We start from the raw sequence: 55919 nt of genomic DNA on the forward strand, positions 1-55919 counted from the left end.
TGTCCTCACGAGAAGCCGCGCCTTTTGTGTCTGGGGTGGTGAAAGACAGTTTCAGTCTGTGGCTGAATCAGCACCCTGGGGTCGGCGATCGCATTGCCGAGCTGGCCATTTCCAATGCCAATAAACGGCTGCGTGCCGGCAAGAAAGTGGTGCGTAAAAAAGTCACTCAGGGTCCAACCCTGCCGGGTAAGTTGGCCGATTGCGCTGCTCAGGATTTGGCACGTACCGAGCTGTTTTTGGTGGAAGGCGACTCTGCTGGCGGTTCGGCCAAACAGGCACGGGATCGCGAGTTTCAGGCCATCATGCCGCTGCGCGGTAAGATCCTAAACAGCTGGGAAGTCGATCCTGATCAGGTGTTGGGCTCTCAGGAGATTCACGATATCAGTGTCGCCATCGGTGTCACCCCGGGCGTTGCGGATCTCAGTGAGCTGCGCTACGGGAAGATTTGTATTCTGGCGGATGCGGACTCCGATGGCCTGCATATAGCCACCCTACTGTGCGCCTTGTTTGTCCGACATTTCCGGCCTTTGGTCGCTGCCGGACGGGTTTATGTGGCGATGCCGCCCTTGTTCCGCGTTGATGTCGGTAAAGAGGTGTTTTACGCGCTGGATGAAGCGGAAAAGCAGGGCATTCTCGAGCGCATCCAGGCCGAAGGCAAAAAAGGCAAAGTCATGGTGACGCGCTTTAAAGGCTTGGGTGAGATGAATCCCCTGCAATTGCGGGAGACCACCATGGATCCCGATACGCGCCGCTTGGTGCAGTTGACCTTGGAAGACGATGACGAGGCGCCACGGCTATTGGATATGCTGCTGGCGAAAAAGCGCGCCGCCGATCGGCGCAGTTGGCTGGAAAGTAAGGGCCATCTGGCCGAGGTTTAAGAGGAGCATTTGCGATGGCCAATCTGCCGGTCAAATTTGGAACCCGATTTTTTCTGGTGCTGCTGAGCTTTTTGGGCGTTTTCCTGTCGATGACGGGAATTCTTGAGTTGGTGGCCGGGGGCATCGGCAGTTTTTATCCTCCGGAGCTGCGCTTTCCTGGATACAGTATGGTGTTGATCATCTCGGGTTACGCGATGATGGTGCCCATCGGTTGGCTGTATTGGAAAGATGCGCAGCAGGATGAGGATTGATGGAGTCTTTGACGCTGGACTTTGAGGGCGCGGAGCGCCAGCCACTGCATCAATTTGCGGAAAAGGCGTATTTGGATTACGCCATGTACGTCATTCTCGACCGTGCCTTGCCGCATGTGGGCGATGGTCTAAAGCCGGTGCAGCGTCGACTGATTTATGCCATGAGCGAGCTGGGGCTGTCTGCTCTATCCAAGCACAAGAAATCTGCGCGTACCGTCGGTGATGTGCTGGGTAAATACCATCCGCATGGTGACTCGGCCTGTTACGAGGCCATGGTGCTGTTGGCCCAGCCGTTTTCCTCGCGCTACCCCTTTGTTGATGGTCAGGGCAACTGGGGCTCACCGGATGATCCGAAGTCGTTTGCGGCGATGCGCTATACCGAGGCGCGCTTATCGGCCTATGCGCAGGTGCTGCTCTCGGAGTTGGGTCAGGGCACGGCCGATTGGGTGCCAAATTTTGATGGGACTTTGGAAGAACCCAAGGTGTTGCCCGCGCGCCTGCCCAATGTGCTGCTCAATGGCGGCACGGGTATTGCGGTGGGCATGGCTACCGATATTCCGCCGCATAATCTGCGCGAGGTGGCGGCGGCTTGCGTGCACTTATTGGCCGAGCCCGATGCGGACTTAGAGGCGATTTGTGCGCATATTCAGGGGCCGGATTTTCCTACGGATGCTGAGATCATTACCTCGCGCCAGGATATTTTGGCGCTGTATCGTTCGGGTCATGGCAGTGTGCGCATGCGTGCCCGCTTCGAACGAGAAAATGGCGATATTATTATCACCGCACTGCCGTTTCAGGTGTCTGGCGCTAAGGTTTTAGAGCAGATAGCGGCGCAAATGCAGGCCAAGCGCCTGCCGATGGTCGAGGATTTGCGCGATGAGTCGGATCACGAACATCCCACCCGCCTGGTCATCACGCCGCGCTCCAATCGCATCGATATTGATGCCTTGATGGCGCATTTGTTCGCCACTACCGATTTGGAACGCAGCTATCGCGTCAATCTCAACATCATTGGCTTGGACGGCCGCCCGCAGGTGAAGCCGCTTTTGCCTTTGCTGCGCGAGTGGCTGGAGTTTCGTATTGAGACCGTGCGTCGCCGCTTGAGTTGGCGCTTAGAAAAAGTGCAGGCGCGTCTGCACATTTTGGAAGGCTTGCTGGTCGCTTTCTTAAATATCGACGAAGTCATCGCCATTATTCGTGAGCACGACCAACCCAAGCCCGTGCTGATTAAGCGCTTTGGTCTGACCGATACCCAGGCCGAGGCTATTTTGGAACTGAAGTTGCGGCATTTGGCGCGGCTTGAGGAAATGAAGATACGCGGTGAGCAGGATGATCTGCAAAAAGAGCGCGATAAGCTGGAAAAAATCCTCGGCTCCAAGGCGCGCTTGCATCGTTTGGTGAGCGATGAGCTGACCGCTGATGCGGAGAAGTTTGGCGATGCACGACGCTCACCGATGGTTGCCCGCGCGGCGGCGCAGGCTTTGGATGAAACCGCACTGGTGCCTACCGAGCCTTTGACCGTGGTGCTTTCTGCCATGGGTTGGGTGCGCGCGGCTAAGGGCCATGAGGTCGATGCTCAAGCGCTGAATTACAAGGCCGGTGATCAATATCTGGCCGCGGCCCAGGGGCGCAGTAATCAGCTGGCGGTGTTTCTTGATACCACCGGGCGCACCTATGCCCTGGCGGCCCATACGCTGCCATCAGCGCGCAGCCAAGGTGAGCCATTGTCGGGGCGCTTGTCCCCGCCGGATGGCGCTCGATTTGTCAGTGTGCTGATGGGTGCTGAGCAAGAACATTTCGTGGTGGCCAGTAGCCATGGTTACGGTTTTGTCTGTACCTTGGCGGACATGGTTTCGCGTAATCGTGCGGGCAAGGCTTTACTTAGCCTGCCAGCGGGCGCTGAGGTGATGGCGCCGGTGCGCGTTCGTGATCTTGAACAGCAGTATCTGGCCGCGGTCAGCAGTGAGGGCTATCTGTTGATCATCCGTCTCGCCGACCTGCCGCAGCTCGCCAAAGGCAAGGGCAATAAAATCATTAACGTCCCCTCAGCCCGCCTCAAATCCGGCGAGGAGTGCTTGGCGGATCTGTGTGTACTCGGCGCCAACGACAGCCTCACCATCGCCGCCGGCAAGAAACCCAAGACCCTAAAGCCCGACGAGTGGCAGACCTACACCGGCGAGCGCGCTCGCCGCGGCCTCAAACTCCCTTTCATCAAAAAAGGGGTACGACCCCAATTCACCTCGTAAGTGGGGTCGTACCCCATTTTTTTGGTTGAATTTTCCCGGGTAAACCCCATCTAATAGGGCGGTTCCTTTTCGACTCTTTAGCGTTCGGAGATATCAATGAAGCGTGTACTGCTTTTTCTGGCAACCAACCTTGCCATCATTGTGGTGCTCAGCATTACCCTGCGCATCCTCGGTGTCGAGCGCATTTTGGATGAGCAGGGGGTGGGGCTTAGCTACGGCAACCTGCTCGTGTTTGCTTTGGTGTTTGGTTTTGGCGGTTCGTTTATCTCCTTGGCGCTATCCAAATGGATGGCCAAGCGCGCCATGCGGGTGCAGATCATCGAACAGCCGCGTAACAGTACTGAGCAGTGGCTGGTGGATACCGTGCGCCGTCAGGCCAAACAGGCCGGCATCGGCATGCCCGAGGTGGGGATTTTCAATTCCCCAGATCCCAACGCCTTTGCTACCGGCATGAGCCGTAATAATGCTTTGGTGGCGGTCAGCACCGGCCTAATGCAGAACATGGGCCAAGACGAGGTTGAGGCGGTTCTGGGTCATGAGGTCGCGCACGTGGCCAATGGCGATATGGTGACGCTGGCCTTGATTCAAGGCGTAGTGAACACCTTCGTGATCTTCTTGGCGCGGGTGATTGGCCATTTCGTGGATCGCGCCGTGTTTAAGACCGAATCTGGCCACGGTCCGGCGTTTTGGATTGTCACCATTGTTGCGGAAATCATCCTCGCCATCCTGGCATCGATCATCGTCTTCTGGTTCTCGCGGCAGCGCGAGTTCCGTGCCGATGCCGGTGGCGCGCGTTTGTCCAGTCGCGAGAAGATGATCTCGGCACTGGAGCGTTTGCGCGCTGCTCAGGGACATCCCTCTCAGCTGCCGGATCAGATGGCTGCCTTTGGTATCCGCGGTGGTCGGGCTCAGGGCCTGAAGGCTTTGTTCATGACTCATCCGCCTTTGGAAGATCGTATCCAGGCTCTGAAAGCCAGCAGCTTCTAAAGCACGGTTTGTTTGGCACCAGCGCCGGGCACCTCACGCACCAAGCGGGGCATGAGGTAGCCCGGTAGCTGGTTCGCTAATTCCTCTAGCAATACCTTGGCCTGAGATTCCGGCACCTCGAAATGGGCGGCGCCCTGAACGCGGTCCAAAAGGTGCAGATAATAGGGCTGCACGCCGATATCCATGAGGCGCTCGCTGAGCTCTGATAATACCCGCACATCATCATTAACGCCTTTGAGCAGGACCGCTTGGTTGTAAAGGCGCACCCCAATAGCGCTTAAGCGCGCCAACGACTCTGCCACGTTAGCATCCAGTTCTTGGGCGTGATTGGCGTGTATGACCATGATTTTTCTTGGCATGGGTAGGGCGCTGAGCCAAGCGAGAAGGGGCTCGTCGACCCGCTGGGGTAGCACCACCGGCAGACGCGTATGCAGGCGCAGGCAGCGCAGATGCGGGATGGCCGCCAGATCGCTTGCCATGTCCGCCAGCCGAGCATCACTCAGGCTTAAGGGGTCACCGCCGCTAAGTATCACTTCGTTGATCTGGGTGTGCCGGTTTAGCCACTGTATCTGCGCCGGCCACTGACTGCGGCTGCTGGCGCTGGCGTAGGGAAAGTGACGGCGAAAGCAGTAACGGCAATGCACCGCACAAGCGCCGGTGGTGATGATTAAAGCCCGCCCGTGGTATTTGTGAATGATGCCGTTGTCTGTGCTGGCGGCTAAATCCCCCACAGGATCGGCGATAAAACCAAGAGTCTCCAAACACTCTGCCTCCAAGGGCAGGACTTGGCGCAGCAAAGGATCATCGGGCCGGCCTTTCTGTATGCGCGCCAGGTATGGCTGCGGCACACGCAGCGGGAAAAGCTCCGCAGCACGCCGCGCCGCCGGTAATAGAGCCCGGTTCAGATCCAGTATGGCCAAAAGCTCGGCCGGATCGGTGATGGCCTCAGCCATCAGGCGCTGCCAATCGGGGGTCTCACAGTGAAGGGTGATTCGCGGTATCATGTGCGGCTTTGCAGGTTTGGAGATGCGGCAGCATGGCAAGTTATAGCACCAATGAGTTCAAAAGTGGCCTGAAGATCTTGATGGACGGTGATCCTTGCGCCATCGTCGAGAACGAATTTGTGAAGCCGGGTAAAGGCCAGGCCTTTAGCCGCGTGAAGATTCGCAATCTAAAAACCGGTCGTGTTTTGGAAAAGACATTCAAGTCCGGTGAGAGCGTGGAGGCCGCCGATGTCATGGATACCGACATGCAGTATCTCTACAGCGATGGCGAGTTCTGGCACTTCATGCATCCCGAGAGCTTTGAACAGCATGCTGCCGGCGAAACGGCTGTGGCCGATGCCATGAAATGGCTCAAAGAGCAGGACATCTGCACCGTGACACTGTGGAATGGCGCACCGCTGTCAGTCAACCCCCCGAATTTTGTTGAGCTTGCGATCACTGAATGTGATCCGGGCTTGCGTGGCGATACCGCGCAGGGCGGCAACAAGCCCGCGACGTTGGAGACCGGTGCGGTGGTGAAAGTACCTTTGTTTCTTAACGAAGGCGATGTGATTCGCGTCGATACACGCACCGGCGAGTACGTCTCGCGCGCCTAACGCGCGCCTCCCTGTGGTGACGCCAATGGTCGCCTTAGAGGCACGCGCGCAGCTGCTTCAGGCTGTACGCCTTTTTTTTCTAGAGCGCGCCGTCACCGAAGTTGAAACCCCGCTTTTATCGCAGGCCGGCAGCACTGATCCTGCGCTGCATAGCTTGTCTGTGGCGACCGAGTCGGGCATGCGCTGGCTGCATACCTCACCCGAATTTCCGATGAAGCGCCTGCTGGCTGAGGGTAGCGGCGATATCTATCAAATCGCCAAGGTGTTTCGCGATGCTGAGGCGGGGCGCTACCACAATCCCGAATTCACCCTGCTGGAGTGGTATCGCCTAGGGTTTGATCACCATGCCTTGATGGATGAGCTGCAGGCGCTCATCACTGAGTTGGCGAGTATATTCGCGTCACTGACCCCGCCGCCCTCGCAAGCCAAGCATTGGCGGCGGCTGAGCTATCAAGAGGTCTTTATCCAAGCCTTGGGTATCGACCCCCATCAGGCCAGTATTGCAGAACTCGCCGATTGCGCCGCGCAGCAAGGTCTGACGATTAGCGGTGATCTGGATCGGGATGCCTGGTTGGACGCGCTGTTGTCTTTTGTTATCACTTCCTCTTGGCCAGAGGACACGCTGAGCTTTATTTATGACTACCCCGCCAGTCAGGCGGCGCTGGCCAAAATCGATCAAGGCCCACCCCCCACAGCCAGGCGATTTGAGCTCTATTGGGGCCCAGTGGAGCTGGCCAATGGCTTTCATGAACTCACCGATCCCTTGGAACAACGCCAGCGCTTTGAGCATGATTTAGAGCAGCGCGCGGCTCAGGGGCTGGCGCAGATACCCATGGATGAGGGTTTACTCGAGGCGCTGCAGGCGGGGATGCCGGAGTGTGCGGGGGTGGCCTTGGGTTTGGACCGATTGCTGATGCGCCTCACGGGTGCCTCGCACATCCGCGAAGTCCTGTCCTTTTCTTGGGATCAGGCCTAAGCGCGATCGAATTAAGCGCTCAGCATGGCCAGTTTTTCGCCCATTTTCAGGGCTTGGCCGACCTTGAGGTCGCTGTGCCACTGAATCATCCCCGGCGGGAATACCAAGATGACGGTGGAGCCGAGATTAAAGCGGCCCATTTCCGCGCCACGCTCAAACTTCAAGCCATAGTCCAAATAGTCGCGTTGCTCGAGCTCGCGCTTCCAACGCGGTGTGACCTCACCAGCCCAGACGGTCTCGATGGAGGCGACATTGATCGCGCCCACCAATACCTGCGCAAACTGGCCGCGCTCATGCGCAAACACACTGACCAATCGCTCATTGCGGGCGAATAGGCCAGGAATCGTGCGCGTGGTATGCGGTGCGACCGAAAACAGGCGGCCGGGGACATAGGTCGTTTCTTTGAGCTTGGCAGTGAGCGGCATGTGCACGCGATGATAGTCGCGCGGCGATAAATATAGGGTGATGAACTCACCGCCCTCATAGGCCTGAGCGGCTTGAGTATCGATGCCCAGCAGGCTGGCGACACTGTAATCATGGGCTTTGGCTTGGATGACGCGGCCTTGATGAATCCGGCCAAACTGACTGATACGGCTGTCTGCAGGGCATAGGACGGCCATGGGGTCAGGGTCCAAAGGCCGTGCGCCTGGCGCCAGTTCGCGCGTGAACAAATCATTAAAACTGGCGTAGCGCGTCGGGTCGGGTTGCAGCGCTTCGTCCATGTTCAGGCCGTATTGGCGAATAAACCAGCGGGCCAGCGGGTCTTTAAGTGGCGTGCGCCAGCGTGATGCACGATAGACCAGTCGCGAGATGGCGTGATGCGGCAGCAGATATAGCGGCAAGGACTTCAGCCAGTCCTGCCAATTGGCATGAGTATCAGACATCGGAGTATTATCCCACAGCGCGATTTTTTGACTAAGGATTTTATGTCTGCCTCTGACCATTCTGCCTTGCAGAATATCCGTGATTTTATTCGTTATGGTGCCAGTCGCTTCAGCGAGGCTGGGCTATGTTTCGGCCATGGCACCGACAATGCCTTGGATGAAGCGGCTTGGCTGGTACTGTGCGCCCTGCAGCTGCCCTTGACTGTTTCTGGGCATTGGTGGGATGCGCGTCTCACTCCAGTGGAAAAACAACGCGTGATGGCGGTGCTGGATGAGCGCATCCATACCCGCAAGCCGGCGGCTTACATCACCGGCGAAGCGTTTTTTATGGGCTTGCCTTTCCATGTGGATGAGCGGGTGTTGGTGCCCCGCTCGCCCCTAGCTGAACCCATCAGTGATGGCTTTACGCCGTGGCTGGAGGTGGATTCGGTGGAGCGCGTGCTGGACTTGTGTACCGGCAGCGGCTGTATTGGTATTGCCTGTGCCATGGTGTTTGACAACGCCCAAGTGGATCTAGCCGACATCAGTGATGATGCGCTGGCCGTGGCGCAAAAAAATATTCAGCGCCATGGGTTGCAAGATCGCGTGAAGACCTGGCAGGCCGATGTGTTTCAGGGTTTGCCGGCCACCACCTATGATCTCATCGTCTCCAATCCACCTTATGTCGATGCCCAGGATATGGCGGCGTTAACCCCTGAGTTTCGTCATGAGCCGGCCTTGGGTTTGGCTGCGGGCGAGGATGGTTTGGATGTGGTCAGTCGGATTTTGGCTGAGGCGGGCGTGCGTTTATCGGAGCAGGGCGTACTCGTGGTCGAGGTGGGCAATAGTGCTCCGGCCGTTGAGGCACGTTGGCCGGATGTGCCGTTTGTCTGGCTGGAATTCTCACAGGGTGGCGAGGGAGTTTTTCTGCTGACTGCTGATGTGGTGCGGGCCTTTTTTCCATGAATAGACCGGGCATGGGTCATGAAACCGGCAGTCTGGGGGGTGCCAAGGCGGGGTGCCAAGGTTTATGCTGGGCCCTCTGCAGCACAATCCCTGCTTATTTCCTCGGGTATTTGCCATGAGCGCTTCACAAAGCATCGACTTCGATCTGGATCTGATTCATCGCTACAACACGGCGGGTCCGCGTTATACGTCTTATCCCACGGCGGTGCAGTTTCATGACGGATTCACCGCTGAGCGATATCAACAGATTGCGCGCGAGACCAATGCCAGTGGTCGGCCGCTGTCACTGTATTTCCATATCCCCTTTTGTGACACGGTGTGCTACTACTGCGCCTGTAACAAGGTGGTGACCAAGGACCGCACGCGCTCGCGTGGTTATCTAGATAGCTTGTATCAAGAGATGGCCTTGCAGGGTGACCTGTTTGATCGCTCACGCCCTGTGACCCAGCTGCATTGGGGCGGTGGGACACCGACGTTTATCTCTCATGATGAAATGACCGAGCTGATGGGTAAAACTGCCGAGCATTTTGGTCTTCTGGATGATGATACGGGTGAGTACTCGATCGAGATTGATCCGCGCGAAGTGCGCGATGAGACCTTGGCTTTGTTGCGTCAACTCGGCTTTAACCGCATCAGTTTGGGCGTTCAAGATTTCGATGAGAAGGTGCAAAAAGCGGTCAACCGCGTGCAAAGCGAATCCTTGGTGAGAAACGTGCTCGATGAAGCCCGACGTTTGGGCTTTCGCTCCACCAGTGTTGATCTGATCTACGGTCTGCCGCATCAAAACTGTGAGACGTTCGGCAACACCATCGAGCGCATTATCGACATGGATCCAGCGCGTATTTCGGTATTCAACTACGCGCATTTGCCGGATCGTTTCAAACCCCAGCGCCGCATTGCGGATGCCGATCTTCCTACTCCGTCAGAAAAACTCGCTATTCTGCAGCAGACCATCTCGCAGCTCACCGAGGCGGGTTATGTCTATATTGGTATGGACCACTTTGCCAAACCCGATGATGAGCTGGCTGTGGCGCAGCGAGACCACACGCTCTACCGGAATTTCCAAGGCTACTCCACGCATTCGGACTGTGATCTGATTGGTCTGGGATCCACCAGTGTCGGTATGGTGGGCAACAGCTACAGCCAAAATCAGCACAAGCTGGACGACTATTACGCGGCCATGGGTGAAAAGCGTTTGGCAGTATTTCGTGGCGTGGAATTGGATCAGGACGATTTGATTCGTCGCGATGTGATCACCCGCTTGATTTGCCACTTTGAGCTGAGTTTTGGTGATATCGAAAAGGCCCATGACATCCGCTTCGGTGATTATTTCGCCCAGGAGTTGGATGACTTGAAAGTCATGGAGTCAGACGGTCTGATAAACTTGAATGCTGATCAGATCAGTGTGCGGCCGGCGGGTCGATTGCTGATTCGTAACATCTGCATGAGTTTCGATCGTTATTTGCGCGAAGCCAGCGAGCAGCGCTTCTCGCGAGTGATCTGATGCTCAAGACACAAGGCTGATTTCATGTCCGGCAACAGTATCGGCAAGCTCTTTACAGTTACCAGTTTCGGGGAAAGTCATGGTCTGGCCATCGGCTGTATTGTCGATGGTTGTCCGCCTGGATTGCCTTTGTCAGAAGAAGATCTGCAAGGCGATTTGGATAGGCGCCGCCCGGGCACCTCGCGACATACGACTCAGCGCCGCGAGCCTGATCAGGTGAAGATTCTCTCCGGTGTGTTTGAGGGAGTGACCACAGGAGCACCGATCGGCTTGATGATCGAAAATGCCGATCAGCGTTCCAAGGACTACGCCAAGATAGCCACGCAGTTTCGCCCGGGACATGCGGACTACACCTATTTCAAAAAGTATGGTTTGCGCGATTATCGCGGTGGCGGCCGCAGTTCGGCCCGCGAGACGGCCATGCGCGTGGCAGCGGGCGGGATTGCCAAGAAATATTTGCAGGCCCAATACGGGGTTCTGGTGCGCGGTTATCTGGCGCAATTGGGGCCTGTGCGAATCGATAAGGTCGACTGGTCGGTGGTGAATACCAACCCGTTTTTCTGCCCCGATGCAAATCGTGTTCCTGAGCTGGAAGCCTATATGGATGGCCTGCGTAAAGAGGGCGACTCCATTGGCGCTCGGGTGAATGTCGAGGCCACGGGTTTGCCCGCTGGTTGGGGTGAGCCGATTTTTGATCGCCTCGATGCCGATATCGCCGCGGCGATGATGAGCATTAATGCCGTCAAAGCCGTGGAAATTGGCGATGGTTTTGCCGTGGTGGAACAAAAAGGCACGCAGCATCGCGATGAGATGACGCCCGAGGGCTTTTTATCAAATCACGCTGGTGGTGTTTTGGGCGGGATTTCCAGTGGTCAGGACATTCGCGTCAGTATCGCCTTAAAGCCCACCTCCAGTATTCGCTTGCCGGGACGGTCCTTAAATGAGGCGGGTGAGTCGGTTGAGGTGATTACCACGGGGCGTCATGATCCCTGTGTCGGCATTCGCGCCACACCCATTGCGGAGGCCATGCTGGCCATCGTCTTAATGGATCACGCGCTGCGCCATCGCGGCCAAAACGGTATGGACGCTTCAGGCTAAAACCCTGATACTCGCGTGACCATGCCGGCCAGTTATTGGAAGCTCTCTAGCTTCTACTTTTTCTATTTCGCCAGTATCGGCGCCTTCATGCCCTATTGGGGGCTTTATTTGAAAAATGAAGGCTTTACGCCGGGTCAGATTGGCGAGCTGATGGCCATTATCTTGGCCACCAAGATTGTTGCGCCTAATGTTTGGGGCTGGATAGCCGATCGCACCGGTCAGCGCATGCAGGTCATTCGTCTGGCGGCGCTGATGGCCTTGATCATTTTCTCCGGCTTGTTGTTTTTCTCGGGCTATTGGTGGATTGCGGCCATCATGGCGGGCTTCAGCTTTTTCTGGAATGCCGCGCTGCCGCAGTTTGAAGCCACCACCATGAATCACCTCGGGGCACGCACGGATGCCTACAGCCGCATCCGTCTCTGGGGTTCGGTGGGCTTTATCATCAGTGTGGCTTGCCTGGGCATCATCTTTGAGCGCATCGATGTGTCTTGGCTGCCCTGGATGGTTCTGGTTCTTTTATCTTTGTTGTGGATCTCAACGCTGCGGGTCAGTGATGCGCCGCGCACGCCCACCCCCAGCAATGGTCATTCGCTTTGGATGACCGTGCGCCAGCCAGCGGTTTTATTGCTGTTATTGTCGTGTTTTTTCATGCAGGCCAGCCATGGTCCCTATTATGCGTTTTTTACCTTGTTTCTGGAGGAAAATGGCTATAGCCGCACGGTAGCTGGTTACCTCTGGGCCATGGCGGTGGTCGCTGAGGTGTTGGTGTTCTTGTTGATGCACCGCTTGTTGCCGCGCTTTGGTGCCTGGCCGTTATTGATTTTTGCCATGGCCATTACCGCCTTGCGCTGGTTGCTGCTGGCATTTCAAGTCGAGTTGTTTGGGCTTTTGGTGATGACCCAGCTGATGCATGCAGCCAGCTATGGGGTTTATCACGCCGCCGCCATCTCTCTGATTCATCAGTTTTTTACCGGTACGCAGCAAGGTCGGGGGCAGGCCCTGTATTCTTCGATGAGTTTTGGTTTAGGGGGGGCTTTGGGCGCCTTGGCCAGTGGCTATATTTGGTCAGGTATTGGTCCCATGTGGGTGTATGTCATGGCCTCTGGCTTGGCGATGCTGGCGGTTTTTGCCGCGGTTTCGGGTATGCGCGCACAGTTTCGATTCAGATCTTTGCCATCGGCGAGACCTTGATCGGGATTTGCCTTATTGGCAGGCCCGGCCTATGATTTCTGGCTGGCTGGAACGAGGTTTTTATGGCAGGAAAGACCCTTTACGACAAACTCTGGGACGCCCATTTGGTGCGTCAAGAAGACGATGGCACAGCGTTGATCTACATCGATCGCCATCTGGTGCATGAGGTGACCTCACCGCAGGCTTTTGAAGGCCTGAAATTAGCGGGTCGCCAGCCGTGGCGTATCGAATCCATCCTTGCGGTGCCAGATCATAACGTCCCCACCGCGCATTTGGATGAGGGCATTCGTGATCCTGTATCTCGAGTGCAGGTCGAGACCCTGCAGGACAATGTCAAAGCCTATGGCATCACCTTTTTCCCAATGCGCGATGTGCGTCAGGGGATTGTGCATGTGATCGGTCCCGAGCAGGGGGCGACGTTGCCGGGCATGACCGTGGTCTGCGGGGACTCTCATACCTCCACCCATGGTGCTTTAGGCGCTTTGGCGGTGGGTATTGGCACCTCAGAGGTGGAACATGTGATGGCCACCCAGTGCTTGTTGCAGAAGAAAGCCAAAAACATGCTGATTTCCGTGGATGGTCAATTGGGCCCCGGCGTTACCGCTAAAGACGTCGTCTTGGCCATCATTGGCAAGATCGGCACGGCCGGCGGCACTGGCTATGCCATTGAATACGGCGGCGATGCGATTCGCAGCCTGTCGATGGAAGGACGCATGACGATTTGCAATATGTCGATTGAGGCTGGCGCCCGCGCCGGTATGGTGGCTGTGGATGACACCACGATTGAGTTTGTCAAAGGCCGGCCATACTCACCGCAGGGCAAGTTATGGGAACAAGCGGTTGCGGCCTGGCGCGATCTTAAATCCGATCCGGATGCTTATTTTGATCGCGTGGTGCATTTGGATGCCGCCAGTATTGCACCGCAAGTCTCCTGGGGTACTTCTCCCGAGATGGTGGTGCCGGTCACTGGGGCGGTTCCTGATCCGGCCAGTGTCACCGATCCAATCAAAGCTGAGGGTATGAGCCGCGCCTTAGAGTACATGGGTCTTAAGCCCGGTACTCTGATTCAAGACATCCAGTTGGACAAGGTCTTTATCGGCTCTTGTACCAATGGGCGCATGGAAGATCTGCGCGCCGCAGCGGCTATACTCAAAGGCAAACGCATTGCTCCGCATATTAAGGAGGCCATGGTGGTGCCGGGGTCAGGTCTGGTGAAACAGCAGGCTGAACAAGAAGGCCTCGATCAGATTTTCAAACAAGCCGGCTTTGAATGGCGTGATCCCGGCTGCTCTATGTGTTTGGGCATGAACGAGGATCGCATGCAGGCCGGTGAGCGCTGTGCTTCTACCTCTAACCGTAATTTTGAAGGGCGGCAGGGTGCTGGCTCGCGCACGCATTTGGTCAGCCCGGCGATGGCTGCTGCTGCTGCGGTTGCTGGTCATTTCGTTGATATCCGCCAGATGGATCAGTAATGGAAAAGTTCGAGACTCTCAAAGCCTTGGTGGCACCGTTGGATCGTTCCAATGTGGACACCGATGCCATTATTCCCAAACAGTACTTAAAGTCGGTGAAGCGCACCGGCTTTGGTCCCAGTTTGTTTGACGATTGGCGTTATCTGGATCCTGGTGAGCCCGGTATGGATCACAGCCAGCGGCGCATCAATCCGGATTTCGTGTTGAATCAGCCGCGCTACGCTGGCGCCAAGATTCTTTTGGCGCGCGAGAACTTCGGTTGTGGCTCCTCTCGGGAGCATGCCGTCTGGGCATTAACCGATTATGGGTTTCGCGCGGTGATTGCGCCGAGTTTTGCAGATATCTTTTTCGGCAACAGCTTTAAAAATGGTTTGTTGCCATTGACTCTCGATGAAAAGCACATCGATAGCCTATTTCAGGCAGTCGCTGCTCATCCGGGTTACCAACTGACGGTGGATCTCGCCGAGCAAGTGGTGATTACCCCGGAAGGCGAGCGCCTGGGCTTTGAAGTCGACTCTTTCCGCAAGCATTGTTTGCTCAATGGCTTGGATGATATCGGCCTGACCCTGCAGCATGCAGATGAAATCCACGCCTATGAAGAGCAGCGTCGTGCGCAAGCGCCTTGGCTGTTCACTGCTTCTCCATACGCCTGAATCGCAGGCCTTAGAACCGACTGGAAAACAAACGCATGACGCACAAGATTTTGATGCTACCGGGTGATGGCATTGGTCCAGAGATTATGGCGGCGGCAACCGCCGTGCTTGAGGCTTTGAAAAGTGATTTTGGCCTGCAGGTCGAGTGGGAAGAAGCCCCCATCGGCGGGGCTGGCTATGATGCCAGCGGCGAGCCATTGCCGCAGGCTACCTTGGATTTGGCGCGTGCTGCTGATGCGGTGATGCTGGGTGCGGTAGGTGGCCCGCAATACGATACCCTACCTTGGGAGAAACGGCCCGAGCGCGGTTTGTTGGCGATTCGGTCGGAGTTGTCGCTGTTTGCGAATCTGCGTCCGGCCATTTTATATCCGCAGTTGGCCAGTGCTTCGGCGCTCAAACCTGAGATTGTCGGCGGGTTGGATATCATGATTCTGCGTGAGCTGACTGGCGGGGCCTATTTTGGCCAACCGCGGGGCATCGATACGCGTGCTGATGGCGTGCGCCAGGGATACAACACGATTATTTATTCTGAGCCTGAAATTGAGCGCATCGCGCGCAGCGGCTTTGAGATCGCGATGAAGCGAGATCGTCGTCTGTGTTCGGTGGATAAGGCCAATGTTTTAGAGGTCTCGCAGCTATGGCGTGATGTAGTGATCGAGGTGGCCAAAGAGTTTCCGCAGGTGAGTCTGTCGCATATGTATGTGGATAACGCCGCCATGCAGTTGGTGCGTCAACCCAAACAGTTTGATGTGATCGTCACCGAGAACATGTTCGGCGATATCCTCTCGGATGCAGCCGCCATGCTGACCGGCTCGATTGGTATGCTGCCTTCGGCGTCTATGGATGCCAGCGGCAAGGGGCTTTACGAGCCGATTCATGGCTCAGCGCCGGATATCGCCGGGAAAAATATCGCTAATCCGCTGGCCACTATTTTGTCGGTGGCGATGATGCTGCGTTACAGCCTGAACGAAGCGGCGCAGGCAGATCGGATCGAGGCTGCCGTCGGCCGGGTATTGGACCAGGGCTTGCGCACGGCTGACATTTGGACCGCAGGCTGCGATAAGGTAAGCACTTCGGGGATGGGCGAAGCGGTGGTAGCCGCTTTAGCGGATTAATAGGCACGAACCCAAGGGTTCTGCAGGGGAAAAGCACGATGAGTAAGACGTTTGATGTAGCCGTTGTCGGTGCCACCGGTGCGGTGGGCGAGACCATGCTGGATATTCTGGCGCAGCGGGAATTTCCGGTGGGCGAGGTCTATGCCCTTGCCAGCAGCCGCTCGGCGGGTAATCGGGTGGCGTTTGGCAAGCAACGCAGCCTAGTGGTTCAAGACCTGGCTGAATTTGATTTTTCTAAGGTGCAGATCGGTTTGTTCTCTCCCGGGGCCTCTGTGTCTAAGGAGTATGCGCCCAAAGCCGCTGCCGCTGGTTGTGTGGTGATCGATAATACCTCGCAGTTTCGCTATGACGCGGACATTCCTTTGGTGGTGCCTGAGGTCAACCCACAGGCTATAGCCGATTATAAAACCCGCGGTATCATCGCCAACCCCAATTGCTCCACCATTCAGATGTTGGTGGCACTCAAGCCCATTTATGATGCCGTGGGTATTGAGCGGGTTAATGTGGCCACCTATCAAGCGGTGTCAGGTACCGGTAAGGAGGCCATTGAAGAGTTGGCGGCGCAATCTGTGCGCCTGCTCAGCGGCCAAGAGATCGAGTGCAACGTCTATCCCAAGCAGATCGGCTTTAATGTTTTGCCGCACATCGATGTGTTCCTCGATAACGGTTACACCAAAGAAGAAATGAAAATGGTGTGGGAGACCCGCAAGATCATGGGCGATGAGTCCATTCAGGTGAATCCCACCGCCGTACGCGTGCCGGTGTTCTATGGGCACTCCGAGGCAATTCACATTGAAACCCGCGACAAGATCACTGCTAAACAGGCCCGCCAGCTGCTGCAAAAGGCACCGGGCGTGGTGGTGCTGGATAAGCATGCCGATGGCGGTTACCCCACCGCCGTGACCGAAGGCGCTAACCAAGATCCGGTTTATGTAGGCCGCATTCGTGAAGACATCTCGCATCCGCGCGGCCTGAATCTTTGGGTGGTCGCAGACAATGTCCGCAAGGGCGCGGCGCTCAACAGCGTACAAATTGCCGAGTGCCTAATCGCTGATTATCTCTAGGGGGGATGCCATGCTGAAACCTAAGGCTGGTTCGTTACTTCTGCGTCGCTCGCTTTTAGCGGTGTCGTTGAGTGCGCTGATCGCTATCCCGGTCGGGGGTTCGGCAAGCGGGGCTTTGTCGTTGGTGATGAGCTCAGCCACTGCAGGCGACCAGACTAGCGCGGAACCGCGCATGGGTTCATACCGCGTGCGCTTTGGCGATACGCTGTGGAGTATCTCAGAGCGGATGCGGCCTGAGGATGTCAGCGTTCAGCAGATGATGCTGGGTTTTCTTGAGGCTAATCCACAGGCATTTGCAACGGGCAACATCAATAGTCTTTACAGTGAGGTGCTGCTGCAACTCCCAGTGCGGGAGCAGTTACAACAGTGGACAGTGGAGGAGGCGCGTGTCGAAGCCCTTCGCCAGGACAGCGCCTGGCAGTCCATGTGGGGTACGACCCCATTGGTGGGAACTGATGTGCCCATCGAAGAGGTGGGTTTGCGTATTTTGGCGGCCGAAGCCAATGATGGAGCGGTAGATCGGCTCTCTGCCGAGCTGGCGCAAGTTCGTGAAGCCAATGAATCACGGCGGCTCGAAGCCGATGCCATGCGTGAGCGCATGAGCGATTTTGAGCAATTACTGCGTCGCCAGTCTGATCAGCTGGCCGCCACCAAGCAGCAGCTGGCTGAGTTACAAGAAGAGCTGGGTCGGGTTAGCTCTGTTCAGCAACAACTGGCAGAGATGCGTGAAGAACTCAGTCGTCTGAGCACTGCGCCGCGTTCGTTGACTGAGTTGCCCGAGGGGAGGGTGGCACCAAGCCCAGCACTCACGCAGCCCGAAGCAGAGCGTATTGGCTTTGACTCACCCTATTTTTGGTTGATTAGCCTCGGTATTGTTTTGGCCTTGCTGATTTGGTGGGCTAGTCGCATGCCTTACCGATCCGCCCCCATGGCACCGCCCCGTCCATTACCTCCCGAAGATGAGGATGAGGATGATGGCGTCGGTTTGAGCCTGGAAGAGCACCTCAACACGCTTTTGAATCTCGCCAGAGCCTTGATTGATATGCAGGAATGGGATCGTGCTCGCAGCACTCTAGAGATGGTAATGAGTCAGGGCAGCGAAGCGCAGCAGCGTGAAGCACAGGAGCTGATGCAGCGCCTACCCTGATGAACGTGCTCAGCAGCCAGACACTGCATCCGGCGGTGCGCATACTCATGGTGCTGGCCTTTATCTTATTGATGGCTCACGCCGCTTGGCCTGCTTTGCTAGCGGGAACGGTTTTGGCGGTTTTGGCGCTGATAGCGACCGATGATGAGTCGCGCCGCCGCTATCGCGGCATGCTGTGGCGGTTGAAGTGGTTCTTTCTGTCGTTACTGGTAGTGTTTGCGTTTTTGACACCGGGTGATCCTCTGTGGGTGGGCGCTACAGATTGGCTGCCCAGTCGGCAGGGTTTGGTGCAATCGGTGATGCGTATTTGGGTTTTGGTGTTGGCCGTGGCTGCTGTGATCCATTTATTGCATGCCTGCTCACGAGAAGCATTGGTTTCGGGTTTGCTGTGGTTGACTATGCCCTTGAAGCCCTTGGGTTTCCCCGCAGAACGCTTTGCTGTGCGGCTGGTGTTGACCCTGGATGTTCTGCCTGAGCTGCAACAGCTGATGACCACGAAGAACGGCGAGGACCAGCCTCAAGCTCTCAAGGGGCAGCGACTGCAGCGTTGGGCTGAGCGCGGTGCACAGATTTATCAGCGCGCCTTGGTGATGGCAGCCGATCAACCCTTGAGAGAATTGGAAATGCCTCAGCCTCATGCGCCCGGTTGGCGGGATTGGGGCATGGCGCTGTTGGTTTTTCTGCCTTTGCTATGGTTGGCTTTATGAGTGATGTCGTGCAGCGATACGCAATCGGTTTAGAGTATGACGGTTCAGGCTTTCGCGGTTGGCAAAAGCAACGCGAAGCGCGCACTTTGCAACCGCTGGTGGAGGAGGCGCTGAGTCGCGTGGCCGATGAGCCCATAGAAGTGGTCTGCGCGGGTCGCACCGACGCCGGGGTGCACGCCATGGCACAGGTGATCCACTTTGATACTAGGGCTGTGCGTGATCCGCGCGCTTGGTTGTTGGGCACCAATAGCCATTTGGGTTCCGAGCTGAGTGTGCAGTGGGTTCGGCCGATGCCGGCCGATTTTCACGCGCGTTTCTCGGCACGCTGGCGCGCTTATCGCTACCTGATCTTAAATCGCCTGACCCGCCCCGCCGTATTGCGCCGCCGCGTGACGTGGATTCATCGACCCTTGGATGCCGAGGCGATGCATTTAGCCGCACAGTGTTTGCTGGGTGAGCATGATTTCACTAGCTTTCGTGCGCTGGGCTGCCAGGCGCGGCACCCACGACGCGAGGTCCAAGCAGTTAGCGTCTATCGGCGCGGTGAGAGTATCTATCTGGATATCCGTGCCAATGCCTTCCTGCATCATATGGTGCGTAATATCGCCGGCTCTCTCATGTGTGTCGGCCGAGGAGAGCAGCCCGCCCACTGGCTCAGCCAAGTATTGGCAGCTCGAGATCGCACCCAGGCAGGCGTCACCGCCCCGCCAGATGGCCTCTATCTAGTCGGAGTGGGGTACGACCCCATTTTTGGGTTGCAGCCGCCTGAGGTTTGGCCGGCCTATGATCGCGAAGCGCAGGGCGGCTTTAGCTGAGCAGCACGCGAACTTGGCCAATGCCGGCGATTTCTTGGCTGACGCGAATGATGTCGCCGCGGGTTTTTTCGGCATCTGCCGCCGATTCAAAGCGGTCCAGGGGCAGATGCAGGTCGATATCGATGTGGCCATCGAGGTAATGCAAAACCACCTCATCCATGGGCAGGGCGCCAGGGATAGGCTGCCATTGCAGGCGAAGCTTGTTGAGTAGTTCCGAGCGGCTGGGAAGGTGGCTGCTGGGCGCGGCAGCGCGGTCATCCTCTGGATCGATATGTACCAGAACTTCAAGCAAATCATCGCGCGTCTGACGCAGAGTTTGCGCCACAGACTCGGCGATACGGTGACCCTCAGAGACGCTAATCCGGGGATCTACCTCCACGTGGATATCAGCCAACAAACCATTGCCCATGTGGCGGGTGCGCAACTCATGAACGCCTGTGACGCCATCAATGCCTGAGACCAAATCGAGCAGTTGCTTCTCCTCCTCAGGCTTGATGCCGGTATCGATCAGCTCACTGGCGCTACGCCAGATAATGCGCGCGCCCATTAGGCCAATCATCAAGGCTACGATGGCTGCAGCCAAGGCATCCATAAAGGGGAAGCCCGCTAGCGTGGCACCGATGCCGATTAAAACCACGACTGAGGACAGTACATCCGAGCGGTGATGCCACGCATTGGCCAAAAGCATGCCGGAGGAGATGCTTTTTGCGATGCGGACGGTATAGCGGTAAAGGGTTTCCTTAGCGATGATGGCTGTGGCAGCTAAAAGCAAAGCAATGGGGCCAGGAGCAAGCAGGGTCTCAGGTTCCATGAGACGGTTGGAGGCGTCAATGAGAATGCCAAGCGCCACGCCTAGGAGAACCAGTCCGAGTAGGACCGTGGTTAAGGTTTCAATGCGGCCATGTCCATAAGGATGATCTTGATCAGCAGGTGCGCTGGCCTTTCGGGCCGCAAAAACGACCAAAAAGTCGCTTGCTAGATCCGAGAGTGTATGCAGCCCATCGGCAATCAGGGCTTGAGACTGCACCAATAAGCCACCCAGGATCTGAAGAAACGCGAGCGCGCCATTGGTGAATGCGCCGACCAGAGTGACTCGACGGGTACTTTGATACCGGGTTTCAGCTTCGGTGTGGCGGCTCATGGCTTTTTTTCACATGACGGCTGGTCATTATAGAGCAAAGCCAAATAATTGGGCCCGCCTCTAGGGCGGGCCCATCGTCATTAAGCGGCTTGCAACTCCTTTTACACCCATTAGGCTCTCATCCTTGAGACGCCAGCTAATGACGGGTTTAGTGTTGCATAAGTTTCGACATAAGGTACAGATGGAAAAGTATTCTATTGCCTTAAAATGATGACTTGAATCAAAAAAATCTATTAAGTTTATAAAAAATTAACGTAATTATTTTGATAAAAAAATCCAAATTAACCAGAAAAAAACCATATCATTTATATGAAATATATAAAATAATTGATGTGGTTTTTTATACTTTTTGCGGTCATGGGGGCAACGTTGGGTTCGCAGCAAACGCCTACGATGCAAACTCAAGGATGCTAAGCGGCTAGGAATCCGATAATATTCCAGCCCTTCATGCGCACTTTGCTCCCAGGAGTCACCATGTTTTCGATTGAAATGGGCATAGCCGGCTACGATGAGGCTCTTTGGAAGGCAATTGAGTCGGAGTCTCGCCGCCAAGAAGAGCACATCGAGCTGATCGCTTCAGAGAATTACGCCAGCCCCCGTGTGCTCGAAGCTCAGGGGTCGGTCCTCACCAATAAGTACGCCGAAGGCTATCCCGGTAAACGCTACTACGGCGGCTGCGAATACGTCGATGTTGCTGAGGAGTTGGCGATCGAGCGGGCAAAACAATTGTTCGGCGCGGACTATGCCAACGTTCAGCCGCACTCGGGTTCACAGGCCAATGCGGCGGTCTACATGGCGTTAATTAACCCGGGTGACACCGTGCTCGGGATGAGCCTGGCGCATGGCGGTCATCTCACGCACGGATCGAAGGTGAACTTCTCCGGAAAAATCTACAACGGCGTTTCCTACGGCGTGGATGATCAGGGATTTGTGGATTACAACGAGATTCAGACGCTGGCGGTGGAGCATCAACCGCGCATGATCATCGGCGGCTTCTCCGCTTATTCTCAGGTGATGGACTGGGAGCGGATGCGCGATATTGCCGATAGCGTGGGTGCCTACCTACTGGTGGACATGGCGCATGTGGCTGGCTTGGTGGCGGGTGGTGTTTACCCCAATCCGGTGCCGTTTGCCGATGTGGTGACCTCAACCACCCATAAAACTCTGCGTGGCCCGCGTGGTGGCATTATCCTCTCGCGCTCCAATCCAGAGTTGGAAAAGAAATTTAATTCTTTGGTGTTCCCCGGCACTCAGGGCGGCCCCTTGATGCATGTGATTGCCGCCAAGGCTGTCGCCTTCAAAGAAGCTCTGGAACCTGAGTTTAAGGAATATCAGCGCCAAGTAGTGGCCAATGCCAAAACCATGGCGGCCTGCATCATGGAGCGCGGCTATAAAGTCGTTTCTGGTGGTACGGAAAATCATCTCTTTCTTATTGATCTCATCGACAAGGGTTTGACAGGCAAGGATGCTGATGCTGCTTTGGGGCAGGCCAATATCACGGTGAACAAAAACTCCGTGCCAAACGATCCGCAGTCTCCGTTTGTGACCAGCGGTATCCGTATTGGTACACCGGCTATCACTACGCGCGGTTTCAAAGAGGCAGAATGTCAGACGCTAGCCAATTGGATTTGTGATGTACTGGATAACCTTGGGGATGCCGGCACCATTGAGCGCGTGAAAACTGAAGTGCTGGCTTTATGCCGACAGTTCCCCGTCTACGGTCGGTAAGATGAAATGCCCGTTTTGCGGCTCTCTGGATACCCGCGTTGTGGATTCCCGCTTGGCGGGAATGGGCGAACAGATCCGACGGCGTCGTGAGTGCGCGGACTGTGGTGAGCGCTTCACGAGTTTTGAAACCGCCGAGATCAGTCTGCCGCGCGTGGTAAAGCGCGACGGCAGCCGCGAGCCTTTTAACGAAGACAAGTTGCGTGCTGGGATGACGCATGCGCTAGAGAAGCGGCCGGTTTCCACGGATGACACCGAAGCTGCCGTGCTGCGCATTAAGCGTCGACTCAGTAGCCAAGGCGAGCGCGAAGTGCCTGCTAAACGCATCGGTGAGTGGGTGATGGAAGAGCTGCGTGAGTTGGATCAGGTGGCCTATATTCGCTTCGCCTCGGTGTATTTGAGCTTTGAAGACATTCAGGCTTTCCGTGAGGCTATCGAGGGGCTGGAAGAGGACTCTGAGTCTTGATGTCCATCTCCGTCAATGACGGTGTTTTTATGGCAGAAGCGTTGCAGTTAGCGGCGCGCGGCCTGTACACCACCGAGCCCAATCCCAGAGTAGGTTGTGTCATTGTGCGTGACAACGAGGTCGTCGGTCGCGGCTTTCATACTTTTGCTGGTGGGCCCCATGCGGAAATTGAGGCCTTGCAAGAAGCGGGTGAGCGGGCCAAAGGGGCTACCGTCTATGTCACCCTGGAGCCCTGCGCGCATCATGGTAAGACACCCCCCTGTGTTGAGGCGTTGATTCGCGCCAAAGTGGCGCGTGTGGTGGCGGCAATGGTGGATCCCAATCCCTTGGTTGGTGGCAAAGGCTTGGCGCGCTTGGAGGCAGCCGGTATCGCTGCCGATAGTGGCCTGATGGCTGCTGAGGCAGCGGCTTTAAACCCTGGATTTATCTCGCGCATGACGCGGCAGCGCCCTTGGGTGCGGGTCAAACTGGCGGCGAGTCTGGATGGGCGCACGGCCATGGCCTCGGGGGAAAGTCAGTGGATTACTGGGGAAGCGGCCCGCGCTGATGTGCATCGCTTGCGCGCCCGGTCCTCGGCCATTCTGACCGGGATCGGAACAGTACTAGAGGATGATCCCCAGCTGACCGTGCGACTTTCCTCTCAAGACTTGGGGGTTGATGCCAACGTGCCGCAGCCCATTCGCATTGTCTTGGATCGGCAGGGTCAGTTGAGCGCGAATGCGTGTTTATTGAGCGACGAGATCAGCCCTGTTTGGGTGGCAACTTCACAGGCTGCTGAGGCACCGCTGCGTCAGAGATTGCCGACGCATATACGTATTCAGGCGTTACCCGAGCGAGAGGGCCATTTGGATTTAGCGGCGCTGTGGACTTGGTTGGCCGAAGAGCAAATCAATGAGGTGATGGTCGAGTCCGGCCCCAAGCTCACCGGGGCGTTACTTGAGGGTGGCTGGATCGATGAGTGCATGATTTATCTGGCACCCTGCTTTATGGGTGCCGATGCGCGTGGTTTATTTGATTTGAGTATTGGCCTGATGTCGGAGCGGCGGCCGGTACAAATCAATGATATAAGGCGTGTGGGGACGGACTGGCGCCTGCGCTGCAGCTTCCCCTCGAATCAAAACGTTTAGGTGACACACTGATGTTCACAGGAATTATTCAAGCGGTGGGTGAAGTTCGGGCGCTGCGACCGACCGGTGGGGATCTGCGTTTGGAGATTGCCACGGGGTCATTACCCATGGCGGACGTGCAATTGGGCGATAGCATCGCGGTTAACGGCGTGTGTCTGACCGCGGTGGCCCTGAGCGCCGATGGATTCGCGGCCGATGTGTCGCGTGAGACTTTGTCATGCACTTCGTTGAAGATCGTGAAACCTGGTAGCCCGGTGAATTTGGAAAAGGCCTTGCTGCCCACCACGCGTTTGGGCGGACATTTGGTCAGTGGTCATGTCGATGGTCTGGCTGAGGTGGTGGAGCGCTATGAAGAAGCCCGCTCTTGGCGCCTTAAAATGCGCGTACCCGATGAGTTAGCACGCTATATCGCGCCCAAGGGGTCGATTTGTGTCGATGGCGTGAGTCTTACCGTGAATGATGTTGAGGGAGCGATTTTTGGTGTGAACATCGTGCCGCATACTTGGGAACAAACCGTTATCGCTCATTATCAGGTGGGCACACCGGTGAATATCGAAGTCGATGTGATTGCTCGTTATTTGGAACGTCTGTTACTGGGCGATCGGGCAGCCCAGTCGGGCGCCACCGCCATCACACCTGCGTTTCTTGCCGAGCACGGTTTCTTGAAATAAGCGAGAATAGGGCAAAGATGTCGAGGGAGCGGTGATGGACTGGTTGGTGAATCTTTTTGACGCAGGAGGCTCCTGGCTGAGAAGTCACCTGGGGCATGTGGCGTTGGCGATGTTGGCCGCCTTACTGGTGATCTTCGGGCGCGAATTCAACACCATGATTAAAGGGGCGCTACAGAGCTTTCCCAAGGCCATACGTCTGCTGGGCTTTAGCTTGGCTTGTGCTTTTATTTATGGAGGTTTTTTAGTCCTTCTAACGCCCCTTTTGGGCCGCGGTTTGGCGATGTTAGATCCTTATGTGTTGCTGGCTGTGGTCGTGGCTTTTTTTGCCCTTTTGGGTTGGGTTGCGGAACGCCGCTAGCTGATGTCTTTGAATACCTCACAAGAAATTATTGAAGATCTGCGCTCCGGGCGCATGGTCATCATTGTCGATGACGAAGATCGGGAAAATGAGGGCGATCTGCTGATGATCGCTTCCATGGTGCGGCCCGAAGATATTAACTTCATGGCCCGCTATGGGCGTGGGCTGATTTGTTTGACCTTGACCCGCGAGCGCTGCCAGCAACTGCGTCTGCCTTTGATGGTAGGCGATACGCATGACAAACATGGCACCAATTTCACGGTCTCCATTGAAGCCGCTGAAGGGGTGACCACGGGTATTTCCGCGTATGATCGCGCCCACACCGTGCGCATGGCGGTGGCGCCTAATGCCACGTCCGCTGATTTGGTGCAGCCCGGACATATTTTCCCCTTAATGGCTCAGCCCGGCGGGGTCTTGGTGCGCGCTGGGCACACCGAGGCCGGATGTGACTTTGCGCGCTTGGCGGGGTTTGAGCCGGCAGCGGTGATTGTTGAGATCCTCAATGAAGACGGCAGTATGGCGCGGCGCCCTGACCTTGAGCGCTTCGCTGCAGAGCATGATCTGAAAATGGGCAGTATCGAAGACTTGATTCGCTACCGCATCGAGAATGAGCGCAGCGTGGAATGTGTGGCGGAATGCCCATTCCCCACTGAGTTTGGTGAGTTCCGCCTTTTGGCCTATGAGGACGTCATCCACCGTGGTTTGCACTTCGCGCTGGTCAAGGGCGAGGTAGGCGCTGATCAAGATACCTTAGTGCGTGTTCATGTTGGCGGCAGTTTGTGCGATACCCTGTCTTATCGGGGTGAGGACTGTGGCTGGACGCTGCGCGATGTGTTAAAGCACATCGCCGATGAGGGATCCGGTGTGGCGGTGATTATCGAGAAACGCCCGGATCATCGGGCGTTGGTTCGGCAGTTACGGCAAATGGGTCTTAATCGGTCCACCAAGTCGTCAGCTCCGAGCGAACAGGAGCCGGCCGAATTGCGCACCCATGGCATCGGCGCACAGATTCTTCAGGATCTGGGCGTGCGGCGTATGCGCTTGATGTCCGCCCCCAAGCGCTTGCAAGGACTTGGTGGTTTTGGGCTGGAAGTGGTTGAATATGTTCATGATCCACAACACAAGAACCAATAGCGAGTCACACTAATGAAAACAATCGATGGGGATTTCACCGCCAACAGCAAGCGTCGTATCGGCATTGTGCTGTCACGCTTTAATGCCTTCATTGTCGAGCGTCTCTTGGAGGGCGCTGCCGACACCTTGAAGCGTCAGGGGGTTGCTGACGACAACATTACGGTGGTGCGTGTGCCTGGTGCCTATGAGCTGCCCCTGGCTGCTGAGCTCATGGCGGCCTCTGGAAAATACGATGCCATTATCGCGCTGGGCTGCGTGATTCGGGGTGCAACTCCGCACTTTGACTATGTCGCCGGTGAGGCGGCCAAAGGTTTGGCTCAGGTGCAAATGACCCATCGTATCCCCGTGGCGTTTGGTGTTTTGACCACCGATAGCATCGAACAAGCCATCGAGCGTGCTGGCACTAAAGCCGGTAACAAGGGCGCGGACGCCGCTATGGGCGCGCTGGAGATGGCCAGTCTGGTGAAGGCCCTGTCTTGAGCTCGCCGGAAGTTGCTGCCCATCGCCGTTATGTCCATGAGCGCCGCCGTTCGCGGCGCTTGGCCATGCAGGCGCTATACAACTGGCAGCTAACACAGTACGAGCCCAAGGATATCCTCCTCGAATTTCGTGAGGATCCGGAGATGGCCAAAGCCGATGTGGATTATTTCCGTAAGTTGTTTCTGGGTGTATCGGCTTGTGCCGATGATCTGAATGACAAACTCACTCCTTGCCTAGATCGCCCGTTGGCGCAGATTGATCCAGTGGAGCTGGCCATATTGCGTATCGCTGCCTATGAGCTGCTGTATTGTCCGGAGGTGCCCACGCCGGTGGTGATTAATGAAGCGGTGAGTTTGGCTAAGAAGTTTGGCGCAGAACAGGGCTATGGTTTCGTGAATGGCGTATTGGAAAAGCTCGCCGGCGATACCGAGCGAACCTTGTAAGCCGCGCGTGCCCTGATGCACGAATTCGATCTCATTAAGCGATATTTCCAAAAGCCTGCCGCTGGCAGTGTGAAAATCGGTGTGGGTGATGATGCGGCGGTTCTTGCTGTGCCGCCGGGATACGAATTGGTAGTGACCACCGACACCATGGTTAGTGGGGTGCATTTTTTCGCCGATGTGTCGCCCGCCACTTTGGGTCACAAAGCCTTGGCGGTGAACCTCAGTGATCTGGCAGCCATGGGCGCGCAGCCGGCTTGGTTTACCTTGGCGTTGACTTTGCCAGAGGCCGAACCTGAGTGGGTGGATGCGTTTGCTCAGGGCTTATTCCTATTGGCTGATAGCAGCGGCATCACCCTGGTTGGTGGCGACACCACCCAAGGCCCGCTGAGTGTCACCATCACCGCCATGGGCCTTGTGCCCCAAGGGCAAGCGCTAACCCGCGGCGGCGCACAAACCGGCGACCTCGTGTTCTTCTCCGGCGCCATCGGCGATGCCGCCCAAGCGCTAGCCGACCTCCAAAAATGGGGTCAGACCCCAACCAGGCTGCGCGCCCGTTTGGAGTGTCCAACGCCTCGGTTGGCTCTAGGCCAAGCCCTGCGCGGGCTGGCTACGGCCTGTATAGACGTCTCGGATGGCTTGGTTCAGGACCTCGGCCACATACTCGCGGCCTCCGGGCGGGGTGCAAAAATAAATCTGTCCCCGTTTTTAAGTGGTGATGATTATGAGTTGCTGTTCACGGCGCCGGAGCACAGCTTGGCGGATGTCATAGCTGCAGCTGTGGCCAGTGATTGTGTGGTGACGCCGATTGGTCATATTCAAGCGGAGGCCGGGCTGCATCTCATCGATGCGCAGGGGCGGGAATATCAGCCTGAAAAACCTGGTTTTCAGCATTTTTCGGAGCCCTAATGGAGAAGCATCAGGCCAGCACGCCCCCGGCACGACTCATACTGCGCGACCCCGTGCATTTTTTGGCCTTTGGCTTTGGCTCGGGCCTGTCCCCCAAGGCGCCAGGGACTGCTGGGACGCTGGCCGCTGTGCCCTTGGTGTACTTCGCGCTGGCGTTGCCATTTTGGGCTTACGTGTTGCTGACCTTGGTGATCATCATTGCCGGTGTTTGGATTTGTGATAACAGTTCCAAACGCCTAGGCGTGCATGATCATCCCGGTATCGTTTGGGATGAGATCGCCGGTTTATTCATCACCCTTTTGGCAGCGCCTGCGGGTCTTATTTGGCTGGCGGTCGGCTTCGTGCTATTTCGCTTCTTCGATATCCTCAAGCCTTGGCCCATTGGCTGGCTGGATCGCCAGGTGGGCGGTGGCCTAGGCATCATGCTCGATGATGTTCTGGCCGGAATATATGCACTGATCTGCTTGCAACTGCTTGCATTGCTGCTGATCTAGCGTTTAGCCGGCAGAAATACCGGCGTGCCATTGACCACGGTATGCATCAGCGGCTGTTGGTAAAGCCGTTCTAGGGCAGTTGGCTCTAGCATGTTTTGGGTCGGTCCCCAGCAGGCTTCGCCGTCGGGGTAAAGCAGCAGAATATGGTCACAGTAGCGCGCCGCAAGATTCACATCATGCATGCTGAGCATGGCCGCGCGCCCCTGTTGTACTTGATCCGAGATGATGTCGAGGATGGCGATTTGATGATGCAAATCTAGGTGGTTGGTCGGTTCATCCAAAAGCCACAGGTCGGGATTTTGGGTGAGCAGGGTGGCAATGGCCAGGCGCTGACGCTCGCCGCCGGAAAGTGTGCTGACCAGGCGTTCACTCATGGTCTCAAGACCCAGGAGACGCAATGCCGTCTCCGCTTGGGCATGGTCTGTAGCTGACTCCATGGCCAAAGGATGCAGATGCGGATGCCGCCCAATGAGCGCGGTTTCTCGGACTGTGGCGGGAAAGCCATCATGGTGATCCTGAAATAACAGCCCAAGACGTTGCGCCAGTTCGCGGCGACTCCATTGATCTAGGGGCTTTTCACAGATTTGTATAAAGCCGCTGCGCGGTTTTCGTAAGCCGGCCAGGGTGTGCAAAAGGCTGGTTTTGCCGGCGCCGTTGGGGCCAAGAATGCCCCAGCACTGCCCGCCTCGAACCTCTAGAGTCAGCGGCCAAACGGGCTCACGCTCGGGAATATGGGTCACTAGATCGTTTAGCTGCATCAACGCCCGAGTCATTTCAGCGGCTCCGATGCAGCAGATAAAGAAACACGGGCACGCCAAGTAGGGCGGTGATGACTCCTACCGGCAGTTGCTGTGGGGCAATCACGGTGCGCGCTGCGGTGTCTGCTAGGGTCAACAAAATGCCGCCCAACAAGGCCGAGGCCGGCAAAATGATGCGCTGATCATTGCCCAGGACCAAGCGCAGCATATGCGGCACGATTAAGCCGACAAAGCCTACTGCGCCGGCTAGGGTCACAGCACTGGCGGTCAACAGTGCCGCGACCACGTAAATACCCCATTCCAGCGGCCTGACATTAACCCCCAACGCGGCAGCTTGCAGCGGCCCGCGCGCCAGCACATTAAGATGTCGTCCCATCGGCAAGGCCACCAACATCACCGCGGCCAGCAGCACAAAAGCCGGCCCGCTGCCGCGCGCATGCGATAAATCCCCCATCAACCAAAACAACATGCCCGGCAACGAAGGGCTGGGCGTGATCGCCAACAAAAAGCTGATCAACGCGCCCCAGCCGGCGGCCACGACCACGCCCGTGAGCAGCAGACGCGTGGGCGTCCAGCTGCCTGTGCCATGCGCTAAACCAAAGACGATGATGGCCGAGAGCAGGGCGCCGACAAATGCTGAACCGGATATCGCCATAAATCCCCAGCCGGCCAGCATAGACAAAAGCGCGCCGACCGCGGCGCCACCGGATAGGCCCAGCACATAGGGATCTGCCAGCGGATTGCGCAGTAGTACCTGCATTAGCGCACCGGCCATGGCGAGCAGTCCGCCGGTGACAAAGGCGGCCAGCACCCGCGGCAAGCGCAGCTCCCAAATTAATAGGCGATGTAGCTCCTCACCGCCACCGGCCAACACAGAAAGAGTTGCACTCAGGCCGATGGGCACGCTGCCCATGGTTAAGGCCAGCAGCAGCGCCAGAGGCGTTGCCGCTGTTAGCGTTAGCAAAATCAGGCTTTGTCGTTTCACCGAGAAGATTCCGCGTAGCTTCTGCGCGCTTGATCCAATGCTGCACAAACTTCTTCAATACCCTCGATTAGCCGTGGCGTAGCGCGCAGCAACAGCGAGGGCGAGACGGCAATTACTTGTTCTTGGCGCACCGCTTGCAGTCCATCCCAGCGCTGCCATTGGGTTACCCAGCGGTCATCGCCTTCCAGCGGCCCGGCAACGAGTATCACTTGCGGGTCCGCAGCCAGCAGTGATTCCATATCCACCGTCGGGCTGATGCTGGATAACTCACTAAACAGGCTCTCACCGCCGCATAGGTTAATGGCCTCTACAGCCATGTGACGCTCGTTTAAGGTCATTAAAGGCCGATCCCAGATTTGTAAAAAAACGCTCAGGGTATTGGCATCGGCATATTGCGAGGTGAGTCTCTGTATGCGGCTGCGAAAATCTTCAGCCAGCGAAGCTCCAACATCAGTCACGCCCAAGAGCTGACCCAGGCTCGCGAATTCATCGGTGAGTGCCTCAACCGTTTGTGGGTTGCTGTGATAAAGCGGAATCCCCAAGTCCCGCAGGCGCTGCAGTTGCACCTGTGAATTTCCCGAGGCCCAGGCGATGATCAGATCCGGCTGTTTGGCGACGATGGCTTCAATATCGAGGCGCTGATCGCTGCCGATACGGGGGATGTCGCGCGCCTCGGGTGGGTAATCACTGTAGGTCACCGTGGCTACCAGTCGATCGCCCACGCCCAGAGCAAACAGGGTTTCGGTGATATGCGGGGCCAGGCTGATGATGCGTTGCGGTGGCTCTTCAAGGCGCAGCTCGATGCCCAGAGCATCTGAGACGGCCACGGGTTCGACCGCTGTCGCGGTACCCACAAGTCCAAAGCTAAATAGCGCCAAAATGACGCTAAATGCACTTATCTTGCGGAACTTGGTCGTTAAAAGCCTCAAATAACTCACTCGGTTTTGGGGTATGTCGGGCTGATATGGCATCCATGATAGCAGTCACATTCGCCGCACAAGGCAGAGAAATTTTGGTTGCAAGATTGTGCACCCGCCATTACTTTGTCACAACGCTTCAGGTGCCTGCGTGCTGTGCACAAAGGTGAAACGGGAAGCTGGTGCGTTGCCTCGAGCAACAATTCCAGCGCTGCCCCCGCAACGGTAAGCGAGTTGGGATGCAGACCATCGCATCCGCCGAAACATCAGCCACTGCACCGATGAGTGTGCGGGAAGGCGTTTTGGTTAGGGCCTAGGCTCGCTCGTAAGCCCGGAGACCGGCCTGTCGCGCAAATGCGGCATTGCGGAGGGCGATGCGCGGCTGGTTGAGCTTGCGTGCTCTAGAAGTGTTGTTTGTTTGCACTGACAGTCTGTCGTTCTCCAAATGCCGGGATAAAAACCCATTGGCGCACGGGCGGTGCGTCGGAGAACGACAACATGAAGAAATCCCTGCTTATGGCCGGCCTTGCCGCCGCCACCTCAGCCGCTGTGGCTGAACCCATCCACTTTGCCAGTCTTGACCCGATTGTGGTCACCCCTACTCGAACCGCACAGACCGTGGATGCCTCACTGGCATCGGTCACGGTCATCGAACGCGCCGAAATCGATCGGCTTCAGCCGCGCAGCTTTGCCGACCTACTGCGCTCCCGCGCCGGCATCGACATCGCGCAAAACGGCGCTTTTGGCCAGCAGACCAGCGTTTTTTTGCGCGGCACCAATTCCAACAGTGTCGTGCTTCTAGTCGATGGAGTGCGAGTTAGCTCGGCGACGACAGGGGCGCCTGCCTGGGAATTCTTGCCGGTCGATCAGATCGATCGCGTCGAGATTGTGCGTGGCCCCCGCTCCAGCCTCTATGGGGCCGATGCCATCGGCGGGATTATCCAGGTCTTTACGCGTCAGGGTGACGGACCGGCGAGATTGCGTGGTCATGTGGGCGGTGGCTCATTTAACACGCGCGAGGGCAGCTTAGGTATTGCCGGCAGCTCTCAGGACACGCGCTACAACTTCTCCGTCAGCCGTTATCAAAGCGATGGTATCGATGTGCTCACCGGCGTTGGTGATGACCGCGCAGATGGCATCACCAGCAACAACCTCTCCGCGCGCATAGATCATCAGGTAGATGAGCGACTCGGGCTGTTTGCAAGCTTGCTGTACTCGCAGGGCGAAGCAGATTTCGATCGTGATGTTTTTGAGGGTTTTGTTGCAAGGCGCGAGCCGTTATTACGTGACTGGAACGATTTTACGCTGGCGAGCTTAAGCGTGGGAGCGAATATAGCGGTGAGTGAACATTGGGATGCTCAGATTTCTTTGGCGCAGAGTCGTGATGAACGCGAGACTTTTGTGGATGAAGAATTTGATTCGCGAATCAATACACGGCGAGACATTTTTACTTGGTCTAATGCGCTGGCAGTGAATTCGGTTTGGGATGCAGTGGTAGGTATCGACTATCAGCGCGATACAGTGAATGCGACAACCTCATATGATGAGACCAGTCGATATAACTGGGGCGGTTTCGCGCAACTACAGGGTGCTCTCGGCGCACATAACCTAATCGGATCATTGCGCTATGACGATAACGAGGCTTATGGCAGCAAAACGACGGGCCAGGTTGCGTGGGGATATGATCTCTCGGAGTCATGGCAAACGCGAGTGAGCTACGGCACCGCATTCCGCGCACCGACGTTTAACGATCTCTTTTTTCCTGATGATCCGACTTTTGGACCACAAAGTAATCCTGATTTGAAGCCTGAGGCTTCGAGAAATTTGGAATTTGGTGTGAGGTACTCACAGCAGGATCTGGCGATGGATTTAGTTATATTTCAAACGGATATTGAAGACCTGATTATTTTCGATGGAATTCCGCAGAATGTCGACAAGGCTCGTATTCGAGGTTTGGAGTTTGAGTTGATCGCGGAGCTTGATGATTGGCGTCTAGGATCTACGCTGACCCTTTTAGACCATGAAAATCGTGCCAATGGTAATGAGCTCCCGCGTAGGCCGAATGCTTCTGCAAGGCTCGATGTGGATCGCATTTGGAATGGTTGGACTTACGGCGTTTCTGCAACTGCTCAGGGCAGAAGTTATGACGATGTTGTCAATAACAACCGGATCAGCGGCTTTGGGCTATTGGATCTGCGGGCATCATACGCGCTGACCTCGAACTGGATGTTGCGAGCGAAAGTTGCCAATGTGTTGGACAATGGGTTCATAACGGTGCTGGATTTCGGAGGTGACCCGCTTAATCAACCGGGGCGTGCCTACTACCTAAGTTTGCACTATCAGCAGTAAGCTAGGGGGATGAAACCGCGCTCTTGTCCTGCTTTGATGCTTGCCGCCCCTGCCTCCGGGCAGGGCAAGACCACGGTGACTGCGGCGCTGGCTCGTTACCACCGCAATGCCGGGCGGCGGGTGCGGGTGTTTAAGGCCGGGCCCGATTTCCTGGATCCTATGGTGCATAGCCGTGCCAGCGGCCATGCGGTCGATACCTTGGATTTATGGATGACTGGCGAGGCGGATATCCGTCAGCGGCTTTACCAAGCAGCGGGTGAGTGCGATCTGATCCTCATCGAGGGCGTGATGGGGCTTTATGACGGTAAGCCCAGTTGCGGAGATATCGCGGCGCTGCTCGGGATTCCCGTGCTGCTGTTATTAAATGCCGCAGCGATGGCTCAGACCTTTGGCGCTTTGGCTTCTGGTTTGGCACGGTTTCGTTCGGATGTGCCCTTCGCTGGTGTATTTGCCAATCAGGTTTCGGGCGAGCGCCATGTTTCTTTGCTCACTGAGCAGTTGCCTGAGGATTTGCCGCTGCTGGGTTATTTGCCTAAGCGCGAATCCATCGTGCTGCCCTCACGACATTTGGGCATTGTGCAGGCCCAAGAGATCGACGATTTAGAGCTGCGGCTGGAGGCAGCCGCCAAAGAGCTGGTCTGGACCCATGACGGTCTGCCCGCACCAGTAGCATTCACAAATGGGGTACGACCCCAAGCGGAAGCGGATGGGGTCGTACCCCATTTGTCTGGGAAGACCATCGCTGTTGCGCGCGACGATGCCTTTGCCTTTATATATCCTGCCAATCTGGCGTTATTAGAGGCTATGGGTGCGCAGCTGGTTTTCTTCTCCCCGGTGGCTGGTGAGGGGTTGCCTGAAGCGGATGCGGTTTACCTGCCGGGCGGTTATCCCGAGTTGCATCTGCAGGCTTTGGCGGAGAATGACAGGCTGCGCTCGGATCTTCAGGCGCATGTTGCGGCGGATAAACCGCTTTTGGCGGAATGCGGCGGTATGTTGTATTTGTTTGAGGAGTTGGCGGATAAGGGTGGTGAGAGTGCGCGCATGGCCGGCCTTTTGCCGGGTAAAGCCAAGCTTGAGTCGCGGCTGGCGGGCCTGGGGCCGCAGCAGGTGGATTTGCCCGAGGGTCGTTTGCGTGGCCACACTTTCCACCACTCCAGTCTCGATACCCCTTTGCAGCCATTGACCCGCGCCACCAGCCCGATTGGCCGCTCTAGCTGCGAGGCGGTGTACCGTCAGGGCCCCATCACGGCCAGCTATGTGCATTTGTATTTTCCATCGAATCCTCAGGCGGTCGCTGCCTTATTGGGTGGCACGGAGAGCGCCGGATGATCACGCCGCTGGTGGCGGCCGTGGCGTTGTTTTTGGATCGCTGGTGGGGTGAGCCGCGTCGCTTCCATCCTTTGGTGGGCTTTGGGCGGCTAGCCTCGGGGCTGGAGCGGCGGTTGTATCGCGACTCCCGCGGCGCAGGTGTGTTGGCTTGGCTACTGGTGGTGGTGCCGCCGGTGCTGCTCACCATTTGGCTGGTGAGTACGCCTTTGCGCCCGGTGTTTGAGATTGTGCTGTTGTATCTGGTGATTGGCTGGCGGGCCTTGGAAGAGGCGGGTAAAAAAGTGCGCGTGGCTTTAGAACATCAGGACTTGCCCGGCGCGCGTCAGGCTGTGGCGGAACTGGTGAGTCGCGATACCGCTGCCATGAATGAAACCGAAGCATCGGCGGCGACCCTCGAGTCGCTCTTGGAGAACGGCAATGACGCCATTTTTGCACCGCTGTTTTGGTTCGTGGTGGCGGGTGCGCCGGGCGCGGTGCTGTATCGTCTGGCCAACACTTTGGATGCCATGTGGGGCTATAAATCGACCCGCTATCTTCATTTTGGTTGGGCGGCGGCGCGGTTAGATGATGTGCTCAATTACCTGCCGGCGCGTTTGACCGTCCTGAGTTATGCTCTAGCTGGCGCTCTAAAGCCCAGCTTGCAATGCGCTTGGACGCAAGGTCGCGGCTGGAAAAGCCCGAATGCGGGCCCGGTGATGGCGGCAGGTGCGGGCGCACTCGGCATTCGTTTGGGCGGGCGAGCGTGTTATCAAGGTCAGTGGCAAGAACGCCCGGTATTGGGTTCGGGCCGTCTGCCGCAGCTGGCGGATATTGGCCGCAGCGCCGACTTGATGACCCGAGCCTTGGGCATCTGGTTGGCCGGGATTTTTATCGTTTGGGCAGTACTTGAGATCATGCGCTAATGAAAGAATTGATACTTGGGGGGACCCGCTCCGGCAAAAGCCAGCTAGCCGAGCAGCACGCGCTGGAGTCGGGTCTGGATGTCGTTTATCTGGCCACGGCTCAGGTTGGCGATGACGAGGAGATGCGCGATCGTATTTTGCATCACCAGCGCCGACGTCCCGAGCATTGGGGCTTGGTGGAGGTAGGGCCGGACTTATCCGCGGCTTTGCAACAACAGGCGGCGCCAGATCGCTGTTTATTGGTCGACTGTTTGACGCTGTGGTTAACGCATTTGTTGTGGAATGAGAGCCCGGAGCGCTGTCGCCTAGAACAAGACAAGCTGTTGCAGGTGCTGCCCGAGTTACCCGGGAGCATCATCATGGTCAGTAACGAAACCAGCCTGGGCGTCATCCCCATGGGTGAGATCACTCGAGCGTTTTTGGATCAAGCCGGATTCATGCATCAACAGGTCGCTGGGCTGTGTGATCGGGTGGTATTTACGGTGGCGGGATTGCCGCTGGTACTCAAAGGGGAGTTGTCATGAATGGATCCACACCTTGGTGGGAGGCGCCGGTGGCGTCCCTAAGTGAGGAACACAAAGCCAAAGCTCGAGACCGGCAGTCGCAGCTGACCAAACCGCCGGGCTCTTTGGGTCAGCTTGAGGATTTGGCGATTCAGCTAGCCGGTCTACAGCATCTGGATCGTCCCTGTGTGGATCGCGTGCAAATCAGCGTATTCGCCGGTGATCATGGCGTGGTTGCTGAGGGTATTTCGCGTTTCCCGCAGTCGGTGACGGCCGCAATGGTCCGCAATTTTGCTGCCGGTGGAGCCGCGATTAATGTGCTGGCTAGGACGCTCGATGCTGCGCTGGAAGTGATTAATCTGGGTACGGTAGATCATCTTGATGATGTAGACGCGGTGGTTCATTGCGTGCAGGGTCCCGGTACGGCTAATTTTGTGCATGAGGCAGCGATGACAGAGGCGCAGCTGCTGGGTGCTTTTGATGCGGGCCGGGATAGTGTCACTAGAGCCAAAGCTGCCGGCATGCAGTTATTCGTGGCCGGCGAAATGGGCATTGGTAATACCACCGCAGCGGCCGCTTTGGCCTGTGCGCTGACTGGGCAAAGCCCCGATGATTTGGCTGGACCCGGGACGGGTTTGGATGAGACCGGGGTACGCCACAAAGCTGAGGTGTTGCGCCGCGCCTTGGGGTGTCATCAAGGACATCTGGATGAACCATTAGAGGCCCTGCGTCGCTTGGGTGGGTTTGAGATCGCGGCGATGTGCGGTGCTTATATCGCTGCCGCCCAGGCGGGCTTGCCGGTGCTGATTGATGGCTTTATCAGCTCCTCGGCCGCGCTGGCGGCGGTGCGTATTTGTCCACCGGCGCGCGCATGGATGATGTTTGGCCACAGCTCGGCTGAGCCGGGGCATGCGCTTTTATTGCGGGCTTTGCAGGCCGATGCCATGCTGGATCTGGGGATGCGTCTGGGTGAGGGCAGTGGCGCGGCAACGGCTTTGCCATTGCTGCGTTTGGCGTGTCATTTGCACAATGAGATGGCCACGTTTGCCGAAGCTGGCGTGGCTGCGGGTTAGTGATTGATGGCGGCTTTGGGCTATTACGATTTTCTAAGACACGGCGAGACCGTAGGTGGGCCGGCGTTTCGCGGCAGCTTGGATGATCCGCTGAGTCCCGAGGGCCGGGCGCAGATGCAGTCTATGTTTGAGGCGCATGGTCCTTGGGAGCGAATTATCTGCTCGCCACTTTCACGCTGCCGCGTGCCGGCAGTAGAGTGGGCGAGCGAAAGCTCATTGCCGCTGATTGAAGATCACCGCTGGCGCGAGCTGCATTTCGGGCAGTGGGAAGGCCATACCGCAGAGCAATTGATGCAGCTGGATCCCGACGGTCTGAGTGCGTTTTGGAACGACCCGATGGCATTCACGCCACCGGAGGCCGAACCCATGGAAGCCTTTTTAAGCAGAGTACATACCGCCTTGGGTGATTTGCTTAGTGCGCCGCCTGAGGATCGCTGTTTGGTGGTCACCCATGCCGGTGTGATTCGCGCCATCTTGCTGCATGTGCTGGATTTGCCGCTGAGTCAGTTACTCAATTTTGATGTGCCTCATGCCGGCTTGTTTCGCCTTGAACCCAATCTTGAGAGCGCGAGCTGGCAAGTTAAAGATATGCGTCAAGGGCGCTTATTAGAGGGAGCCTCTTTATGACCCCGCTTTGGGCTGCGCTGCGTTTTTTGACCCGCCTGCCTGTGCCGGCGCATACCGCCTCTGCGGCGCAATGGGGTCAGTCCATGCTGTTTTATCCGCTGGTGGGTCTGGTGTTGGGGATCCTCTTGGCACTGGCGGCGGCTTTGTTATCACCGGTTGCGGGCATACTCACCGCGGCCTTGCTGCTCACCACTTGGGTATGGCTGACGGGCCTATTGCACCTCGATGGGCTGGCCGATTCAGCGGATGCCTTGGTGGGTGGCCTGGGCGACCGCGAGCGCACTTTGGCGATTATGAAGGATCCGACCTGTGGCCCCGCCGGCGTGATTACCTTGGTTTTGGCGCTGCTGATTAAATTCGCGGCGTTGGTGCAGATCTTAGAGCAGGGTTATTGGATCGCTTTATTGCTGGCACCGTTTTTGGCGCGCGTGGCGCTTTTGCTGATTTTTGTGATTACCCCTTATGTGCGGCCCAAAGGGATTGCCTCGGAGATGCTGCAGCATCTGAATAAGCGGCAGGCGGGGATGATCAGTCTGACGCTGGTGGCGGCGATGCTGCTTTTGTGTCTCATTTTGGGTTATTGGAGTGCCGCGCTTTGGGGCTTGGCGGTGGCCAGCTTAAGCTTTTGGTTAGCGCGTGCCTGGATGATGCAGCGTCTGGGCGGGACCACGGGTGATACCGCGGGCGCTTTAGTAGAGCTCATCGAGATCGCCGTGTTGATTGCGGTTTTACTGAGCCTGGTGGTGTGAAGCACGGGCGGTGGTCTGCTACTCTTAGCGCCGCGATGGATCCCTAAAAGAGTTTTTGCTGATGAGAGTGCGTACCCGTTTTGCTCCCAGTCCCACCGGTTATCTGCATATTGGTGGGGCCCGCACCGCGTTGTTTTCCTGGCTTTATGCCCGCAAGCATGGCGGTGACTTTGTGCTGCGTGTGGAGGACACGGATCTGGCGCGCTCCAATGCCGAGTCGGTCAATGCCATTCTTGAGGGCATGAATTGGCTGGGGCTGGAGTACGACGAAGGGCCGTTTTATCAGACCGAGCGGTTTGATCGCTACAAAGAGGTCATCCAGCAATTACTAGACTCGGGCAAGGCCTATTACTGCTATTGCACCCGTGAAGAGCTGGATGTGATGCGCGAGCAGCAGATGGCTTTAAAGCAGAAACCTCGTTACGACGGGCGTTGCCGTACCCGCGAAGAGCCGCGAGCTGGCGTTGATCCGGTGGTGCGCTTCAAAAATCCCATGGACGGCGTCACGGTGGTGGATGACATGGTGCGTGGCCGTGTGACTTTCCAAAATACCGAATTGGATGATTTGATTATCGCTCGCTCGGACGGCACGCCCACCTACAATCTCACCGTCGTGGTCGATGATTGGGATATGGGCATCACGCATGTGATTCGCGGTGATGATCATCTCAATAACACGCCGCGGCAGATCAATATTTTGAAGGCGCTGGGGGTGGAGCCGCCGCGCTATGCGCATTTGCCGATGATCTTAGGGCCGGACGGAGCCAAGCTCTCCAAGCGCCATGGTGCGGTGAGTGTGATGCAGTATCGTGATGAGGGATTCTTGCCAGAGGCTCTTTTGAATTATCTGGTGCGCCTTGGTTGGTCATGCGGCGACCGCGAGATCTTCTCGTTGGATGAGCTGATTGAGTTATTCGACATCGCCGATGTCAATCACTCTGCGTCGGCGATCAATCCCGAGAAATTGTTGTGGCTGAATCAGCACTACATTAAGACGCAAAGCCCGGATCACGTGGCGCGGCATTTGTCTTGGCATATGGGTCAACGGCAGATTGATCCCGCGGGCGATCCGCCGCTTCGTGATGTCGTCGTGGCGCAGCGTGAACGCGCAAAAACCTTGGATGAGATGGCCGGCAATAGTGTCTATTTCTTCCAAGAGTTCGAGGCTTATGAAGATAAGGCCGCCAGTAAGAATTTAACTGCGGATGCCAAAGCGGTTCTTGAGGCCTTGGTGCAAGAACTGGGGCGTCTTGATGAGTGGCATGCCGAGCCGATTCACGCCGTGATTGAGACGATCTCTGCTCAGCTCGATGTGAAAATGGGTAAGGTGGCGCAGCCGCTTCGGGTGGCGGTGACTGGCGGCTCAGTATCGCCGCCGATTGATCAAACTTTAGAGCTGCTGGGCCGCGAACGTAGCTTGCAGCGACTGCATCGGGCGATTACTTGGATTGCCGAGAATGCGGTTGACAAGCCTTGAGGTGCTCGGGATAATACGCGGCTTCTTACGGGGCCATAGCTCAGCTGGGAGAGCGCTTGCATGGCATGCAAGAGGTCGGCGGTTCGATCCCGCCTGGCTCCACCAATAATGTGGTATTCCATCGGGATGCACGCATCATGAACAAAATGGGGCGTATTCTGATGTGGGTTGGGGCGGTGATTACCGCTGTGGGCTTGGTGGTTGGTTTTAGCACCATGTTCGCCGGCAACAATGCCCTAGCTAAGTACTTTTTGATGTTTATACCGGTGGGTTTTCTGTTAGTATTCACCGGCTTGGTTACAGTGGTTTTGTCCGGCCCAGAACGCCAAGAGTAAAAAGTTTCTCTAGTCCCCATCGTCTAGAGGCCTAGGACACCGCCCTTTCACGGCGGCGACCGGGGTTCGAATCCCCGTGGGGACGCCATTTATCGAGAAGGCCCAAACCGAAAAGTTTGGGCCTTTTTTATTGTGCCTCTGGCGCGGAGGCAGTGGAGCGATGAGCGCCTCCCTGCGCTCGCCGATCCGATCTTCCCTTCACATCTTTTTTCACACTCCGCATCGACCTGTGCCACGAGGATCAGCGGCGGCCATGGCGGCCAGTAGATCAGCCAGCGGCGCCATGTGTCCGGGCTGTAGGGCATAGCAGACCTTCGGGTGATCAATGGTGCCGAGGATCACGCCGGCTGCCTTGAGAATACGCAGATGCTCGGAGACGGTGGACTGCGCCAGATGCAGCTCTTCTACTAGGTCGCCACAAATGCAATTGCCTCGCTCCAGCAGTAAGCAAACGATTTGTACGCGTGCCGGATGAGCCAAAGCCTTAGCGAGCTCTGCCAGCTTGCCGGCTTGTCCGGTTTCCAGCGGTGTTGGGGTATCAACCAAGGAGGCAGTTTGTGTCATCGATCAGTCTCAGCGGCGATAGCGGGAGGCATGTCTGTCTCAGGGAAGTGAGCGCGGGTGCGGTTGGCAATTTTCACCAAGGCCAGCATTAAGGGCACTTCCACTAGTACCCCGACTACCGTTGCCAATGCCGCGCCGGAACTCAGACCAAAAATACCAATGGCGGCAGCCACCGCCAATTCAAAGAAGTTGCTAGCGCCAATCATCGCCCCGGGGGCTGCGACGGTATGCGGTACCCGCCACGCTTTGGCCCAACCATAAGCTAAAAAGAAAATCAAAAATGTCTGCACAATCAGGGGGATCGCAATCAGTACGATGTGCAGGGGATTACTCAGGATCACCTCCCCTTGGAAGGCAAATAACAGCACCAGGGTAATGATCAGTCCGATGGGTGTGATCGGAGCAATACGTTTGCGAAAAACCGCTTCAAACCATTGGAAGCCGCGTTTTTGTATCAGCCAGCGGCGCGTCAAATATCCCGCAGACAGCGGAATAACGATGTACAGAAATACCGAGAGTGCGACCGTATCCCAGGGGACACTGATGTTTGAGATGCCCAGCAAAAAGACGACAATCGGCGCAAACGCGAACAACATGATCAAATCATTGAGCGCGACTTGCACCAGGGTATAGGCAGCGTCACCTCGGCACAGGTGGCTCCAGACAAACACCATGGCCGTGCAGGGAGCAGCTCCTAGCAAGATGGCTCCCGCCAGATACTCGCGTGCCAAATCAGGCGGAATCAGAGGTTCAAACAAAATGATGAGGAAGAACCAAGCGATCAGAAACATGGTGAATGGCTTGATTAACCAGTTCACTGAGGTGGTGACAATCAGCCCTTTGGGTTGACGACGAACCCCTAAGATAGCGGCGAAATCAATTTGTACCATCATCGGGAAAATCATCGCCCAGATGAGTATGGCAACCGGTATGGAGACGCTGGCTACTTCGGCGCGCGACAGCATCTCCGGAACCGCAGGCCACCACTGCCCTATAGCCACGCCGGTGATAATGGCAATCGCCACCCAAACACTCAGGTAGCGTTCAAAGATCCCCATCGCCTCGCGAACGCGCGGCGCCTGCTCGTGCACCGAGTCCATCATTTCACCCTCATCGTCTATCGTCGTTTAACGATACATGAAAACCCAATGGGGTACGACCCCAAGTGGGGTCGTACCCCATTTGGCGATCCCACAACTCAACTGGGGTCGTACCCCAGAGCTAACTAAGTTCGGTGAGTTCGAGTAAAAAACAGCGTAATTATGTTTTAACTATATGAATAGAAAGGAGAAAAAAAATTTCGAAAAGGGGCTTGCTTTTATTTTGATCACATGATCTCATTATCACACGCAGATTTTTCAACGGCGAAAAAGCCTGCAAAGAGCCAAAGATGCCTCTGGATGTTTTGGGTAAAACCAAAACGTCGGAGGCATTTTTTTTTTGCTTTTCAAACCGGGATGCGGAGCACAAGACTCCAACCCACAGAGGGCACCCGGATCAGATTCACCAAAGGAGATTTGACGATGAAGAGACGTGACTTTTTAAAGGGTGTCAGCGCTTTCGGGGTTGCCGGCGCTGCGGGTTTCCCAGGTATTTGGACCCAGCGTCACAGCGCATGGGCGCAAGGCAGTGATATTCCGGTCGGCGTGCTGTTCTCCGTAACCGGTGCAGTGGCAGTGGTGGAGTCGACCCTGCGCGATGCCTGCCTTATGGCGATCGAAGAAATTAACAACAACGGCGGGGTCAATGGACGCCGTCTGCGTCCAGTGATTGAGGATCCAGCTTCCGATCCAGCCACATTTGCCGACCGTATCCGCCGCTTGGTAATTCGTGACCGGTGCGTAAGCGTTTTTGGTGGGTATACCTCCGCCTCCCGTCAGGCGGTGTTGCCTGTGGTTGAGCAGCGGGAAAACCTGTTCTGGTATCCGACCCTGTATGAAGGTCGTGAGTGCTCGCGCAATGTCATGTATGGCGGTGCAGTGCCAAACCAGCAGCAACAGGACTTTGTCCCCTGGCTGGCTGAGAATTTTGGCAAGCGGTTCTACCTGATTGGCAACGATTATGTGTATCCGCGGGAAGAGAATAACGTGGTGCGCCTGATCCTAAGCCGTCTCGGCGGTGAGGCCGTCAATGAAGAATATGTGCCTCTGGGTCACTCCGAGTTCAGCTCTGTTATCAGCCGCATTCGTCGTGCAAACCCCGATGTGATTTTCTGTACCCTGGTCGGCGACTCCGACGTGGCCTTCCAGCGGCAGATGCATGCGGCAGGTTTTGATCCTCAGCGCATGCCCGTGGCCAGTCTCACCCGTTCGGAAATTGAAGTGAAAGCGATTGGCGGCGAGGCGGCAGCAGGCCACTTCTCTTCCGCGCCCTACTTCATGGGCCATCAGTCGGCTGAGAACCAAGCCTTTGTTGAAGCCTATCTGCGGCGTTATGGCGCTGACCAGGTAACGCATTTCGTCAACGAAGCCGCGTACTTCCAGGTGTATCAGTTTGCTGCCGCGCTGGAAAAACTGGCCCCCAGTGATATCACCCCAAACAACATTCGCGACGCCGCAGTGGGCATGCGCATGATGGCTCCTCAGGGTGAGATTGAGATAGACCCCAACCTCCACACGCATGTGTGGCCGAAGGTAGCGCAGTGGCAGGCCGATGGGACTGCCAAAGTGGTACTCGAGTCCACAGAGCGTATGGCTCCAGAGCCCTATTGGGCTTATGAGGGCATGCAGTGCACCGGCGCTGGACTCGTCCGTAGCTGATGTCATTGCCTTGTCAGTGGCTGGCTCTCACAGCCAGCCACTGAATTTTTACCTGCACCGTTGTAGACAAGCGGGGTACGCAGCGTGGCTTTGGGGGACTCATGGATATCTTTCTGAATCAGGCATTTATCGGCATCAGTATTGCATCGATCCTGCTGTTAATTGCGCTGGGTCTGGCAATTATTTACGGCACGATGGGTGTGATTAATCTTGCGCACGGCGAGTTCGTGATGCTGGGTGCGTATTGTGCCTGGTTTTTGCAAAGCACTTTTGGGATCGGAATTCTGGCTGCACTGCCCATCGTTTTTCTGGTCGTGGGTTTTCTCGGATTCCTGGTCGAAAGGGGCGTGGTGCGTTGGTTGTATGAACGACCACTGGATACGATCTTGGCCACTTGGGGCATTGGTATCGTCATTCAGCAGCTGGTACGCATGGGACTGGGGCCAGACTCCCGCTACGTGCAGGGCCCAAGAATCCTCGAGGGCAATATCGAGCTCGCTGGGGTTTTTATGTCCAACTACCGCCTTTTTCTGATTGTCTTTTCCATTTCCATCTTGCTGGCCACCTGGTACCTGATGCTGCGCACCGAATACGGCAAGAAGCTGCGCGCGGTGATTCAGAACAAAGAGATTTCCGAGTGTTACGGCATTCCTTCGCAAAAAGTCTATGCATTGACTTTCGCCTATGGCGCCGCACTGGCGGGTATTGCTGGAGCATTGATTACCCCATTGGTCAGCGTGACGCCCTCGATGGGGACCTATCTGGTGGTGGATGCCTTCCTCGTGGTGATTCTGGGAGGTATCGGTAGCTTCCTTGGGACCACGATTGCCGCCGGTCTGGTGGGTGAAGCAACGGCGATGTTCTCGTTCTTCCTGAACGACACACTCGGTCGAGTTGCGGTGCTCCTGGCAATCATTGTGATTATTCGATTCCGTCCGGAAGGTCTCTTCCCGGACAAGATTCGTAAATAAGGGGGGCGAGATGAATCGGAATTTTTCTATCGACCTGATCGGCTACGCAGCGTTTGTGGTCTTTATTCTGCTGCTGGCACCCCTGTATCTGTCGTTTGATGGATTCGAGCTGAACACGTTTGCTCGTTATCTTGTTCTCGGAATGGTGGCGATGGCCGTGGCTCTGTCCTGGGGTTATGCCGGAATACTTAACCTCGGCCAAGGCGCTACTTTCGGTTTGGGTGCCTACATTATGGCCATGCACCTGAAATTAAAGGCCAGCGTCGGTCTGCCTGGAGGGATGCCTGATTTCATGGGGTGGACCAATGTTCCGCAGCTGCCCTGGTTTTGGATGCCCTTTCATTCCCTGACCTTCACCTTGATTGCTGGCCTTGTGATTCCCGCACTGGTGGCGGGCACGATTGGCAGCTTCATGTTTCGCGGACGTATCACCGGGGTGTTCGTAGCGATCATCACTCTGGCTTTTCTAGTGGCCATTCAGCTGGTGTTCGTGGGTTATCAGATGTACACCGGCGGCGAAAATGGCATCACCGGCTTGGCGCCCCTAGTGCTTTTTGGTTGGACTGCCGATAACTACTCGGTTTCCTTTTATTACTTCGTCGCCGCCTGTCTCATTACAGCGCTAAGCCTTAGCCTGCTGGTGGTCAGAAGTAAGGTCGGACTGATTCTGCGGGCGATCAAAGAGAATCCGGATCGCGTGCGTTTCTTCGGATATCAGGTTTCGACTTACGAAACTCTGGCTTTTTCGGTGTCAGCGATGATCGCGGGCTGGGCAGGCATGCTCTATGTGCTTGTCCTGGAATTCGCTTCACCGACCTATATGGGTCTCGCTTTTAGTCTGGCAGTGGTCATCTGGGTAGCTGTGGGCGGGCGCAACTCACTGGTGGCTGCGGCATTGGGCGGAATCATCGTCAACATGATGGAGGGTCGGCTTTCCGATCTGTTCGCCGACGTCTGGCTGCTGATCCTTGGCGCACTGTTCATTCTGGTGGTTTTGTTCATGCCCAACGGTTTGCTGGGTGTGTTTCAGGGCCTGGTTTCAAGATTGCGGCGGGCGGGCAAATCTCGTCCAGCAGAGACCGGAGGGGCAGGTCAATGAGCGCACCCTACTTACAGTTGATCGATCTGCAGGTGCGTTTTGGGGGTTTGCGCGCCGTTGATGGTCTGAACCTTTCGTTGAATTTCGGTGAGCTGCGTTGCCTGCTCGGGCCCAATGGTGCAGGCAAGTCAACCACACTGGACCTTATTTGTGGCAAGACTCGAGCCACCGGTGGAAAGATTCTGCTGGATGGCCAAGACATCACGCACATGAAGGAATATCAGCGTGCCCGGGCGGGAGTGGGGCGCAAGTTTCAAACGCCGACGGTGTTTAAAGAACTCAGTGTTAGTGAAAACCTTGAAATCGCGCGCTCGCAAAACCCCGGTGTTTGGGCGGCACTGAAAACTTTCCGAACCCGCCGTCAGGGCAAGATCAAGGAAATCTTGGATCTGGTGAATCTGAATGATCAGTTTCACACCTTGGCCGGCAATCTCTCCCACGGCCAGACCCAGTGGTTGGAGATCGCCATGTTGCTGGTGCAGGACAGCAAGCTGATTTTATTCGATGAGCCGGCAGCGGGCATGACCATCCAGGAAACTCGCCGCACTGCTGAGATTTTCAATGCCTTGAAGGGTTCGCACACCATGATCGTTGTCGAGCATGACATGGGTTTCGTGCGAGAGATTGCCGAGACAGTCACGGTCATGGACATGGGTCGCCTGTTGTCTGAGGGGACGATTCAGGAAGTCGAAAGCGATCCGGCGGTGCGTCGAGCCTATCTGGGTGAGGAGCATGAGCATGCTTGAAGCACATAACCTCTATTCGTTTTATGGGAAAAGTCCGATTCTCCAGGATCTCAATGTGAAGGTGAATCAGGGGTCCTTCACTTGTGTGATGGGCAGAAATGGTGTGGGCAAAACCACATTATTGCGCACCATCATGGGACTCACAGACACCACCTCGGGCAGCATGCGGTTTGAGGGTAAAGATCTTAGCAGTCTACCCACCCACAAACGTGCCACCTTAGGTATTGGCTATATCCCCCAAGGGCGCGAGGTGATCCCGCGCTTTACGGTTCGCGAGAACATCATTATGGGTACCTACGCGCGCACTGACGGCAAGCGCACGCTGCCTCATCACATCCTAGAACTCTTTCCCATTCTCAAGGAGTTCATGAATCGCCGCGGGGGGGATTTGTCCGGGGGACAGCAACAACAACTCGCCATTGCCCGCGCCTTGGCCATGGACCCCAAGATTCTGCTGTTAGATGAACCAACCGAGGGCATTCAGCCCAATATCGTGAAAGACATTGAGGATGTCTTGGTGCGCCTGAATCGCGAGTTCGGAATCACCATTGTGTTGGTCGATCACAACGTGAAATACGCCCGAAAAGTGGCGGATCAATTCATTGTTTTGGACAAAGGACGGATTTCTGTGCAGGGAGGCCCTGAGGATCTCACCTCGGATGTTGTGGATAAGTATCTGACTTTCTGAGTTTTTTATGAGTCAGGAGGTGATCCTGACGTGTGTGTAAACCAAAGGAGACTGTAATGAGACACGGTGATATTTCTAGCAGTAACGATACCGTCGGTGTGGCCGTAGTTAACTATAAGATGCCGCGCCTGCATACCAAGGCAGAAGTGCTGGCTAACGCCGAGAAGATCGCGGAGATGATCGTGGGCATGAAAGCCGGTTTGCCTGGAATGGACCTGGTGATTTTTCCGGAATACTCGCTGCAGGGGATTATGTATGACCCTAAGGAAATGATGGAAACGGCAGTGACCTGCCCTGGCGAAGAGACCGAAATTCTGGCCCGCGCCTGTCGTAAGGCCAATACGTGGGGTGTTTTTTCTCTGACCGGTGAGCGTCACGAAGAGCATCCTCGTAAAAACCCCTACAACACCCTGATTCTCATGAACAACAAGGGTGAGGTGGTGCAGAAATATCGCAAGGTTATCCCCTGGTGTCCGATCGAAGGATGGTATCCCGGTAACCAGACCTATGTGAGCGATGGTCCCAAGGGTATGAAAGTCAGCCTGATCATTTGTGATGATGGCAACTACCCAGAAATCTGGCGTGATTGCGCTATGAAGGGCGCTGAGCTGATTGTCCGCTGTCAGGGCTACATGTATCCCGCTAAGGAGCAGCAGGTTGTTATGGCCAAAGCCATGGCTTGGGCCAACAACTCCTATGTTGCGGTGGCCAATGCCGCAGGTTTTGATGGTGTGTATAGCTATTTTGGTCATTCCGCGATCATTGGCTTCGACGGTCGTACCCTTGGTGAGTGTGGCGAGGAAGAGATGGGTATTCAGTACGCCCAGTTGTCCATCTCGCAGATTCGTGATGCGCGGGCCAACGACCAGTCACAGAACCATCTGTTTAAGATTCTGCATCGTGGCTACACCGGCATGGATGCGTCCGGTGACGGTTCGCGTGGTCTGGCTGAATGTCCCTTCGAGTTCTACAAGACCTGGGTCAATGATGCCGAGAAAGCGCGCGAGAACGTTGAGGCTATTACCCGTAAGACGGCAACCACAGCGGAGTGCCCAGTGGGCAGCCTGCCGTATGCCGGTAAGGAAAAAGAGGCATAAACCAACCGTCAGCTGTTGCGGTGTCCCTCTCCATTGAGGGGCACCGCGATAGCCCGGACTAAGGAACTGATGATGCCATTTTTGAATGACATGCTCGATCAAACCGCTCGGGAACGCGCTGATCGCGAGGCGCTCAGTCGTGAGAATGCGGCTTCTGAGGATGTGGTGCTGTCGCATCTAAACAGTGACCGCCGCTTGGAAAGTCGATTTCAGTTTGATCTAGAAAAAATCATGGCGCATCTGCGTTCGGAAATTCTCGGTCAGGAGGAGGCGCTCGCGGCTGTGGAAGACAGCCTCAAAGTAGTGCGGGCGGATATTACAGATCCCCGCAAACCCTTGTTTGTGTCTTTGTTTCTCGGGCCAACGGGTGTGGGAAAAACCGAAATCATTCGTTCTCTGGCGCGAGCACTGCATGGGGATGCCGATGCTTTTTGCCGGGTGGATATGAATACTTTGTCCCAAGAACACTACTCTGCAGCCATCACCGGGGCACCTCCCGGTTATGTGGGTGCCAAAGAGGGCAAGACGCTTTTTGATGTTGACAAGCTAGAAGGGGCGCGTGGCCGTCCGGGGATTGTTCTTTTTGACGAGCTAGAGAAGGCCTCAGCCGAGGTGATCCAAGCACTGCTCAATATTTTTGATAACGGGATGCTGACTGTGGCGTCGGGCGAGCGTTCCTACAGTTTCCGCAATACCCTGATTTTCATGACCAGCAATTTGGGCGCCAAGGACGTGCAGAGGTTTGAACGTCAAAAACAGGACACTTTTTGGAAATCACTATGGCACAAGCGCATGGACCGTAAAGATCTGGTGCGCATCATCAATGACCGCCTGGTTGAAACCTTCTCTCCAGAGTTTATTAATCGCATCGATAACATCACCATTTTTAACTGGATTTCGCGGGACTTAATGCGAGGTCTGATTGATATTGAAACCCAGCGTTTGAACAAGCGCCTGAGCAAATACCGTTGCCATGTTGAGCTGGCCGAGGAACTGATACAGCACATTGCGCAAGAGGGTTTCAATCAGCAATTCGGTGCGCGCAGTCTGCGCCGCGCCATGCGCCGTTATCTGGAGGTGCCGTTTGCGGAGTTTTTGCTCACCGAGCATACCCCATCGCATTCGGCGGAGACCGAGGCGATTACATACCGCGCGCATTGGAACGCGAATGCCGTTCGTTTTACTTCCATGAGTCAAAAAACCGCCGAATCGGAGCAGGGGTGAGTCATGTTTAAGCACATCATTGTACCGGTAGATGAATCCACGCGGTCGCTCAGCGCCGTACCCGTTGCGTCGCAATTGGCGGAGCAATTCTCAGTGGACACACAACTGCTCTCCGTCATTAGTCCGAAAGACAAACCTGAGGCCCGAGAAACCAAAATTAAAAGCAAGATGGCGGATTTAGGTCTAACGCCGGCTGCGGTTGAAGTAAAGCAATCCATGTCGGTCATCGACACCTTGCTGGCAGTGTTCTCGAGGCAGGACGAACCGCTGATGGTGATGTCCACTCATGCGCGCAATCCCATTCATGAGATAGCCGTGGGCAGTGTCGCCTCCGCCGTACTGCTGCAGAGTCGCCGACCGATGATGTTTGTCGGCCCGCGTTTTGCTGTCCATTGGCGGGGCCCCATCCGTCATCTGGTGGTGCCTTTCGATGGTTCGGAGTTCAGTGAGGCCAGCGTGTCGCTGGCAGCGGACTGGGCGCAGCAGGCTGACCTGCCCATGGTGTTGGTACAGGTGTTGGACCCCAGCCAAGCTGGCGCGGCTGGATCCGATGTACTTGAGTGGGGCTCTTTAAAACGCAAGGCCAATGAGTTGTGCGACCAGGGGCTGAAGGTCAGCTATGAAGTACTACATGGCAGTGATGTCGCTGGAGCCATCAGTCATTTTGTGGACACCGTAAAAAGCCCGTTGGTGGTGATGTCGACGCGTGGCGCTTCCGGTCTTGATCGTCTCAAGATAGGCAGTGTGGCCAAATCTCTTTTGGAGGAGGTTAGTGCACCAGTTTTATTAAAAGCACCGAACTAAAAAATAGCTGAGGCCAGGCGCCTCACGCCAAACTGAGAGCGGTAATTTTTTCTAAACAGCGCGAACAGGCGCCGTGCTGTTTATGGGAGTTTTGCGCCTAAATAGACCAAACCAGATCGTTCTGGAACTTGTCGATACTAAAGGAGCAAAGAGGATGAAATCTAAAAATACAGAGAGCAGGCCAATGCTCAAGTCACGCAGAAGCCGTTTATCCGCCGCCGTTATCGCCAGCATGAGTGCGTTGGCTATGACGAGTGCCGCCCATGCTGGTGCAACCATCAATATAGGCCCGAATCAGTCTTTCACTATTGGTGGTGGTCTGATGGCCACGTATCTGTCCGTTGAGAATGGGGCTGATAATGGCTCCCGTTCAAGTGAATTCAGCGTGGATTTGATGCGCCTATACACCACTGCTCAGATCGCAGAGGGAATTTTCTTTGATTTTAATTTGGAGCATGTTGATGCGGAAAAAGACACGCGTCTTCTGGATGCGGTCGCACGTTTTGAGTTCAATGATTGGGCCAATGTGCGCGTCGGTCGTACCGTGCTGCCCATGACGCGAGCAGGCATGTCCGGTCCGTTTTTTGTCGGTGCCATTGGTTTGAATCAGTATCCATTGACCGAACAATGGACGGGCAGACAGTCATTCCGTGACGATGGCGCCGTCCTCTGGGGCCAGGGGGCATTGGGAGAAGCTCATTTCAAATACCATCTGGGTGTATTTAATGGCGGTAGCACGCCTAGCGACAGCCCGCTGATGGCCAGCCGTCTGACCCTGAATTTCTGGGATGCGGAACCGGGCTATTTCCATGCCAACACCTATTATGGCGCAGCCAATATTCTTGCCATCGGCGTGGCCTTGCAGCGTCAAAGTGACGTGATCAAAAAAACCGATGACTCTCGCGGTAATTATCAGGCTTATGGCGTTGACTTCCTAATGGAGAGGGTGCTGGATGATGGCGCGGTCTTTACCATCGATGCAGCCTACAACGACTATGATTTGGACGGTGGGACATTTGACAGCAGTGGCAACAGATCCGCATCCGCTGCTGCAGGAAGCAACAGCGCCTACTACATACAGGGCAGTTACATGTTCCCGGCTAGCAATGCTTTAGGTCGTCTGCGTCCGTATCTCCGGTATGAGAATGTGAACCCGGATGCGGGGTCTGATACCGAAAAATGGTCATTGGGCTTGGAGTATGTGATCAATGGTCATAATGCCAAAGTCAGTGGCGTTTTAGGTCGCATTGATGAAAAAGACAGCAACGAAGCAAACAACTTCTTCATGCTGGGATTGCAGTTCCAAATCTAATGGGGCTTGCGTTAACCTGCGGGAAGAAACTCCCGCAGGTTCTCACCAAACCTGCCTTTGATTTTGAGAAGTGATGAGGATATTTCGCTGATGTCGGAGGCGGTCATGAATAACAATAATGATGGTGCAAAACGCCGTGACACGCGTTTGCTTGGGGTGCTGTTTTCTCAAACAGGTGTTTTGTCCATTATTGAGAAAACCCAGCAGCGGGCGGCGATGCTTGCCTTACATGAGATCAATGAAGCTGGCGGCATCTTGGGATCTCCCCTAAGGGCAATCAGTTATGATGCGGCCTCTAGGATCCCTCGTTATGGCGAATTGGCAGAAGAGCTAATGGTGCGTGATGGTGTGAAGATCATGATTGGGTGTTATGCGTCATCCGCGCGTAAAGAAGTCCTACCCATTGTTGAGCGGCACAATGGCATCCTTTTTTATCCCACGTTATATGAGGGTTTTGAATATTCCAGTAACGTAATTTATGGCGGCGCTACGCCGAATCAGAATAGCGTTCCTCTTGCCCAGTACATGACGCGCAATTATGGTTCGCGCTGCTATTTTGTCGGCTCTGATTATATTTATCCCCGAGAATCCAATCGCGTGATGCGTCATATTATCCGTGAACTCGGCGGTGAAGTGGTGGGGGAACGTTATTTGCCTTTGAAGGCTAAGTCAGAGCAATACAAACGCATCATCGAAGACATAAAAAAGACTCGGCCAGAGTTTATTTTTTCCACGGTGGTGGGGACGGGCACGGTGATTTTTTATCAGGCCTATCATGAGGCATTTGCTAGCGTATCCCGGGCGCCGATTTGCAGTCTAACAACGAGTGAAGCGGAAATTTATGGGATGGGTGCTGCGGCTGCGCGTGGTCATATCACGGCGGCGCCATATTTTCAAAACCTGCCGACAGAATCCAGTCAACGGTTTGTGGCCCGCTATCGGGCACTTTATGGGGATGATGCTTTTGTCACCAGCTGTGGCGAAGCAGCGTATTCTCAGGTGCATATGCTCTCACTGGCTATGGAGCAGGCGGCTAGCCATGATGTGGCAGACATACGTTCTGCGCTGTATGGGATCAGTTTCATGGCTCCACAGGGGCCAGTCAGAGTCGACCCCGAAAATAACCATACTTATCTGCACTCGCGAATTGCCAAGGTCGGAGATAACTGTGAATATGAGGTAGTTTCAGATCTTGAGGTTTCCATTAAGCCGGATCCCTATTTGGTTGTTCCAAATTTAAATGAATGGGGTGATGCTTGGGCAATGCGGGGTAGTCCTAAAAACACTGGTTCGTCAATGGACAATGATTGATTGTGAAAGGTAGTGTTCAGAAGCTAATTAGTGATATGCGCAACCTGCGGGTATTGGTGATCCATGCCTACGATGCGCACACGGAAGAGCTTGTTCGACACATTAGGCGCATTGGCTGCAATACGGAGGCAGTCTGGCCAGTTCCAGAAAAGCTACCCGATAACGTTGATATTCTGTTCTTGGGACTCGATGAAAAGCCCAATCCCGTTTTAACTAAGGCAATCAAGGCCTATCCGCGTGCGCGACCCAGTATTATTGGCGTCGTTGCCTATGAGAACCCCTCGGTTCTGCAGCAGCTGATTGAATTAAATGCCGATGCGGTTATCGCCCAACCTGCACGGCCTTATGGCGTACTGAGCTCAATGGTTCTAGCGAGACGCATTCGGCTAGATGCTCAGGCCAACGAATTGGCGCTCCTCAAGCTGCAGGAAAAAGTGCATCAGGAACAAACGTTGAACCGAGCCAAACTGATTTTGATGAAGCTCCATCAAATTGGAGAGGAAGAGGCATACAGCATCATGCGTGAGCAGGCCATGGTGAAGCGGGTACGCATCGTCGAAATTGCCGAAGCCATCATCAACGCCGACGGCATTCTCGGAAATATGGCGCCCAAAAAGAAGCTCTCTTAACAAGAACAAGTGGGGTACGACCCCAGCAAAACGGGGTCGTACCCCCGAAGATAAGCGCATTCCGCCGCGGGCAACCACCATCAAAAAACACCACGGGCCGGTTTTCAGTTTGTATTTCGTTCATGCGTCAATAACCAAGATTTGCGATCGATGCCTTCTACTCCACCATACCCGGATAGCGCGCCAGTGGCACCAATCACCCGGTGGCAGGGAACGACCAGCAGTAAGGGGTTAGCGCGACAGGCTTGACCAATCGCTCGGGCTGATCTTGGATGGCCAATGGCCTTGGCGAGTTCCCCATAGCTGCATGTGCTGCCCTTGGGAATACGGGTAAGCGCCTGCCAAACCTTGCGCTGAAAGTCGGTGCCGCCGTTGAAGCGGTAGGGTAGGTTGATATCTGCCCCGCACGCAAAGTAGGCATCGAGAGCGGCATCAACCAAAGCATCGCCAGGCAGCAGCGCATCGCCACTAACAAATTCCATGCGCACCAGCACGCGGTCCTCTAAGCGATAGCGAATCGTCCCCAGCGGTGAGCAAAAATCATGCGACGTCATGACTCACGGACTCGTGGGGTCGTACCCCATTTCTGGAAAAGGGGTCGTACCCCATTTGTGCACCAGTGCGAGGCGTGCTGCCCGATGTGCTGCATTTAAATAGTGCATTTATGTGAGTTTTGGGTTCGGGCAAAAAGGGCATAAATTCTTAACCCACTGAATAAACGAAGAAAAATTTTTCTGGCATGGAACCTGCTTAGAGAAAGATATCTTGTATACAAGACGACTTTCTACCGGACGCTCAGGCGTCATTGCTGATAGGTGAACCATGGCAACAGCTGAACGCATCATAGACACTGCGCCTGAATGGGTCCAAACCCCAAAAGGTTCTGGCGATCCGGCCGCGAAACACCGACCGCATATCACCATTCGTGGTCTTAAGAAGACTTTCAAAACGCGAACCCTTTATGAGAATTTTTCGCTGGATCTGCCGCGCGGCAAAATTACTACCGTATTTGGCCCCAACGGCTGCGGCAAGTCCACACTCATCAATATGGTATCGGGCTTGCTGCCCTTTGATCAGGGTGAAGTCTTATTTGACGGCAAAGCGTTGAAAGACATCACTTTTGGTTATGTGTTTCAGAATTACCGCGAGGCCTTGTTTCCGTGGATGCGCGCCCGAGACAACATCGCCTACCCCCTGCGTATACGAGGCATGAGTAAGGCCGAGTGTGATGCTCGGGTGGATGAGCTCGCCGCCTCATTTGAGATTGGTTTTGATCTAAATCTCAAGCCCTTCAATCTCTCGGGCGGTCAGCAGCAATTGGTGTCCATCATGCGGGCGCTAGCACCAGAGCCCGAGGTGCTATTTTTGGACGAGCCCTTTTCCGCACTCGATTATGAGATGACCTTGTTCATCCGCGATCGCCTGCAGGCCATCTTCATGGAAACCGGCATCACCATGATCGTCGTTTCCCATGATCTCGAGGAGGCGGTTTTTCTGGCTGACGAAGTTCTGCTGCTCTCCAAACCGCCTACTCAGGTGGCCGAGATCATCGAGGTGAATTCACCGCGGCCGCGAAATGATCAGACCCTCTCCTCGGATGAGTTCGTAGCCACCAAAGCCCACTGTCTCCAAGTCTTTCAACGCGAGGTGCGTCGATGAGCGATGTAAAAACACCGGTGACGCGCCAGGCGTGGACTTTCCCAGTCAGCCTCGCGCGCAACGCGCAACATTGGGCTCAAGCCCTAAACCAATATTCCGATGCGGCACGCGTCTATGTCCTGGGGCCAATCTTGCTGCTGATGATCTGGGGTTTTGCAGCGCATGCGGAACTGGTGAGCCCGAGACTGCTGCCCGGCCCCTTAGAGACGTTGGGACAGTTTTGGAACAGCATGATTTACGGGGATCTTTTGCAAGATTTCTGGAACACCTTAAGACGCACTCTGTATGCGTTTGCGATTGCCGCGATCGTCGGCATCCCCTTGGGCGTCATGCTGGGCTCATCGCGAAAACTGTATGGCTCGGTGGAGTTTTTGGTGGATTTCTTCCGATCCACACCGGCGACTGCGATGTTTCCTTTGTTCCTGTTGCTGTTTGGTATTGGTGAAGAATCACAGGTGGCGGTGGCAGCCTTTGCGGCGTTGCTCATCGTCATCTTTAGCGCGGCCTATGGCGTAATCAATGCCACCAAGACTCGAGTGCTTGCCGCTCGGGTGATGGGCGCAGGCCGCTGGCG

58 protein-coding genes, 2 tRNA genes and 1 riboswitch (2 of these 61 cut by a window edge) are annotated in these 55919 nt (G+C 55.8%); of the genes, 51 read left to right on the forward strand and 9 right to left on the reverse strand.

Going from position 1 to position 55919, the window contains the following annotated elements:
- The 4 genes from parE to htpX all read left to right on the forward strand — a co-directional run.
- Positions 1-878 carry the end of a DNA topoisomerase IV subunit B gene (gene parE, locus CKX93_RS07505; RefSeq protein WP_076756093.1) on the forward strand. The gene continues 1015 nt to the left of window position 1, outside the view, so only the last 878 of its 1893 coding nucleotides appear in the window; its start codon lies beyond the left edge, outside the window; it ends in the stop codon at positions 876-878.
- A 14-nt stretch (positions 879-892) separates the two neighbouring features.
- Positions 893-1129: a hypothetical protein gene (locus CKX93_RS07510; protein ID WP_076756094.1), complete on the forward strand. Its 237-nt coding sequence runs from the start codon at positions 893-895 to the stop codon at positions 1127-1129.
- A complete protein-coding gene (gene parC / locus CKX93_RS07515) occupies positions 1129-3375 on the forward strand; it encodes a DNA topoisomerase IV subunit A (RefSeq protein WP_076756095.1) in 2247 nt (748 codons plus the stop codon). The genes CKX93_RS07510 and parC overlap by 1 nt, the downstream gene beginning before the upstream one ends.
- A gap of 96 nt (positions 3376-3471) precedes the next feature.
- Positions 3472-4362 (forward strand): protease HtpX, encoded by an 891-nt coding sequence (htpX, locus tag CKX93_RS07520; RefSeq protein ID WP_076756096.1) that lies wholly within the window; start codon positions 3472-3474, stop codon positions 4360-4362.
- Here the strand turns inward: htpX and epmB are convergent.
- A complete protein-coding gene (gene epmB / locus CKX93_RS07525) occupies positions 4359-5366 on the reverse strand; it encodes an EF-P beta-lysylation protein EpmB (protein WP_076756097.1) in 1008 nt (335 codons plus the stop codon). The two genes, htpX and epmB, sit on opposite strands and share 4 nt — an antisense overlap.
- Before the next feature lie 32 nt (positions 5367-5398).
- On the opposite strand from epmB, the gene efp reads away from it, so the two are divergent.
- Entirely contained in the window at positions 5399-5962 is a 564-nt protein-coding gene (gene efp, locus CKX93_RS07530; RefSeq protein WP_076756098.1) for an elongation factor P, read from the forward strand.
- Positions 5963-5987: 25 nt separating this feature from the next.
- Positions 5988-6938, forward strand: coding sequence for an EF-P lysine aminoacylase EpmA (epmA, locus tag CKX93_RS07535; RefSeq protein ID WP_076756099.1), 951 nt, complete (start codon positions 5988-5990; stop codon positions 6936-6938).
- A gap of 11 nt (positions 6939-6949) precedes the next feature.
- Here the strand turns inward: epmA and asd are convergent, their stop codons facing one another.
- Positions 6950-7822: an archaetidylserine decarboxylase gene (asd, locus tag CKX93_RS07540; RefSeq protein WP_076756100.1), complete on the reverse strand. Its 873-nt coding sequence runs from the start codon at positions 7820-7822 to the stop codon at positions 6950-6952.
- 42 nt (positions 7823-7864) lie between these two features.
- On the opposite strand from asd, the gene prmB reads away from it, so the two are divergent.
- From prmB to truA, 11 genes are all read left to right on the forward strand, one after another.
- Complete coding sequence (prmB, locus tag CKX93_RS07545; RefSeq protein ID WP_076756101.1) at positions 7865-8767, forward strand: 50S ribosomal protein L3 N(5)-glutamine methyltransferase; 903 nt, start codon at positions 7865-7867, stop codon at positions 8765-8767.
- Positions 8768-8882: 115 nt separating this feature from the next.
- Positions 8883-10271: an oxygen-independent coproporphyrinogen III oxidase gene (hemN, locus tag CKX93_RS07550; RefSeq protein WP_076756248.1), complete on the forward strand. Its 1389-nt coding sequence runs from the start codon at positions 8883-8885 to the stop codon at positions 10269-10271.
- Between the two features lie 24 nt (positions 10272-10295).
- Entirely contained in the window at positions 10296-11369 is a 1074-nt protein-coding gene (gene aroC / locus CKX93_RS07555; protein ID WP_076756102.1) for a chorismate synthase, read from the forward strand.
- A 21-nt stretch (positions 11370-11390) separates the two neighbouring features.
- Positions 11391-12560, forward strand: a complete 1170-nt coding sequence (locus CKX93_RS07560; protein ID WP_076756103.1) for an MFS transporter — start codon at positions 11391-11393, stop codon at positions 12558-12560.
- A 62-nt stretch (positions 12561-12622) separates the two neighbouring features.
- The gene (gene leuC / locus CKX93_RS07565; protein ID WP_076756104.1) at positions 12623-14032 is read left to right on the forward strand and encodes a 3-isopropylmalate dehydratase large subunit; all 1410 of its coding nucleotides are present in this window, start codon (positions 12623-12625) and stop codon (positions 14030-14032) included.
- Positions 14032-14685: a 3-isopropylmalate dehydratase small subunit gene (leuD, locus tag CKX93_RS07570; protein ID WP_076756105.1), complete on the forward strand. Its 654-nt coding sequence runs from the start codon at positions 14032-14034 to the stop codon at positions 14683-14685. The genes leuC and leuD overlap by 1 nt, the downstream gene beginning before the upstream one ends.
- Positions 14686-14720: 35 nt before the next feature.
- Complete coding sequence (leuB, locus tag CKX93_RS07575) at positions 14721-15800, forward strand: 3-isopropylmalate dehydrogenase (protein ID WP_076756106.1); 1080 nt, start codon at positions 14721-14723, stop codon at positions 15798-15800.
- 38 nt (positions 15801-15838) lie between these two features.
- On the forward strand, positions 15839-16864 hold the full coding sequence (locus CKX93_RS07580; RefSeq protein ID WP_076756107.1) for an aspartate-semialdehyde dehydrogenase: 1026 nt from the start codon (positions 15839-15841) through the stop codon (positions 16862-16864).
- Between the two features lie 10 nt (positions 16865-16874).
- Complete coding sequence (locus CKX93_RS07585) at positions 16875-18011, forward strand: FimV/HubP family polar landmark protein (protein ID WP_076756108.1); 1137 nt, start codon at positions 16875-16877, stop codon at positions 18009-18011.
- Positions 18011-18718: an energy-coupling factor transporter transmembrane component T family protein gene (locus CKX93_RS07590; RefSeq protein ID WP_084178709.1), complete on the forward strand. Its 708-nt coding sequence runs from the start codon at positions 18011-18013 to the stop codon at positions 18716-18718. The genes CKX93_RS07585 and CKX93_RS07590 overlap by 1 nt, the downstream gene beginning before the upstream one ends.
- An 8-nt stretch (positions 18719-18726) precedes the next feature.
- A complete protein-coding gene (gene truA / locus CKX93_RS07595) occupies positions 18727-19533 on the forward strand; it encodes a tRNA pseudouridine(38-40) synthase TruA (RefSeq protein ID WP_084178725.1) in 807 nt (268 codons plus the stop codon).
- Here truA and CKX93_RS07600 read toward each other — a convergent pair.
- Complete coding sequence (locus CKX93_RS07600; RefSeq protein WP_076756110.1) at positions 19526-20674, reverse strand: cation diffusion facilitator family transporter; 1149 nt, start codon at positions 20672-20674, stop codon at positions 19526-19528. The two genes, truA and CKX93_RS07600, sit on opposite strands and share 8 nt — an antisense overlap.
- Positions 20675-21148: 474 nt before the next feature.
- Here CKX93_RS07600 and glyA point away from each other — a divergent pair, with 474 nt between their 5' ends.
- The 10 genes from glyA to CKX93_RS07650 are packed head-to-tail and all read left to right on the forward strand — an operon-like array spanning position 21149 to position 28478.
- Positions 21149-22402, forward strand: coding sequence for a serine hydroxymethyltransferase (gene glyA / locus CKX93_RS07605; protein WP_076756111.1), 1254 nt, complete (start codon positions 21149-21151; stop codon positions 22400-22402).
- A gap of 1 nt (position 22403) precedes the next feature.
- The gene (gene nrdR / locus CKX93_RS07610) at positions 22404-22865 is read left to right on the forward strand and encodes a transcriptional regulator NrdR (protein WP_076756112.1); all 462 of its coding nucleotides are present in this window, start codon (positions 22404-22406) and stop codon (positions 22863-22865) included.
- Positions 22865-23992, forward strand: coding sequence for a bifunctional diaminohydroxyphosphoribosylaminopyrimidine deaminase/5-amino-6-(5-phosphoribosylamino)uracil reductase RibD (gene ribD, locus CKX93_RS07615; protein ID WP_076756113.1), 1128 nt, complete (start codon positions 22865-22867; stop codon positions 23990-23992). Before nrdR ends, ribD begins: the two co-directional genes overlap by 1 nt.
- Positions 23993-24003: 11 nt before the next feature.
- Entirely contained in the window at positions 24004-24663 is a 660-nt protein-coding gene (locus CKX93_RS07620) for a riboflavin synthase (protein WP_076756114.1), read from the forward strand.
- A gap of 34 nt (positions 24664-24697) precedes the next feature.
- The gene (locus CKX93_RS07625) at positions 24698-25021 is read left to right on the forward strand and encodes a DUF3392 family protein (RefSeq protein ID WP_076756115.1); all 324 of its coding nucleotides are present in this window, start codon (positions 24698-24700) and stop codon (positions 25019-25021) included.
- Positions 25022-25075: 54 nt separating this feature from the next.
- Complete coding sequence (gene ribB / locus CKX93_RS07630) at positions 25076-26155, forward strand: 3,4-dihydroxy-2-butanone-4-phosphate synthase (protein WP_420828617.1); 1080 nt, start codon at positions 25076-25078, stop codon at positions 26153-26155.
- Positions 26156-26167: 12 nt separating this feature from the next.
- The gene (ribH, locus tag CKX93_RS07635; protein WP_076756117.1) at positions 26168-26635 is read left to right on the forward strand and encodes a 6,7-dimethyl-8-ribityllumazine synthase; all 468 of its coding nucleotides are present in this window, start codon (positions 26168-26170) and stop codon (positions 26633-26635) included.
- Complete coding sequence (gene nusB, locus CKX93_RS07640; protein WP_076756118.1) at positions 26632-27078, forward strand: transcription antitermination factor NusB; 447 nt, start codon at positions 26632-26634, stop codon at positions 27076-27078. The genes ribH and nusB overlap by 4 nt, the downstream gene beginning before the upstream one ends.
- Before the next feature lie 15 nt (positions 27079-27093).
- A complete protein-coding gene (gene thiL / locus CKX93_RS07645) occupies positions 27094-27984 on the forward strand; it encodes a thiamine-phosphate kinase (RefSeq protein WP_076756119.1) in 891 nt (296 codons plus the stop codon).
- On the forward strand, positions 27984-28478 hold the full coding sequence (locus tag CKX93_RS07650) for a phosphatidylglycerophosphatase A family protein (RefSeq protein WP_076756120.1): 495 nt from the start codon (positions 27984-27986) through the stop codon (positions 28476-28478). The genes thiL and CKX93_RS07650 overlap by 1 nt, the downstream gene beginning before the upstream one ends.
- On the opposite strand, the gene CKX93_RS07655 is transcribed toward CKX93_RS07650, so the two are convergent.
- Genes CKX93_RS07655 through CKX93_RS07665 form a run of 3 tightly spaced genes read right to left on the reverse strand, consistent with a single transcriptional unit; the run spans position 28475 to position 31192 of the window.
- Positions 28475-29251, reverse strand: coding sequence for an ABC transporter ATP-binding protein (locus tag CKX93_RS07655; RefSeq protein WP_076756121.1), 777 nt, complete (start codon positions 29249-29251; stop codon positions 28475-28477). The genes CKX93_RS07650 and CKX93_RS07655 overlap by 4 nt on opposite strands.
- 1 nt (position 29252) lies before the next feature.
- Positions 29253-30221 carry a FecCD family ABC transporter permease gene (locus tag CKX93_RS07660; protein ID WP_076756122.1) on the reverse strand — a complete coding sequence of 323 codons (969 nt, stop codon included), beginning with the start codon at positions 30219-30221 and terminating at the stop codon, positions 29253-29255.
- Positions 30218-31192: a cobalamin-binding protein gene (locus CKX93_RS07665; RefSeq protein ID WP_084178710.1), complete on the reverse strand. Its 975-nt coding sequence runs from the start codon at positions 31190-31192 to the stop codon at positions 30218-30220. Before CKX93_RS07665 ends, CKX93_RS07660 begins: the two co-directional genes overlap by 4 nt.
- 70 nt (positions 31193-31262) lie before the next feature.
- Positions 31263-31499: riboswitch (cobalamin riboswitch) on the forward strand.
- A 137-nt stretch (positions 31500-31636) separates the two neighbouring features.
- Here CKX93_RS07665 and CKX93_RS07670 point away from each other — a divergent pair.
- The 11 genes from CKX93_RS07670 (at position 31637) to CKX93_RS07720 (ending at position 40570) form a co-directional block, all read left to right on the forward strand.
- Positions 31637-33487, forward strand: a complete 1851-nt coding sequence (locus CKX93_RS07670; protein ID WP_076756123.1) for a TonB-dependent receptor domain-containing protein — start codon at positions 31637-31639, stop codon at positions 33485-33487.
- A gap of 9 nt (positions 33488-33496) precedes the next feature.
- A complete protein-coding gene (locus CKX93_RS07675) occupies positions 33497-34816 on the forward strand; it encodes a cobyrinic acid a,c-diamide synthase CobB (RefSeq protein ID WP_076756124.1) in 1320 nt (439 codons plus the stop codon).
- A complete protein-coding gene (gene cbiB, locus CKX93_RS07680; RefSeq protein ID WP_076756125.1) occupies positions 34813-35718 on the forward strand; it encodes an adenosylcobinamide-phosphate synthase CbiB in 906 nt (301 codons plus the stop codon). Before CKX93_RS07675 ends, cbiB begins: the two co-directional genes overlap by 4 nt.
- Entirely contained in the window at positions 35718-36242 is a 525-nt protein-coding gene (gene cobU, locus CKX93_RS07685; protein ID WP_076756126.1) for a bifunctional adenosylcobinamide kinase/adenosylcobinamide-phosphate guanylyltransferase, read from the forward strand. Before cbiB ends, cobU begins: the two co-directional genes overlap by 1 nt.
- The gene (gene cobT, locus CKX93_RS07690; RefSeq protein ID WP_076756127.1) at positions 36239-37294 is read left to right on the forward strand and encodes a nicotinate-nucleotide--dimethylbenzimidazole phosphoribosyltransferase; all 1056 of its coding nucleotides are present in this window, start codon (positions 36239-36241) and stop codon (positions 37292-37294) included. The genes cobU and cobT overlap by 4 nt, the downstream gene beginning before the upstream one ends.
- 6 nt (positions 37295-37300) lie before the next feature.
- Positions 37301-37921, forward strand: a complete 621-nt coding sequence (locus tag CKX93_RS07695) for a histidine phosphatase family protein (protein ID WP_076756128.1) — start codon at positions 37301-37303, stop codon at positions 37919-37921.
- Entirely contained in the window at positions 37918-38670 is a 753-nt protein-coding gene (locus CKX93_RS07700; protein ID WP_076756129.1) for an adenosylcobinamide-GDP ribazoletransferase, read from the forward strand. Before CKX93_RS07695 ends, CKX93_RS07700 begins: the two co-directional genes overlap by 4 nt.
- Positions 38671-38731: 61 nt before the next feature.
- The gene (gene gltX / locus CKX93_RS07705; protein ID WP_076756130.1) at positions 38732-40147 is read left to right on the forward strand and encodes a glutamate--tRNA ligase; all 1416 of its coding nucleotides are present in this window, start codon (positions 38732-38734) and stop codon (positions 40145-40147) included.
- A gap of 29 nt (positions 40148-40176) precedes the next feature.
- Positions 40177-40252, forward strand: a tRNA-Ala gene (locus CKX93_RS07710).
- Positions 40253-40284: 32 nt separating this feature from the next.
- Positions 40285-40482: a hypothetical protein gene (locus tag CKX93_RS07715; protein WP_076756131.1), complete on the forward strand. Its 198-nt coding sequence runs from the start codon at positions 40285-40287 to the stop codon at positions 40480-40482.
- 12 nt (positions 40483-40494) lie between these two features.
- A tRNA-Glu gene (locus CKX93_RS07720) sits at positions 40495-40570 on the forward strand.
- Positions 40571-40692: 122 nt separating this feature from the next.
- On the opposite strand, the gene CKX93_RS07725 is transcribed toward CKX93_RS07720, so the two are convergent.
- Together CKX93_RS07725 and arsB are read right to left on the reverse strand one after the other, a co-directional pair.
- The gene (locus tag CKX93_RS07725; RefSeq protein ID WP_084178711.1) at positions 40693-41046 is read right to left on the reverse strand and encodes an ArsR/SmtB family transcription factor; all 354 of its coding nucleotides are present in this window, start codon (positions 41044-41046) and stop codon (positions 40693-40695) included.
- A complete protein-coding gene (arsB, locus tag CKX93_RS07730; RefSeq protein WP_200799836.1) occupies positions 41043-42149 on the reverse strand; it encodes an ACR3 family arsenite efflux transporter in 1107 nt (368 codons plus the stop codon). The genes CKX93_RS07725 and arsB overlap by 4 nt, the downstream gene beginning before the upstream one ends.
- 420 nt (positions 42150-42569) lie before the next feature.
- Here arsB and CKX93_RS07735 point away from each other — a divergent pair, with 420 nt between their 5' ends.
- The 11 genes from CKX93_RS07735 to CKX93_RS07785 all read left to right on the forward strand — a co-directional run bounded on the left by CKX93_RS07735 (position 42570) and on the right by CKX93_RS07785 (position 53686).
- Positions 42570-43805, forward strand: a complete 1236-nt coding sequence (locus tag CKX93_RS07735) for a transporter substrate-binding domain-containing protein (protein ID WP_084178712.1) — start codon at positions 42570-42572, stop codon at positions 43803-43805.
- Positions 43806-43906: 101 nt separating this feature from the next.
- Complete coding sequence (gene urtB / locus CKX93_RS07740) at positions 43907-44776, forward strand: urea ABC transporter permease subunit UrtB (RefSeq protein WP_076756134.1); 870 nt, start codon at positions 43907-43909, stop codon at positions 44774-44776.
- Positions 44777-44786: 10 nt separating this feature from the next.
- On the forward strand, positions 44787-45875 hold the full coding sequence (urtC, locus tag CKX93_RS07745) for an urea ABC transporter permease subunit UrtC (RefSeq protein WP_076756135.1): 1089 nt from the start codon (positions 44787-44789) through the stop codon (positions 45873-45875).
- Positions 45872-46621, forward strand: a complete 750-nt coding sequence (urtD, locus tag CKX93_RS07750; protein ID WP_076756136.1) for an urea ABC transporter ATP-binding protein UrtD — start codon at positions 45872-45874, stop codon at positions 46619-46621. The genes urtC and urtD overlap by 4 nt, the downstream gene beginning before the upstream one ends.
- Positions 46614-47309, forward strand: coding sequence for an urea ABC transporter ATP-binding subunit UrtE (gene urtE / locus CKX93_RS07755; protein WP_076756137.1), 696 nt, complete (start codon positions 46614-46616; stop codon positions 47307-47309). Before urtD ends, urtE begins: the two co-directional genes overlap by 8 nt.
- 56 nt (positions 47310-47365) lie before the next feature.
- A complete protein-coding gene (locus CKX93_RS07760; RefSeq protein WP_076756138.1) occupies positions 47366-48406 on the forward strand; it encodes an aliphatic amidase in 1041 nt (346 codons plus the stop codon).
- Positions 48407-48475: 69 nt separating this feature from the next.
- A complete protein-coding gene (locus CKX93_RS07765; RefSeq protein ID WP_234982848.1) occupies positions 48476-49630 on the forward strand; it encodes an AAA family ATPase in 1155 nt (384 codons plus the stop codon).
- A gap of 3 nt (positions 49631-49633) precedes the next feature.
- Positions 49634-50434, forward strand: coding sequence for a universal stress protein (locus tag CKX93_RS07770; RefSeq protein WP_076756139.1), 801 nt, complete (start codon positions 49634-49636; stop codon positions 50432-50434).
- An 82-nt stretch (positions 50435-50516) separates the two neighbouring features.
- A complete protein-coding gene (locus tag CKX93_RS07775; RefSeq protein ID WP_143339967.1) occupies positions 50517-51746 on the forward strand; it encodes a hypothetical protein in 1230 nt (409 codons plus the stop codon).
- A 90-nt stretch (positions 51747-51836) separates the two neighbouring features.
- Positions 51837-53057: a transporter substrate-binding domain-containing protein gene (locus CKX93_RS07780; protein WP_234982849.1), complete on the forward strand. Its 1221-nt coding sequence runs from the start codon at positions 51837-51839 to the stop codon at positions 53055-53057.
- 2 nt (positions 53058-53059) lie between these two features.
- On the forward strand, positions 53060-53686 hold the full coding sequence (locus tag CKX93_RS07785; RefSeq protein WP_234982850.1) for an ANTAR domain-containing response regulator: 627 nt from the start codon (positions 53060-53062) through the stop codon (positions 53684-53686).
- 104 nt (positions 53687-53790) lie between these two features.
- Here CKX93_RS07785 and CKX93_RS09545 read toward each other — a convergent pair whose 3' ends face one another.
- Positions 53791-54240, reverse strand: a complete 450-nt coding sequence (locus CKX93_RS09545) for a methylated-DNA--[protein]-cysteine S-methyltransferase (RefSeq protein WP_076756141.1) — start codon at positions 54238-54240, stop codon at positions 53791-53793.
- Positions 54241-54508: 268 nt separating this feature from the next.
- Between CKX93_RS09545 and CKX93_RS07795 the strand changes: the two genes are divergently transcribed.
- Both CKX93_RS07795 and CKX93_RS07800 read left to right on the forward strand, forming a co-directional pair.
- A complete protein-coding gene (locus tag CKX93_RS07795) occupies positions 54509-55345 on the forward strand; it encodes an ABC transporter ATP-binding protein (RefSeq protein ID WP_076756142.1) in 837 nt (278 codons plus the stop codon).
- On the forward strand, positions 55342-55919 hold the 5' portion of the coding sequence (locus tag CKX93_RS07800; RefSeq protein ID WP_084178713.1) for an ABC transporter permease. The gene runs 268 nt beyond the window's last position; only the first 578 of its 846 coding nucleotides appear in the window; the start codon lies at positions 55342-55344; its stop codon lies off the right edge, out of view. Before CKX93_RS07795 ends, CKX93_RS07800 begins: the two co-directional genes overlap by 4 nt.

Source organism: Ectothiorhodosinus mongolicus (genome assembly GCF_022406875.1).
GTDB lineage: Bacteria > Pseudomonadota > Gammaproteobacteria > Ectothiorhodospirales > Ectothiorhodospiraceae > Ectothiorhodospira > Ectothiorhodospira mongolica.

Excerpts from the sequence above, each read along its gene's own strand:
- CKX93_RS07510 (WP_076756094.1), top strand. The coding sequence starts at position 893 with ATGGCCAATCTGCCGGTCAAATTTGGAACCCGATTTTTTCTGGTGCTG.
- parC (WP_076756095.1), top strand. The coding sequence starts at position 1,129 with ATGGAGTCTTTGACGCTGGACTTTGAGGGCGCGGAGCGCCAGCCACTG.
- htpX (WP_076756096.1), top strand. The coding sequence starts at position 3,472 with ATGAAGCGTGTACTGCTTTTTCTGGCAACCAACCTTGCCATCATTGTG.
- epmB (WP_076756097.1), bottom strand. The coding sequence starts at position 5,366 with ATGATACCGCGAATCACCCTTCACTGTGAGACCCCCGATTGGCAGCGC.
- efp (WP_076756098.1), top strand. The coding sequence starts at position 5,399 with ATGGCAAGTTATAGCACCAATGAGTTCAAAAGTGGCCTGAAGATCTTG.
- epmA (WP_076756099.1), top strand. The coding sequence starts at position 5,988 with ATGGTCGCCTTAGAGGCACGCGCGCAGCTGCTTCAGGCTGTACGCCTT.
- asd (WP_076756100.1), bottom strand. The coding sequence starts at position 7,822 with ATGTCTGATACTCATGCCAATTGGCAGGACTGGCTGAAGTCCTTGCCG.
- prmB (WP_076756101.1), top strand. The coding sequence starts at position 7,865 with ATGTCTGCCTCTGACCATTCTGCCTTGCAGAATATCCGTGATTTTATT.
- hemN (WP_076756248.1), top strand. The coding sequence starts at position 8,883 with ATGAGCGCTTCACAAAGCATCGACTTCGATCTGGATCTGATTCATCGC.
- aroC (WP_076756102.1), top strand. The coding sequence starts at position 10,296 with ATGTCCGGCAACAGTATCGGCAAGCTCTTTACAGTTACCAGTTTCGGG.
- CKX93_RS07560 (WP_076756103.1), top strand. The coding sequence starts at position 11,391 with ATGCCGGCCAGTTATTGGAAGCTCTCTAGCTTCTACTTTTTCTATTTC.
- leuC (WP_076756104.1), top strand. The coding sequence starts at position 12,623 with ATGGCAGGAAAGACCCTTTACGACAAACTCTGGGACGCCCATTTGGTG.
- leuD (WP_076756105.1), top strand. The coding sequence starts at position 14,032 with ATGGAAAAGTTCGAGACTCTCAAAGCCTTGGTGGCACCGTTGGATCGT.
- leuB (WP_076756106.1), top strand. The coding sequence starts at position 14,721 with ATGACGCACAAGATTTTGATGCTACCGGGTGATGGCATTGGTCCAGAG.
- CKX93_RS07580 (WP_076756107.1), top strand. The coding sequence starts at position 15,839 with ATGAGTAAGACGTTTGATGTAGCCGTTGTCGGTGCCACCGGTGCGGTG.
- CKX93_RS07585 (WP_076756108.1), top strand. The coding sequence starts at position 16,875 with ATGCTGAAACCTAAGGCTGGTTCGTTACTTCTGCGTCGCTCGCTTTTA.
- CKX93_RS07590 (WP_084178709.1), top strand. The coding sequence starts at position 18,011 with ATGAACGTGCTCAGCAGCCAGACACTGCATCCGGCGGTGCGCATACTC.
- CKX93_RS07600 (WP_076756110.1), bottom strand. The coding sequence starts at position 20,674 with ATGAGCCGCCACACCGAAGCTGAAACCCGGTATCAAAGTACCCGTCGA.
- glyA (WP_076756111.1), top strand. The coding sequence starts at position 21,149 with ATGTTTTCGATTGAAATGGGCATAGCCGGCTACGATGAGGCTCTTTGG.
- nrdR (WP_076756112.1), top strand. The coding sequence starts at position 22,404 with ATGAAATGCCCGTTTTGCGGCTCTCTGGATACCCGCGTTGTGGATTCC.
- ribD (WP_076756113.1), top strand. The coding sequence starts at position 22,865 with ATGTCCATCTCCGTCAATGACGGTGTTTTTATGGCAGAAGCGTTGCAG.
- CKX93_RS07620 (WP_076756114.1), top strand. The coding sequence starts at position 24,004 with ATGTTCACAGGAATTATTCAAGCGGTGGGTGAAGTTCGGGCGCTGCGA.
- CKX93_RS07625 (WP_076756115.1), top strand. The coding sequence starts at position 24,698 with ATGGACTGGTTGGTGAATCTTTTTGACGCAGGAGGCTCCTGGCTGAGA.
- ribB (WP_420828617.1), top strand. The coding sequence starts at position 25,076 with ATGGTCATCATTGTCGATGACGAAGATCGGGAAAATGAGGGCGATCTG.
- ribH (WP_076756117.1), top strand. The coding sequence starts at position 26,168 with ATGAAAACAATCGATGGGGATTTCACCGCCAACAGCAAGCGTCGTATC.
- thiL (WP_076756119.1), top strand. The coding sequence starts at position 27,094 with ATGCACGAATTCGATCTCATTAAGCGATATTTCCAAAAGCCTGCCGCT.
- CKX93_RS07650 (WP_076756120.1), top strand. The coding sequence starts at position 27,984 with ATGGAGAAGCATCAGGCCAGCACGCCCCCGGCACGACTCATACTGCGC.
- CKX93_RS07655 (WP_076756121.1), bottom strand. The coding sequence starts at position 29,251 with ATGACTCGGGCGTTGATGCAGCTAAACGATCTAGTGACCCATATTCCC.
- CKX93_RS07665 (WP_084178710.1), bottom strand. The coding sequence starts at position 31,192 with ATGCCATATCAGCCCGACATACCCCAAAACCGAGTGAGTTATTTGAGG.
- CKX93_RS07670 (WP_076756123.1), top strand. The coding sequence starts at position 31,637 with ATGAAGAAATCCCTGCTTATGGCCGGCCTTGCCGCCGCCACCTCAGCC.
- CKX93_RS07675 (WP_076756124.1), top strand. The coding sequence starts at position 33,497 with ATGAAACCGCGCTCTTGTCCTGCTTTGATGCTTGCCGCCCCTGCCTCC.
- cbiB (WP_076756125.1), top strand. The coding sequence starts at position 34,813 with ATGATCACGCCGCTGGTGGCGGCCGTGGCGTTGTTTTTGGATCGCTGG.
- cobU (WP_076756126.1), top strand. The coding sequence starts at position 35,718 with ATGAAAGAATTGATACTTGGGGGGACCCGCTCCGGCAAAAGCCAGCTA.
- cobT (WP_076756127.1), top strand. The coding sequence starts at position 36,239 with ATGAATGGATCCACACCTTGGTGGGAGGCGCCGGTGGCGTCCCTAAGT.
- CKX93_RS07695 (WP_076756128.1), top strand. The coding sequence starts at position 37,301 with ATGGCGGCTTTGGGCTATTACGATTTTCTAAGACACGGCGAGACCGTA.
- CKX93_RS07700 (WP_076756129.1), top strand. The coding sequence starts at position 37,918 with ATGACCCCGCTTTGGGCTGCGCTGCGTTTTTTGACCCGCCTGCCTGTG.
- gltX (WP_076756130.1), top strand. The coding sequence starts at position 38,732 with ATGAGAGTGCGTACCCGTTTTGCTCCCAGTCCCACCGGTTATCTGCAT.
- CKX93_RS07715 (WP_076756131.1), top strand. The coding sequence starts at position 40,285 with ATGAACAAAATGGGGCGTATTCTGATGTGGGTTGGGGCGGTGATTACC.
- CKX93_RS07725 (WP_084178711.1), bottom strand. The coding sequence starts at position 41,046 with ATGACACAAACTGCCTCCTTGGTTGATACCCCAACACCGCTGGAAACC.
- arsB (WP_200799836.1), bottom strand. The coding sequence starts at position 42,149 with ATGATGGACTCGGTGCACGAGCAGGCGCCGCGCGTTCGCGAGGCGATG.
- CKX93_RS07735 (WP_084178712.1), top strand. The coding sequence starts at position 42,570 with ATGAAGAGACGTGACTTTTTAAAGGGTGTCAGCGCTTTCGGGGTTGCC.
- urtB (WP_076756134.1), top strand. The coding sequence starts at position 43,907 with ATGGATATCTTTCTGAATCAGGCATTTATCGGCATCAGTATTGCATCG.
- urtC (WP_076756135.1), top strand. The coding sequence starts at position 44,787 with ATGAATCGGAATTTTTCTATCGACCTGATCGGCTACGCAGCGTTTGTG.
- urtD (WP_076756136.1), top strand. The coding sequence starts at position 45,872 with ATGAGCGCACCCTACTTACAGTTGATCGATCTGCAGGTGCGTTTTGGG.
- urtE (WP_076756137.1), top strand. The coding sequence starts at position 46,614 with ATGCTTGAAGCACATAACCTCTATTCGTTTTATGGGAAAAGTCCGATT.
- CKX93_RS07760 (WP_076756138.1), top strand. The coding sequence starts at position 47,366 with ATGAGACACGGTGATATTTCTAGCAGTAACGATACCGTCGGTGTGGCC.
- CKX93_RS07765 (WP_234982848.1), top strand. The coding sequence starts at position 48,476 with ATGATGCCATTTTTGAATGACATGCTCGATCAAACCGCTCGGGAACGC.
- CKX93_RS07770 (WP_076756139.1), top strand. The coding sequence starts at position 49,634 with ATGTTTAAGCACATCATTGTACCGGTAGATGAATCCACGCGGTCGCTC.
- CKX93_RS07775 (WP_143339967.1), top strand. The coding sequence starts at position 50,517 with ATGGGAGTTTTGCGCCTAAATAGACCAAACCAGATCGTTCTGGAACTT.
- CKX93_RS07780 (WP_234982849.1), top strand. The coding sequence starts at position 51,837 with ATGTCGGAGGCGGTCATGAATAACAATAATGATGGTGCAAAACGCCGT.
- CKX93_RS09545 (WP_076756141.1), bottom strand. The coding sequence starts at position 54,240 with ATGACGTCGCATGATTTTTGCTCACCGCTGGGGACGATTCGCTATCGC.
- CKX93_RS07795 (WP_076756142.1), top strand. The coding sequence starts at position 54,509 with ATGGCAACAGCTGAACGCATCATAGACACTGCGCCTGAATGGGTCCAA.